This is a genomic window from Pseudomonas sp. R9.37 (assembly GCF_963878885.1).
Classification (GTDB): domain Bacteria; phylum Pseudomonadota; class Gammaproteobacteria; order Pseudomonadales; family Pseudomonadaceae; genus Aquipseudomonas.
In genome coordinates, this window is sequence record NZ_CAWNZA010000002.1 from 163340 (window position 1) to 221010 (window position 57671).

Below are 57671 nucleotides of genomic sequence, written 5' to 3' on the forward strand. Positions count from 1 at the left end.
TGCAACCGGCCAAGGTTGAGGAGCTGTTCGGCAAGCAAATGACCGGCACCCTGACCTCGCCTTGCGATTGCGTGGTTGCCCAGCAACTGGTCGCCGACGGTCAGTACGCCAGCAAAGGCGATGTGATCTTCCAACTGGTGCCACGCGGCAGCCTGGCCAATGTGGAAGCGCGCTTCACCTACCGCCAGTTCGCCGACGTTCGCCCAGGCACACCGGTGAGCTTCCAGGTTGCCGACGAAGAACAGATCCGCACCGGCACCATCGTCAGCAGCACCAGCCTGAACAGCGCCGACCTGTCTTCCGACATCCGCGTGCAGATCAAGCCGGATGCGCCGCTGGACAGCACCTACGCCGGTCGCCCGGTAGAAGTGACCAGCGACCGCGGCCCATCGCTGAACTGGCTGATCGATAAAGCCACGGCTCACGGTCTGTAAGCGAGGACATGCCTGTGACGACTCCTATTCCGACTACTCCACAATCCTTGTGGGAGCGGGCTTGCTCGCGAAGGGATCAGCGCGGTATGCCTGATGTACCGCGTCGCCTGCTTCGCGAGCAAGCCCGCTCCCACATTGGATCTCTGTGCACACTGGCATTGGCGATCTCTTTGACTGGTTGCGCCGGCCTGCCCGACCAGCGCCTGGCCAACGAAGCCCTCAAGCGTGGCGACACGGTCACCGCCCAGCAAAATTACCAGCAGCTGGCAGACCTGGGTTACAGCGAGGCCCAAGTGGGCCTGGCCGATATCCAGGTGACCACCCGTGACCCCGAGCAAATCCGCCAGGCCGAAGCCACCTACCGCGCGGCCGCCGATACCTCGCCACGCGCCCAGGCCCGTCTGGGTCGCCTGCTGGTCGCCAAGCCCGGTGCCACCGAGGCCGAGCAGCACGAGGCTGAAGGCCTGCTGAAAAAAGCCTTTGCCAATGGCGAAGGCAATACCCTGATTCCGCTGGCGATGCTGTACCTGCAATACCCGCACAGCTTCCCCAACGTGAATGCCCAACAGCAGATCAGCAAATGGCAGGCCGCGGGTTACCCGGAAGCAGGCCTGGCCCAGGTGCTGCTGTATCGCACCCAGGACACCTACGACCAGCATCTGGATGACGTGGAGCGCATCTGCAAGGCCGCGCTGAACACCACCGACATCTGCTACGTCGAGTTGGCCACGGTCTATCAGAAAAAAGCCGAGCCGGAAAAACAGGCCGAGCTGCTCAAGCAAATGGAAGCCGGCTACAGCCGTGGCACCGTCACCGCACAGCGTGTCGACAGCGTGGCCCGCGTGTTGGGCGATGCAACCCTGGGCAAGACCGACGAGAAAACCGCGCAAGCCCTGCTGGAAAAAATCGCCCCCGGCTACCCCGCTTCCTGGGTCAGCCTGGCGCAACTGCTCTATGACTTCCCGGAACTGGGCGACGTCGATCAAATGATGAAGTACCTGGACAACGGCCGCGCCGCCGACCAGCCGCGCGCCGAGCTGTTGCTGGGCAAGCTCTATTACGAAGGCAAGTGGGTCCCGGCAGATGCCAAGGCCGCCGAAGCACATTTCGAGAAAGCCGTGGGCAAGGAAGTGGCCGCCGATTACTACCTCGGCCAGATCTACCGCCGTGGCTACCTGGGCAAGGTCTATTCGCAAAAAGCCCTCGACCATTTGCTCACTGCTGCGCGCAACGGCCAGAACAGCGCCGACTTCGCCATCGCGCAATTGTTTTCCCAAGGCAAGGGCACCAAGCCCGACCCATTGAACGCCTACGTCTTCAGCCAGTTGGCTAAAGCCCAGGACACGCCAGAGGCCAATGACTTGGCCACGCAGCTCGAAGCCCCGCTCACGCCAGAGCAACGCGCCGAAGGCCAACGCCTGGTGCAAAAGGAACTGGCCGCGCGCGGCACCCTGGCCCAGAGCACGCTGCAACTGCACGCCCTGCAAGAAGAAGACGGCGAGGAATCCCTATGAAGCTCAACCCATTCGTCAAGGCCGGCATCGGCCTGACCTTCGCCCTGCTGTGGTCGTGCCCGACCCTGGCCGCGCTGACCGAAGCCAAGAACTTCGGCCTGGAAGTCAAAGCCACCGCGCAATCGGAAGATGACCGCGACCTCGGCACGCAGAAAGGCGGCGACGTCAACGGCATCGGCCTTGACCTGCGCCCATGGATCTACGGCGAAAGCGGCGCGTGGAGCGCCTACGCCATGGGCCAGGCGGTGGTGTCGAGCGACATCATCGAGACCGACACGCTGCAACAGTCCTCCGATGACACCACCGAACAATCGAGCAACGACGACCGCAAAGCCAAAAAGAACTACCTGGCCCTGCGCGAGTTCTGGGTCGGCTACAGCGGCTTTACGCCCTACCCTGGCGAGATCCTCAAGTTCGGCCGCCAGCGCCTGCGCAATGACGACGGCCAATGGCGCGATACCAACATCGAGGCGCTGAACTGGACCTTCGACACCACCTTGCTCAAGGCCAACGTCGGCGCTGCCGAACGCTTCAGCGAATACCGCACCGACCTCAAGGAACTGTCGCCCAAGGACAAGGACCGCCAGCACTTCTACGCTGACGCCGCCTACCAGTGGACGCCAGGGCAGTGGATCGGCCTGCGCGGTCATCACACCCATGATAACGGCAAGCTCGACTACGCCGAACCGGGCGTGGCCACCGACCCGTTGGACAAGCGCGAAAACGGCGACCTGACCTGGCTCGGCATCGAAGCCAACAGCGACGCCTACAACTGGCGCAACACCAACACCGTCAACTACTGGGCCAGCGTCACCGGCATGAAAGGTGACCGCGACACGGTCAACGCACTCAACGCCGACGGCACCCGCCCCACCCAGGCCAAGCGCAGCGATGACGTGAGTGGCTGGGCGACTGACCTGGGCGTGCGCCTGCGCCTGGACCCGCAATGGCAAGTCGGCGCGGCTTACTCCCGCGCAAGTGCCAACTACGAGCAGAACGGCCTGCAAAGCAACCGTTCGAACTGGACCGGCACCCAGTCGCGCGTGCACCGCTTCGGCGAGGCGTTTCGTGGCGAGATGAACAACATGCAGTCCATGAGCCTGTTCGGTTCCTGGCAGCTGCGTGAGGACTACGACGCCAGCCTGGTGTACCACAAGTTCTGGCGTGTCGACGGCAACAAACCGGTGGGCAGCAACGGCATCGATGCCGTGCAGAACAACACCGATGACGTGACCGGCGCGATCCTGTCCAGCACTTCCCTGCCGCTTGAAGACGGCAAGAAAGACCTGGGCCAGGAGATGGACCTGGTGGTCACCAAGTACTTCAAGAAAGGCCTGTTGCCGGCGGCGCTGAGCCAGTCGATCGACGAACCGTCGGCCCTGGTGCGCTTGCGTGCCGGTGTGTTCAAGCCGGGTGACGCGTATGGCAGCCAGGTCGACTCGTACATGCATCGCGCCTTTGTCGACGTGATCTGGAAGTTCTGATGGGAGCCTGCGCAATGATTCCTCAAAAAATGCTGGTTGCCGCGATGCTGATGGCCAGTGCCACAGCCTTCGCCGACACCCCGCAGCAGGGCAAGGCGCCGACCATCGCCAAAGAACTGCAACAGGCCAAGACCTACACCATTTCCAGCCCGCCGACCGCGCCGTTGGAAATGGCCAAGCCTGCGCTGCCGGACCTGTCGGGCTACACCGCCGCGGCGATGGAAAAGAAGATCGTCAGAAGCAAACCCGGCAAGGTCAGCATCCGCCGCATGATGCAGGAAGACGCGCTGAAGGACTTTATCGGCGGCGATAACAAGATGGCCGAATGGGTGGTGCGCCAGCACGGCATTCCTCAGGCGATCTTTGTCGACGACGGCTACCTGAACCTCAAGGACCTGCTCGGCAAAGTGCCCAAGCAATACCTGAGCGAAACCTCACCGGGTGTGTTTCTGGCCAAGCTGCCGATCGTGGTCGGGCGCAAGGGCATTCTGGAAATCGACAAGAAGACCCAGGAGCTGCGCCTGTCCCAGCAAGCCGGTTCGTTCCTGATCAACGACGGCCAGTTGTTTGTGCGTGACACAAATATCACCGGCTGGAATGAAAAGACCAATGGCCCGGCGCTGTTTCAGTCGCCCAAGGAGTTTCGCCCGTTCCTGCTGGCCTGGGGCGGCACCGAGACTTACGTCGCCAACAGCAAAATGGCCAGCTTCGGCTACGCCAACAGTAAGTCGTACGGGGTGAGTATTTCCCAGTACACGCCGAACATGGCCAAGGTGCTCAAGCGTCCTGAGCCGACCGGCTGGATCGTCGATTCCGAGTTCTCGGACATGTGGTACGGCTTCTACTGCTACGAGACCACAGGCTTCGTGCTCAAGGGCAACACCTACAAAGACAACATCGTCTACGGCATTGACCCGCACGACCGTTCCCACGGCCTGATCATTGCGGACAACACCGTCTACGGCACCAAGAAGAAGCACGGCATCATCATTTCCCGGGAAGTGAACGACAGCTTCATCTTCAACAACCGCAGCTACGACAACAAGTTGTCGGGCCTGGTGATCGACCGTAACAGCGTGAACAACCTGATTGCCGACAACGAGATCTACCGCAACCACACCGACGGCATCACGCTCTATGAGAGCGGCGACAACCTGCTGTGGGGCAACAAGGTGATCAGCAATCGTCGCCACGGCATTCGCATCCGTAACAGCGTGAACATTCGCCTGTACGAAAACACCTCGATGGCCAACGGCCTGACCGGCGTGTACGGCCACATCAAGGATTTGACCGACACCGACCGCGACATCGCGCTCGACCCGTTCGACGCCAAGGTTTCGCTGATCGTGGTCGGCGGTGAACTGGCCGGTAACGGCAGCGGGCCGCTGTCGATCGACTCGCCCTTGAGTGTCGAGCTGTACCGCGTGTCGATGCTGGCGCCGACCAAATCCAGCGGCATCAGCTTCAACGGCGTGCTGGGTGATCGGCAGGAAGAAATTCTCGACCTGTTGGTGCGCCAACAGAAAGCCGTGCTGATCGACCCTGTCGAACGCCAGACCGAAATGCAGGACTGAGGATGACCCTTATGCACCCACACATGATCAAATTGCTGAGCCTCTCGGGTCTGACCCTCGGCCTGCTGGCGGCCAGCCAAGGCGTGCGCGCCGATGACGTCAAAGCACCGACCTTTACCGCCGAACCGTGCTGCAGCCTGTGCCCTGCGGCCCATGACGCGAAGAACTACACCACGCGTTATCAGCAGAACTTCACCACCCTGGTGCAAGCCCAGGGCGATTGGCTGTTCCGTACCCAGGAAGACCTGCGCACCGAATTTGACACCAGCCCCGCCGGCTACAAACGCATGCAACAGCTGCACGATGCGTTCAAGGCCAAGGGCGTGGAACTGGTGGTGGTTTACCAGCCGACCCGTGGCCTGGTGAACCGCAACAAGCTCAACCCCGAAGAGAAAGCCAAGTTCGATTTCGACAAGGCACTGGGTAACTACAAAACCATGCTGGGCCGTTTCGCCAAGATGGGTTACGTGGTGCCGGACCTGTCGCCGCTGACCAACGAGCAACTCCCGGATGAACTGCCGGCCCACGATTTCTATTTCCGCGGCGACCAACACTGGACGCCCTACGGTGCCCAGCGCACCGCGAAAATCGTCGGTGCCAAAGTGCGTGCGATGCCTGAGTTTGCGGACATTCCCAAGCGCGAATTCGAAACCAAGCGCTCCGGACGCATGGGCAAGACCGGCACCCTGCACAACATGGCCGGGCAACTGTGCGGCACCAGCTACGCGATCCAGTACATGGACCAATTCACCACCGAGCCCAAGGGCGAAGCGGGCGACGGCGACTTGTTCAGCGATTCGGGCAACCCGCAGATCACCCTGGTCGGCACCAGCCACAGCGGCAAGAACTACAACTTCGCCGGCTTCCTGGAACAGGAAATCGGCGCCGACATCCTCAACGTCGCCTTCCCCGGCGGTGGCCTCGAAGGCTCGATGATCCAGTACCTGGGCAGCGACGAATTCCAGAAAACCCCGCCGAAAATTCTGATCTGGGAATTTTCGCCGCTGTACCGCCTCGACCAGGAGACCATCTACCGCCAGATGATGTCGCTGCTCGACAACGGCTGCGAAGGCAAGACCGCGCAGATGAGCGCCAGCACCACGCTCAAACCCGGCAAGAACGAATTGCTGGTCAACAGTTCGAACAAAGACCTGCGTAACAGCAGTCACCAGGTCGACATCCGCTTCGCCGACCCGTCGGTGAAAACCCTGCAAGCCACCCTCTGGTACATGAACGGGCGCCACGAGGACATCAAGATCGAGAAACCCGAAACATCCGATACAGACGGGCGTTTCGCCTTTGAACTGCGCACCGATGAAGACTGGGCCTCGCAGAACTTGCTGGCCGTGGAAGTGCAGGGTCCCGAAGCGGGCGCTGCCGCGCAGAAAGTCGAAGCGAAAATTTGCACACGCAACGTGTTCCCTGCCGGTGGTCAACAGACCGCATCGGCCGGGCAATGAGGTTACCTATGCAGAAGTTATTGATTCCAACGCTGCTGGGCCTGGCGATGTTCGCAGGTGTAGTCAACGCCGCCGCGCCACTGCGTCCACCTCAGGGCTATTTCGCCCCGGTGGAAGCGTTCAAGACCGGCGACTTCAAGAATGACTGCGACGCCATGCCGGCGCCGTACACCGGCTCGCTGCAATTTCGCAGCAAGTACGAGGGTTCGGACAAAGCCCGTTCCACGCTGAATGTGCAATCCGAAAAAGCCTTTCGCGACAGCACTGCCGACATCACCAAGCTGGAAAAAGACACCAGCAAGCGCGTGATGCAGTTCATGCGCGACGGCCGTCCGCAGCAGCTCGAATGCACGCTCAACTGGCTGACCAGCTGGGCCAAGGCAGATGCGTTGATGTCCAAGGACTTCAACCACACCGGCAAGTCCATGCGCAAATGGGCGCTGGGCAGCATGGCCTCGGCCTATGTGCGCCTGAAGTTCTCCGACTCCCACCCGTTGGCCAACCACCAGCAGGAGTCGCAGGTGATCGAAGCCTGGTTCAGCAAAATGGCCGACCAGGTCGTCAGCGATTGGGACAACCTGCCGCTGGAAAAAACCAACAACCACTCCTACTGGGCCGCCTGGTCGGTGATGGCGACGTCCGTCGCCGTCAACCGTCGCGACCTGTTTGATTGGGCGGTGAAGGAATACAAGGTCGGCGCCAACCAGGTCGATGACCAAGGCTTCCTGCCTAACGAATTGAAGCGTCAGCAACGGGCGTTGTCGTATCACAACTACGCATTGCCGCCGCTGTCGATGATCGCAAGCTTTGCCTTGGTCAACGGCGTGGACTTGCGCCAGGAAAACAACGGCGCGCTCAAACGCCTGGGCGACAAAGTGCTGGCCGGGGTCAAAGACCCGGAGATTTTCGAGAAGAAGAACGGCAAAGAGCAGGACATGAAGGACCTCAAGGAAGACATGAAATTTGCCTGGCTTGAACCCTTCTGCACCCTCTACACCTGCGCCCCGGATGTGCTCGAACGCAAGCATGGCATGCAGCCGTTCAAGACCTTCCGGCTCGGCGGTGACCTGACCAAGGTCTACGACCCGACGCATGAAAAGGGCAACAAAGGAATCTGACGGAACACGGTTACAAATGTGGGAGGGGGCTTGCCCCCGATAGCAGTGTGTCATTGAACACAGATGGCGGCTGTTACACCGCCATCGGGGGCAAGTCCCCTCCCACCGTTTGAGCCGGTTTCGTCAGTAGCAATGTTGTACGGCCTCCCCCGAAATCGTGGGGGGGTTTGGGGGGGCTCTGGCCCTTGACTGTCTGTTAAACATGGAGAGATCGGGATGGTTTTCTCGTCCAATGTGTTCCTGTTTCTGTTCTTGCCGATCTTTCTCGGCTTGTACTACTTGAGCGGGCAACGCTATCGCAACCTGCTGCTGCTGATTGCCAGCTACGTGTTCTACGCCTGGTGGCGAGTGGACTTCCTGGCGCTGTTCGCCGCTGTAACGCTGTGGAATTACTGGATCGGCCTCAAGGTCGGTGCAGCAGGCGTGCGCACCAAGCCGGCCCAGCGCTGGCTGCTGTTGGGCGTGGCGGTCGACCTGTGCATCCTCGGCTACTTCAAGTACGCCAACTTCGGCGTCGACAGCATCAACGTGATGATGAAGTCGGTGGGTCTGGAGCCGTTCATTCTCACCCACGTGTTGTTGCCGATCGGGATCTCGTTCTACATCTTCGAGTCCATCAGCTACATCATCGACGTGTACCGCGGCGACACCCCGGCCACCCGCAACCTCATCGACTTTGCGGCGTTCGTGGCGATTTTCCCGCACTTGATTGCCGGCCCCGTGTTGCGCTTTCGCGACCTGGCCGACCAGTTCAACAACCGCACGCACACCCTCGACAAGTTCTCCGAGGGCTGCACGCGGTTCATGCAGGGTTTCATCAAGAAGGTGTTCATCGCCGACACCCTGGCGGTGGTCGCCGACCATTGCTTCGCCCTGCAAAACCCCACCACGGGCGATGCCTGGCTGGGTGCGCTGGCGTACACCGCGCAGCTGTACTTCGACTTCTCCGGCTACAGCGACATGGCCATCGGCCTGGGCTTGATGATGGGTTTTCGCTTCATGGAAAACTTCAAGCAACCGTACATCAGCCAGTCGATCACCGAGTTCTGGCGGCGCTGGCACATCAGCCTGTCCACCTGGCTGCGTGACTACCTGTACATCACCCTGGGCGGCAACCGCAAAGGCACGCTGATCACCTACCGCAACCTGTTCCTGACCATGCTGCTCGGTGGTCTGTGGCACGGTGCGAACATCACCTACATCGTGTGGGGTGCCTGGCACGGCATGTGGCTGGCGATTGAAAAAGCCATCGGCCTCAACACCGCGCCGCGCAGCTTCAACGTGGTGCGCTGGGCCTTCACCTTCCTGCTGGTGGTGATGGGCTGGGTGATCTTCCGCTCCGAGAACCTGCACGTCGCCGGCCGTATGTACGGCGCAATGTTCAGCTTTGGCGAATGGTCGCTGTCGGAACTCAACCGCGCCAGCCTCACCGGCCTGCAAGTGGCAACCCTGGTGGTGGCGTACGCAACGTTGGCGTTCTTCGGCCTGCGCGATTTCTACACCAACCGCCCTGCCGAGAAAGCCAAGCCGGCCGACCCGAGCCTGATCAAGGCCGTGCCGGGCGACAACCCGGACAGCATCCACCAGCCAGGTTTCACCGTCGGCCAGGACGCCGCCGTGCAGCCGGCCTACTGGACCGCTGACTGGCCACGCTACGCCATGCGCGGCGCTGTACTGCTGCTGTTCGTGGCGTCGATTCTGAAACTGTCGGCGCAGAGTTTCTCGCCGTTCCTTTACTTCCAATTCTGAGGGGAGCCGACCATGACCCGTTCATTCCGCGTCCTCTATATCGCGCTGTTCCTGCTGGTGCTGCTGGCCCTCGGCGCCTGGTCGATGCGCAGCTTCTTCGGCTTCAGCACCAACGCCGACGCGACCGTGCTTAACGGCCGCTGGACCAAGGCCGTCGAGACACACTACGACGACCAGTTCCCGATCAAGCGCATCGGCACCAACCTGTGGGCCGCGCTGGACTACAAGCTGTTCAACGAAGGCCGCCCTGGCGTGGTGCTGGGCCGCGATCACTGGTTGTACAGCGACGAGGAATTCAACCCGATCGTCAACGAAGACCAGAACCTGCAAGGCAACTATGCGCTGGTCGAAGGCGTGCGCCAGAAGCTCAAGGCTCAGGGCATTGAGTTGGTCATGGCGATTGTGCCGGCCAAGGTGCGCCTGTACCCGGAACACCTGGGCGTAGTGAAACCGGCGAGCATCCACGCCAACCTGTATGAGGACTTCCACGCCCGTGTCGCCGCCGACAAGATCATCGCGCCCGACCTGCTTGGCCCGCTGCAACAGGCCAAACTGGGCGGCACGCAAGTGTTCCTGCGCACCGACACCCACTGGACCCCGGACGGCGCCGAAATTGCCGCCAAGCAACTGGCCAAGGTGATCACTGAAAAGGCCCCGCTCAGCGGTGAGCCGCAGCGCTTTGTCACCGAAGCCGAAAAAACCGAGCCGCATAAAGGCGACCTGCGTCTGTTCCTGCCGCTGGACCCGCTGTTCGAAAACCTGATGCCGCCCAAAGAGCCGCTGCAAAAACGCGTCACCCACCTGGCTGAAAACAAAGGCGACGATGGCCTGTTCAGCGACAGCGAAACCCCGGTGGCACTGGTCGGCACCAGCTACAGCGCCAACCCTAACTGGAACTTCGTCGGCGCCCTCAAGCAAGCCTTGCACAGCGACGTCATCAACTACTCCGAAGACGGCCACGGCCCGATTCTGCCGATGCTCAGCTACCTCAAAAGCGACGATTTCAAGAACAGCCCGCCACAGGTGCTGATCTGGGAGTTCCCTGAACGTTATCTGCCCGTCAACAACGAAATCGGTGATGCCGACCCGCAGTGGGTTGCGCAGCTTAAACAAGCCGGTTCGCGCCAACAGAACATGGCACTGAACACCCCAGCTAAAACCCAAAAATCCGAGACGCCCGACCGGGCGCAAAACTGAAAGAGAGGTAACTCACATGACTTTCACTACTACTCCGCGTCGTCTCGCCAAGACCCTGGCCATTGCTGCCGGCTTGAGCTTCGTATCGATGTCCGCCTTCGCCGGGGGCGACGCCGCCCTTTACGGCCCAACCGCGCCGAAAGGCTCAAGCTTTGTACGTGTGTACAACGCCAGCAACCAGGAAGTCAGCGCCACCGTCGGCGCCACCAACCTGAGCGACGTTGCGCCACTGGCCAGCAGCGATTTCAGCTTCATGCCCGGCGGTGACTACAGCGCCAAGGTCGGCAGCCAGACCGTGCCGGTCAAACTCGCCGCCGACCACTACTACACCCTGGTCAACAGCGGCAGCGGCCAGCCCCAGCTGATCGAAGAACCGCCGTTCAAGAACAAGCAGAAATCCCTGGTACGCGTGCAGAACCTCAGCGACAAGGCCCTGACCCTGAAAACTGCCGACGGCAAGACCGATGTGGTCAAGTCGGTGGCCGCCAAGGGCCGTGGCGAGCGCGAAATCAACCCGGTGAAGGTGAGCCTGGCGTTGTATGACGGTGACAAGAAAGTCGGCGATGTGAAGCCGGTGGCGTTGGAACGTGGTGAAGCGGCGGTGCTGTATGTCACCGGTTCCGGTTCGAGCATTTCGCCAGTCTGGGTGAAACGCCCAGTTTCGACCCGCTGATTAGCTTTTGAAATTGACGCTCCCCTTGTAGGCGCCGGGCTTGCCCGCGATGCAAACGACTCGGTCTGTCAGTTACACCGAGGTGATGCCTTCGCGAGCAAGCCCGCTCCCACAGGCTCTGACCCACATTGATTCAAGGAGAAACCCCCATGATTCCAGTAATCCTTTCCGGTGGTAGCGGCTCACGTCTTTGGCCGCTTTCGCGTAAACAGTTCCCTAAGCAATTCCTGGCCCTGACCGGCGAGCACACCCTGTTCCAGCAAACCCTGGAGCGTCTGGTGTTCGAAGGCATGGACTCCCCTATCGTGGTCTGCAACAAGGACCACCGTTTCATCGTCAACGAGCAACTGAGCACGCGTAAGCTCGAATGCCAGCGCATCCTGATGGAGCCGTTCGGTCGCAACACTGCGCCGGCCGTGGCCCTGACGGCGATGATGCTGGTCAACGAAGGCCGCGACGAGCTGATGCTGGTGCTGCCGGCCGACCACGTGATCGACGACCAGAAAGCTCTGCAACGCGCCCTGGCCCTGGCCACCGTGGCCGCCGAGCGTGGCGAGATGGTGCTGTTCGGCGTACCGGCCACCCGTCCGGAAACCGGTTATGGCTACATCAAGTCCACCAACGATTCGCTGCTGCCCGAAGGCGTGAGCCGCGTTGAACAGTTCGTCGAAAAACCCAATGAAAAACGCGCCGTCGAGTTTGTCAAAAGCGGCGGTTACTTCTGGAACAGCGGCATGTTCCTGTTCCGCGCCAGCCGCTTCCTCGAAGAGCTGAAAAAACACGATCCGGACATCTACGACACCTGCCTGTTGACCCTGGAACGCAGCGAGCAGACCGCCGACACCGTGACCTTCGACGAAGCCACCTTCGCCTGCTGCCCGGACAATTCCATCGACTACGCCGTGATGGAAAAAACCCAGCGCGCCTGCGTGGTACCGCTGAGCGCCGGCTGGAGCGACGTGGGTTGCTGGGCCTCGCTGTGGGCGGTCAACGACAAGGACGTCCACGGTAACGTCAGCAAAGGCGACGTGGTGATCCAGGACAGCCGCAATTGCATGATTCACGGCAACGGCAAGCTGGTGTCAGTGATCGGCCTGGACAACATCGTGGTGGTGGAAACCAAGGACGCGATGATGATTGCCCACAAGGACAAGGTCCAGGGCGTCAAGCAGATGGTCAGCACCCTGAACGACCAGGGCCGCAGCGAAACCCAGAACCACTGCGAAGTCTATCGTCCGTGGGGCTCTTACGACTCGGTGGACATGGGCGGCCGCTTCCAGGTCAAGCACATCTCGGTCAAGCCGGGCGCGTGCCTGTCCCTGCAAATGCACCACCACCGCGCCGAGCACTGGATCGTGGTCAGCGGCACGGCCGAAGTCACGTGTGACGAGAACGTGTTCCTGCTCTGCGAGAACCAGTCCACCTACATCCCGATCGCCTCGGTGCACCGCCTGCGCAACCCGGGCAAGATACCGTTGGAAATCATCGAAGTGCAATCGGGCAGCTACCTGGGCGAAGACGATATCGAGCGCTTCGAAGATATCTACGGACGCTCCACCCCGGTAGAACGTGGCGTGTCGGTGAAAACTATCGCGCAGTAAAACAGTCGTAGAAAGAAGCCCTCATCCAGCCCATTGCGTCCCCTATCCGCAGTGGGTTGGGTGGGGGCATTTTTTGTGGGTTTTGGAGGGAGTGTGCAGGCCTCATCGCAGGCAAGCCAGCTCCCACAGTTGACCGGGTACATCCGTTGGAATGCGGTTCACTGTGGGAGCTGGCTTGCCTGCGATGGCGTCCGAAAGCACAAAAACACTTATGCACTGAACACCCGAGCTACCTGAACGGGACCATCCTGCAATTGGCCGAAACCGGTTTGACCTTGGTTCAGGCGTGCACCGAAGGGTTGCAGGCGGACTCTTCTGCTCAGTCAGTCATCGGGGGCAAGCCCCCTCCCACCTTTTTGATTTGTGAATGCAGTCTAAGGTGGGCGCTGGCTTGCCTGCGATGGCGGCCGCCCAGCCAACACACCGCTCAAGCTCGCCAATCCCACCTACGCTTAAGTTAGGATGCTCGTTCCCTATTCGAGGTGGTCTCCATGTTCTTCGGCGTTCTCCTGATCATCACCTGGCTGATCCTGCTGCTGCGCTACCCGGCCAAGGCGTTGCCGGTGTCGCTGGCGGCCGCCGTCGGCCTGGGCTGTGTGGCGATTTGGGTGGTGTGGCTGGACAGCCGCGAAGCCTCGCAACTGTCGCGCCTGGAACTGCGCATCAGCTATGCGCCGCAGGAATGCCCGCCAGACCGGCCGCTCAAACTGGTCCTGAGCAACGGCAACGACGTACCGTTGACCGAACTGCGCTGGCGCGTTGCAGCCTATGCACCGGGCGACTCCGTCAACCTCGCCGACAATGTCTACGCCGCCCCACGCTATCGCGGCCCCGGCGAGTTGCAGGCCGGCGCCACCTGGGACGACTGCCTGCCCACACCACCGCTGCGCCCCGGCTACCGCCCACAAACCCTGGAATTTCGCGCCGAGCACCTGCAAGGCAGTTTCTCGGACTGACAAAGGATTGATTCATGCCCACTGTACTGATCACCGGCTGCTCCAGCGGCATCGGCCGCGCCCTGGCCGATGCCTTCAAAACCGCAGGCTATGAAGTGTGGGCCAGCGCCCGCCAGCCTGATGATGTCAGCGCCCTGGCTGCCGCCGGTTTCAAGGCCGTGCAACTGGACGTCAACGACGCCATGGCGCTCAAGGCGCTCGCCGAACAGATCGGCGGGCTGGACGTGCTGATCAACAACGCCGGTTATGGCGCCATGGGCCCGCTGCTCGACGGCGGCACCGAGGCCATGCAACGCCAGTTCGAAACCAATGTGTTTTCCATCGTCGGCGTGACCCAGGCGCTGTTTCCTGCGCTGCGTCGCGCCAAAGGCCTGGTGGTGAACATCGGCAGTGTCTCCGGCGTCTTGGTGACACCGTTTGCCGGTGCCTACTGCGCCTCGAAAGCGGCAGTGCACGCGCTGAGCGACGCACTGCGCATGGAGCTGGCGCCCTTTGGTGTGCGCGTGATGGAAGTGCAGCCGGGCGCCATCGACACGCACTTTGCGAAAAACGCCGGCGCCCAGGCCGAGCTGTTGATCAACGAAAAATCGCCATGGTGGCCGTTGCGCGAAGGCATTCGTGCGCGCTCCCAGGCCTCGCAGAACAACCCGACCTCAGCCGAGCAATTCGCGGCGCACGTATTAAAGGCGGTGCAACAGCCAACGCCGCCACGCCTGCTGCGCGCGGGCAATGGCTGTCGGGCGCTGCCACTGATGGCGGCCCTGGTGCCCAAGGCCCTGTTGGAAAAAGTGTTGAAGAAGCGCTTCGGCCTGTCGGGCTCGCTCTAGCCTTTCATGAAATCGATAAACGCCCGCACCTTGAGCGGCAAATGCCGGGTGTCCGGGTACATCGCGTAGATCCCCTGTGGCGCAAAGCGATGGTCCGCCAACAAGCGCACCAAGCGCCCCGCCGCCAGGTCATCCTGCACCAACCATTGCGGCAGCACCGCCACGCCGTGGCCGCGCACGGCAAACGCCTGAAGCACGGCCGCACTGTCGGCCACCAGCGCAGTCGGCCCGGCACGGTATTGATGCTCGCCGCCGGCCGGGTCGGTCAGGCTCAGTTCGGTCAAACGGCCATGGCCCAGCTTGGGCACCTGTTCCAACGCATCCAGCGTTTGCACCTCGGCAAACTCGGGCGCCGCCACTGCAAACACCTCAAAGGTCGACAACTGCACCGCACGGTGGTTGGAGTCGAGCAGGCGACCCAGTCGAATCGCCACATCAAAGCGTTCGGAGATCAAATCGGCGTGGGTCGAGGAGGTGGATAAGTGAATGTTCAGGTCCGGGTGCAAGCGGCGAAAGGCTTCCACCGCCGCAGCAACCACTGCCAGCGCATATTCCACCGTGGTGGTGATGCGCAACGTGCCTTTGAGCTGGGCATGCTCGGAGCGCGCCTCCTCCACCGCCAGGCGCGCTTCTTCAAGCATGCGTGTGCAGCGCAGGTAAAAGCGCTCGCCGGCATCGGTCAGCGCCAGTTGGCGGGTGTTGCGGGTCAGCAGGGTCACGCCCAGCTCCGCCTCCAGGCGCTTGAGGTTGAAGCTGACCACGGCGCGGGTCTGACCCAGCAAATCGGCCGCTGCGGTAAGCGAACCGGCCTCTACTACAGCCTTGAAGGTGTCGAATCGGTCCAGGCTGACCATCGGCCACGCCCTCCTTTGTCAAAATATTTTTGACAAACTAACAGGCAAACCGGCGTAGCCCAAACCCTGCCGGCGGCCTACCCTGCGCGCTTCATTCGCAGGATCGCGTCCATGACCTACCGCTCGAAAGTCGCCTGGATCTTTTTATTCGGCTTTGCCCTGGACCTGGTGAACATGTTCGTCGCCACGGTCGCCTACCCGGACATCGCCCGCGAACTGCACGCCTCGGTCACGCAATTGGCCTGGATCAGCAACGCCTACATGCTTGGGTTGACCGTGATCATTCCCCTGAGCGTGTGGCTGGCGGCACTGATGGGCGAGCGAACGCTGATCGCGGCGAGCCTGCTGTTGTTCGCGGGGGCTTCGCTGATGGTCGGCCAGGCGAGTTCAATCCAAACCCTGATTGGCTGGCGGGCGCTGCAAGGCTTGGGCGGCGGACTGCTGATTCCCGTGGGCCAGGCCATGGCCTACCGGCATTTTCCAGCGGCAGAGCGCAGCCAGTTGACGGCGCGGGTGATGTCGGTGGCGCTGCTGGTGCCGGCGCTGTCGCCGGCCCTGGGCGGGTTGATTGTCGACAGCCTGTCGTGGCACTGGATCTTCTATGCCAACCTGCCGCTGGCGTTGATCACGCTGCTGCTGGCACTGCTGTGGATAAAACCTGACGCGCCTGCCACGGAGCGCCCGGCCCTGGACGTGGGCAGCATCTTCAAGCAGATCCGTAGCCCGATGCTGCGCGTGGCGATGTTGGTCTATCTGTTCATCCCCGGCGTCTTTATCGGTACCAGCCTGATCGCCATCCTCTACCTGCGCGGCCTCGGCTATGACGCCACGCAGACCGGCGCGCTGATGCTGCCGTGGGCACTGGCGTCGGCGCTGGCGATTTTCCTGAGCAAAACACTGTTTAACCGCTGCGGCCCCAAACCCTTGCTGCTGGCGGGCATGGCGTTGCAATGCATCGGCATCCTGTTGCTCAACCAACCCGCCTGGGTGATTGCGGCCTACGCCTTGATGGGCCTGGGTGGCAGCTTGTGCAGCAGCACCGCGCAGACGCTGGCGTTTCTCGACATACCCGCAGAACGCATGGGCCATGCCAGCGCCCTGTGGAATATCAATCGGCAAGTGAGCTTTTGCCTCGGCGCGGCGGCGCTCAGTGCGCTGTTGTCGGCCTTGGATTCCTTCGCCATAACCTTCACGATAGCGGCAGCCCTGACACTGCTGCCCCTTTTTGCAGTGCTGCGCCTGGACGCTTCCAGAGTACGGACACTGCTTCACCCAGCCAACGAGCCCAGCCATGATTGATTACAGCGATTTTTGTGAAGAAGTGATCCAGACCCATGTCGAGATCGAGCAATGGTTTGCCGGCGTTGCGCCTGAAGGCACACTGCAAACGTTGCTGGCGCGCTTCTCACCCGACTTCAGCATGATCGCGCCCGCCACCGGTACGCGGGTAAATGCGGCCGGAGTGAAGGCACTGTTTACCCGCCTTGGCGGTATGCGCCCGGGCTTGAAAATCACCTTGAGCGAAATGACCGGGATCGACCGCCATGCACGCGGCGCCACGGTGACCTACCGCGAACACCAGATCGATGACAGCGGCACGCAGACTGATCGACGCGCCACCGTGGTGTTCGAGAAGCAGGCCAGTGGCGCCTTACTGTGGCGCCATCTGCACGAAACCTTTATCAAGGCTTAACAGGGTCAAAACTGTGGGAGCGGGCTTGCTCGCGAAGGCGGTGGATCAGTCAACACTTGCTTCAACTAACACTCCGTCTTCGCGAGCAAGCCCGCTCCCACATAAGCCTGCTCCGGCCGTTAGTGTTGCGTTGGGTTGACGATGACGGTGCAAGTAATGCCCGCCGCCAACAGCACGCCGTCGGGCACTTCATCAATGTGAATGCGCACCGGCACGCGCTGGGCCAGGCGCACCCAGTTGAAGGTCGGGTTCACATCGGCGATCAGTTCGCGGCTCTCGGGGTTGTCGCGGTCGTAGATGCCGCGCGAGATGCTTTCCACGTGGCCCTTGAGCGTCTCGCCACTCATCAATTGCATATCGGCCTCATCACCAACTTTGACGTGGGGCAGCTTGGTTTCTTCAAAGAAGCCATACACCCAGAACGAATTCATATCGACCACGGCCATTTTTGCTTCGCCGATGCGCGCGTAGTCGCCACGGTGCACGTTGAGGTTGGTGACGTAGCCGTCCACCGCCGCCACCACTTGAGTGCGTTTCAAATTCAGCTCAGCCGCCTCTAACTGCGCCAGCGCGTGTTGGTAATCGGCCAACGCCGAGTCGGCGATGTTGCTCGCGTCGTCGCGGTTTTCCTTGGAGATCACCAGGGCGTCGAGGTCGGCGCGGCGGTGCGCGTTGACCTTGCGCATCTCCCACGTGGCCTTGCGCGAGGCGACCAGCGACTGCGCCTGCTTGACCGCGATGCGGTAGTGCTCGGGGTCGATCTGCATCAGCAGGTCGCCCTTCTTCACCAACTGGTTGTCACGCACCGGCACCTCCACCACTTCACCGGTGACGTCGGCCGCCACGTTGATGATGTCGGCGCGCACACGACCGTCGCGGGTCCACGGGGTCTCCATGTAGTGCACCCACAGCGTGCGGCCAATCCAGATCGCCAAAGCCAGTACCAGCAAGGTCGCGAGCAGGCTGAAAAACTTTTTCATCGGGGCATTCTCAACGGTAGACGGTCAGCGCCAGGGCGCCGAACAAGCAGACGAACAGGCTCAGGCGCAGCAACGCCGGGTGCCAGAAAAAACGGTACAGGTCGAACCCGGCCAGGAAGCGGTCCAAGGCCCAGGCCAGCCCTGCGGCGATAAAAAACATCAGGGTCATGGTCGGCATGTAGATGCCGTGGAATGCGATTTCACGAGGCATTCGGGAATCCTTTGAGGGCAGCCAGGGGCGATTGCGGGTCCAGCAACGACGTGCGGATAAAGTGCAGGTAGCTTTTCACCCGGCGCAACGCCGAGGTGTCGAAGTGCGGGGCGAAGGGTTCATCGGTGGCCTGCACGCGGCTGATCGCATGGTCGACGGCAATCAACCCGCGCTCCAGGTTGCTGGCGCTCGGTTGCAGGAACAGCCGCACCAGCGAGCGGCCCATCACGCGGATCGCCTGGCGCCAGGGTTGCGACTCGGCATACGCCGGGTGCACCGGCAATATCGCCTGCTCCTTGCGCAACTCGATGATCGCGTGGCCGACTTCCAGCACCACGAACATCCAGCGCAGCAAGTCGCGTTGCACGTTTGGCTGGCCGACGGCGAGGCCGTAGGCCTGGTGCAGCAGGTCGCGGGTGCGGCTTTCAAAGCTCGACGCCAGGCCCTTGAGTTTGCCGCTGATGGCGTACACCACCTGCTCGCGCAGATCCTGTTCCAGGCGGCGCCATAACCAGCGGCTGTTCGGCGGCAGGATAATCGCGCCAGCTGCCGCGCACACCAGCATGCCAATGACCATGGCGATGTAGTCATTGATAAAGCTGTAAGGGTTGTAGACCGTGAGGTTGTCCGGCACCGAGCCGGTGCTGAAAAAGATCAGCAAGCCTACGCCGACGCCGGCGTATCGCGGGCGTGAGGCGAGGAACGAGCCGAAGATAATCACCGGCGCAAGCATCATGCACAGCAGCGGGAAGCCGTCGATCCACGGGAACACAAAGAACATTTCGACGAAGCCCACCAACGCGCCGATCAAGGTGCCGCAAGCCATCTGGAAGGCCATGCGTTTCGGGTTGGGCGTGGCGGCGGACAGGCCGACGGTGGCGGCGGCGATCAGGGTCATGGTCGCGCCGCTGGGCCAGGCGGTGGCCACCCAGTAACTGCCCAGCACGATCAGGATAAAGGACGCGCGAATCCCTGAAGCGGCGCAGGCCAGCCAGTTGGTTTTCGGCGTGTAGGCTTCGCTCCATCGCTCGCGCTCATGGCTGTGATCGGCCAGTGATGCGTGGGTCTGCGCGTAGTTGTGCAGGTCATCGACAAAGCGGTAAAGCAACTCGTAGGCGGTATGAAAATCCAGCTGCTCGGCTTCGCTCGGATTGCCCTGCTGAAAATTCGCACGCAGGCTGCGCACCTTGGCGGGCAGTCCATCCTTATAGGCGCTCAATTGATTGACCAGGCGCGCCGCGTCGGGGCTGGTGAGCGCACGGCCGGAGAAACCGTCAAGGACTTCGGCCAGGTCTTGCAGGCCGGGCTTGATGGCCGCGGCGACGTGATCGGCTGCATCCGTGCGCAGCCGCTCAAGCAACTGGTGCAAGGCGTTGAAGCGCGTGGTGATGCTCATGAATTCGCTGTTGAGGCGACTCAACCGGCCATTGCGCCGCCGCATGTGCGGGTCTTCAAATACGGTAACGCTGCGCAGACCTTCCAGGCCCACGGCCTCGGCGATAAAGCGCACATTGCTGGCCTCGAACCCTTCACGCTGGCTGCGCCCACGCAGGCCGTCGGTGACAAACAGCGCGAACACGCCGAAGCGCTGGTACAAGGCGTTGCGCATCGCGGCGCTGCTGGTTTGCGGCAGGATCGCAGCGCTGACCAACGTCGAGCACAGTATTCCCAAAGAGATTTCCAGCACCCGCCACACCGCCGCCATAAAGGCCCCGTCCGGGTGCGCCAGCGCGGGCAAACCCACCATCGCCGCGGTGTAACCCGCCAGCACAAACCCATAGGCGCGAAAGTTGCGATTACGCGTCGCACCGGCCGTGCAAATGCCCACCCAGATCGCCAACGCGCCGAGGAATAATTCGGTGTTCTGCGCAAACAGAGCGATCAACAAGACCATTACCGCCGACCCCGCCAGGGTGCCAAGGAAGCGGTAAAAACTCTTGGCGAAGACCTGGCCGCTCTGCGGTTGCATCACGATAAACACAGTGATCATCGCGGTGCGCGGTTGCGGCAGTTCCAGGCGCATCGCCAGCCACAGCGTGAGGAACGCGGCGATCAGTACCTTGAAGATATAGACCCAGGTCACGCCATCGCTGCGTGCCCAGTCGAAAAAACCACGGCGCCACTCCAGGGAGTGCAACCAGCGCAGCGGTGCAGGCAAGGGCGTCATCAAATCCTACTCAGTGATCGAATACGGCAAGCGCCGCCGGGGTCTTGCTCGGGAGGGTCCTGGTGTCTGGCGGCACATCGTTGCCGGCGCCGAGCCCGCCGCCCAGGGCGGTGACCAGTTCGGCGTGGGCACTCAGGCGTGCGGCCTGCACCTGTTGCTCGATCTGCTGCTGGTGAAACAGCAAGGTCTGGGCGTTCAGCACGTTGAGGTAATCGGTGAGGCCGCGCTGGTAGGCGATCATCGCGATGTCGTAGGTTTTCTGCGCAGAGGCCACGGACTGCGCGGCGAAGGACGCCTGCTTGTCCATCGATTCGCGGCGGATCAACTGGTCGCTGATGCCCTTGAGCGCGTTGACCAGCGTCTGGTTGTACTTGGCCACGGCCAGGTCATAACCGGCGCTGGCTTCGCCCAGTTGCCCACGCAAACGACCGCCGTCGAAGATCGGCAAGGTGATCGCCGGGCCGACGTTGTAGTTGAGTTTCTCGCCACTGAGAAACCCCAGCATGGCGCCGCCGGTCGCCATGTAGCCGAGGCTGCCGACCAAGTCGACGTTGGGATAGAACCCGGCATGCGCCACATCGATGCCACGCGCTTGCGCGGCGACTTGCCAGCGGCTGGCGACCACGTCCGGGCGCTGACCGAGCAATTGCGCCGGCAAGCTCGACGGCAATTTCAGCGGCGCGGCGAGGGACAAACTCGGGCGTTGCAGTTGCGCGCCCTCGCCCGGACCTTTGCCCGCCAAGGCAGCCAACTGGTTACGGCTCAGGGCGATTTCCTCGTCCAGCGCGTCGAGCTGGCGATGGGTCTCCGGCAACGGCGTTTCGGCCTGGCTGACGTCGAAGTGCGTGCCGATCCCGGCGTTCAGGCGTTTATTGGCCAGGTCGAGAATCTGCTGTTGCTGGGCCAGGGTGGCGGCGACGATGTCGCGGTTGGCGTAATGCAACGACAACTGGATGTAGGCGCGCACCACGTTGTTCTGCAATTCGAGCTGGGCCTGGCGCGCTTCGGCGGCGCTCATATGCGCCAGGTCGACGGCGCGTTCGCTGGCGTTGCTTTCGCGGCCCCACAGGTCAAGGGCATAGCTCAGGCCCAGGGACGAATTGTTGTCCCAGGTGGTTGTTCCGCTCAACTCGCCGGGGCCGTAGAACTGATCCTTCGGCCAGTTGTGGCGTTTGAGGGTGGTGTCACTGTTGATCTGCAACGACTCAGCCGACTCGGCAATGCCGGCCATGGCCCGCGCCTCACGCACCCGCGCGGCGGCCATGGCCAGGCTCGGGCTGTTTTGCGTGGCACGTTGCACCCACTGATTGAGTTGCGGATCGCCATAGGCTTGCCACCATTGCGTGGTGGGCCAGTGGGCGTCGTGGGCGGCACTCTGGATGGCTTGGTCGGTGGCCAGGTCATTGGCGTTGAGGGCTTGGCCTTGGGGGGCGATTCCTCCGGTTCCGATGCAGCCGCTGATTGCTAACGATAAGGCCCAAACACTGAGAGTCTTCAGCTCTCTGATGATGTGACGCGGCACGGCAAGCGTATTCCTGAGGTGGTGTTGCGCAAGAGGTGGCGCAATTCTAGGGGGCGGCATGGGGAACGATAAGCTGGCATTCCTGTGAATCTTTGTTACCGTTCAGGCGATAATCCGTTGGTAGGGATCACTGGACGGCGTAACTTTCTGTCACAATTTGCTATCTCCCCTGAGAACACTCCATGGACACTTTGCAAAACATGCGCGCTTTCAGTTGCGTGGCCGAAGCCGGCAGCTTCACCGCCGCCGCCGTGCAACTGGACACCACCACGGCCAACGTCTCGCGCGCGGTCTCCAACCTGGAAGCCCATCTGCAAACCCGCTTGCTCAACCGCACCACCCGCCGCATCGCGCTGACCGAAGCCGGTAAACGCTATTTGCTGCGTTGCGAGCAGATCCTGGCCTACGTGGAAGAAGCCGAAGCCGAAGCCAGCGACGCGCACGCGCGGCCGGCCGGGCAGTTGAAAGTGCACACCATGACCGGTATCGGCCAGCATTTCGTGATTGACGCCATTGCCCGCTACCGCCGTACGCATCCCGACGTGACCTTCGACCTGACCCTGGCCAACCGCGTGCCGGACTTGCTCGATGAGGGTTACGACGTGTCGATCGTGCTGGCCAGTGAATTGCCGGACTCGGGGTTTGTGTCCCAGCGACTGGGCATTACCTACAGCATCGCGTGTGCGTCGCCGGATTACGTCAAGGCCAAGGGCTGTGCGCAACGGCCGCAGGATTTGCTCAACCATGCGTGCCTGCGGTTGGTGAGCCCGGTGATCCAGCTGGATAAATGGACCTTCAACGGGCCGGAAGGCCAGGAAAGTGTGGCGATCAATACGTCGCCGTTTCTGGTTAATTCGGCGGACGCGATGAAAACGGCGATCACCAGTGGCATGGGCGTGGGGTTGTTGCCGGTGTATGCGGCTATCGAGGGGTTGCGTAACGGCACGCTGGTGCGGGTGATGCCTAACTACCGTTCGCAAGAGCTGAACTTGTATGCCATCTACCCGTCGCGCCAGTACCTGGATGCGAAGATCAAGACGTGGGTTGAATACCTGCGCGGGTCGTTGCCCGAGATTTTGGCGGCGCATCAGGCGGAGTTGGTGGCGTATGAGTTGAGTGGGAGTCTTAGCGGGGCGCGGTTGGCTAACTGACTGGGCTTTTGGGGGGCATATCCGTTATTTGGGTGATGGCGGGTATGGGTTCCGCCCTTACGGCGGGTCACTTTGGAAAAGCCCCAAAGTAACCAAAGGGCTCTTGCCCCACCACTCGGCACCTCGCTTGGGCTCGGTGTGCCCGAACGAAGGCTTGAATCCGTGGGCCGCCGTGACGGGCCATCCATGGCCCAACACGGCTAACCCGGCGTCCTGCCGGGTTACCCACGGATTCAAGCCTGCGTTCGGCCAGCGTGGTTTAACGGGGCGCCCAAGATCAAAGTCAAAAGCAGATCAAGATCAAAAGCAGAGCACGGCGGCCTGGTAGCCGACCTGAGTGGTTAGATCAAAAGCGGACGCGAGGCGGCCTGACAGCCGACCTGATCTTGAAGGCTGAACTCAATCGAATGTGGGAGCTGGCTTGCCTGCGATGGCATCAACTGGTTGTGCCTGATAGACCGAGGTGCCTGCATCGCAGGCAAGCCAGCTCCCACAGAAAAGCAAAGCAGTGCAGTGGTGGAGCCTGCACTCGGTCAAATTGTGGGAGCGGGCTTGCTCGCGAAGGCGGTGGGTCAGTCAACTCATGTGTAGCTGACACACCGCCTTCGCGAGCAAGCCCGCTCCCACATTTAGAACTCTGTGCATCAGATAGAAGTGTGTTGCTGTGCTGTTGCTGTGCTTCTGCCCTGCTTTTGCTTCAACCACTCAGGTCGGCTACCAGGCCGCCGTGCTCTGCTCTTGATCTTGCTTTTGACTTTGATCTGACAGGCCCCGTCAACCACGCTGGCCGAACGCAGGCTTGAATCCGTGGGTAACCCGGCAGGACGCCGGGTTAGCCGCGTTGGGCCATGGATGGGCCGTCGCGGCGGCCCACGGATTCAAGCCGGAGTGAGGGCATGCCGAGCCTAGGCGAGGCACCGAGTGGTGGGGCAAAGACCTTTTGGTTACTTTTGGCTGGGCCGGCATTCCGGGCGTTTGCCAAAAGTGACCCGCTGTAAGAGCGGAACCCTAAGTGGCCGTGACCGCAGCAACGGATATGTACTCAACCGCTCAACCAAACAGCACCAAAAGGCTCCCCCCAATCCCCCAAGAATGTTAGCGTGCTTAGCATTCTTCCGTAGTCGATGAGCCCGCCTGCAATGAAAAAGACCGTCCTCGCCTTCAGCCGTGTCACCCCGGAAATGATCGAACGCCTGCAACAGGATTTCGACGTCATCGCCCCCAACCCCAAGCTGGGCGACATCAACGCTCAATTCAACGAGGCCCTGCCCCACGCCCACGGTTTGATCGGCGTAGGCCGCAAGCTCGGCCGCGCACAGCTCGAAGGCGCAAGCAACCTGGAGGTGGTCTCCAGCGTGTCAGTAGGCTACGACAACTACGACGTGCCCTACTTCAATGAACGCGGAATCATGCTCACCAATACCCCCGACGTACTCACCGAAAGCACCGCTGACCTGGCCTTCGCCCTGCTGATGAGCAGTGCACGCCGCGTGGCCGAACTGGACGCCTGGACCAAGGCCGGCCAGTGGAAAGCCAGCGTCGGCGCGCCACTGTTCGGTTGCGATGTACACGGCAAAACCCTCGGCATCGTCGGCATGGGCAACATCGGCGCCGCCGTGGCCCGGCGTGGACGCCTGGGCTTCAATATGCCGATCCTGTACAGCGGCAACAGCCGCAAGACCGCGCTGGAACAGGAATTGGGCGCCCAGTTCCGCAGCCTCGACCAATTGCTGGCCGAGTCGGACTTCGTCTGCCTGGTGGTGCCATTGAGCGACAAGACACGCCACCTGATCAGCACCCGCGAGTTGGGCCTGATGAAATCCAGCGCGATCCTGATCAATATTTCCCGTGGCCCGGTGGTGGACGAGCCGGCGCTGATCGACGCCCTGCAAACCCGGAAGATTCGCGGTGCCGGCCTGGACGTGTATGAACAGGAGCCGCTGGCCGAGTCACCGCTGTTCCAGCTGAGCAACGCCGTAACCCTGCCGCACATCGGCTCGGCCACCCACGAAACCCGCGAAGCCATGGCCAACCGCGCCCTGGACAACCTGCGCAGCGCCTTGCTGGGCCAGCGCCCGCAGGACTTGGTGAACCCACAGGTCTGGAAGGGCTGACACCTCCCCCCGGTGGGAGCGGGCTTGCTCGCTCCCACACACGCCAGCCCTGCATAAATCCGGTTAAAGCCTGGCGCGCCCAAGTCGATAACCCTCTATAGATCGTCATTCCTGATCCACAGAAGGTTTTTATGTCCACCACCAAAGCCCGCGCAGATTCACTCTCGCTTCTGCTCTTTACCTTGCGCAGCGGCAAGCTGATGGCGATCAACCTGCTGAAAGTCAGCGAAATCATCCCCTGCCCGCCGCTGACCAAGCTGCCGGAGTCTCACCCTCACGTCAAAGGCATCGCCACGCTGCGCGGTGCCTCGCTGTCGGTGATCGACCTGAGCCGCGCGCTGGGCGAAATGCCCCTGGAAGACCCCAACGGCGGCTGCCTGATCGTCACTGACGTCAGCCGCTCCAAGCAGGGCTTGCATGTGCAGGCGGTAAGCAAGATTGTGCATTGCCTGACCACCGACATTCGTCCGCCGCCGTATGGCTCCGGTGGCAACCGCTCGTTCATCACCGGGGTCACCCAGGTCGAAGGCGGGCTGGTGCAAGTGCTGGATATCGAAAAGGTCATCCACGGCATTGCCCCGGCACCGGTTGAAGCGGCGCCCACCGACCTGACCATGGAGGAGGCCGAAGTACTCGGCAACGCGCGGATTCTGGTGGTGGACGACAGCCAGGTCGCCCTGCAGCAATCGGTGCACACCCTGCGCAATCTCGGCTTGACCTGCCACACCGCACGCAGCGCCAAGGAAGCCATCGACGTGCTGCTGGAACTGCAAGGCACGGTCGAGCAGATCAACGTGGTGGTCTCGGACATCGAAATGTCCGAAATGGACGGCTACGCCCTCACCCGTACGCTGCGCGAAACCCCGGATTTCCAGGAGCTGTACGTGCTGCTGCACACTTCTTTGGACAGCGCGATGAACAGTGAAAAGGCTCGCCTGGCCGGTGCCGACGCGGTGCTGACCAAGTTCTCTTCGCCCGAACTGACCAAGTGCCTGGTGGTTGCCGCCCAGACTGTGGCGCAAAAAGGCTTATAACCGGTGACGCAATACTTCCACCTGTTGCGCCGCGACCTGACCGGCAGCCTGCCCGCTCCGCAGTGGCCGGCCGATATTCGGCTGGGTCATTACCGTGATGAACTGGCCCCGGCGATTCATGCGGTGCTGCGCATGACCCAGGAGCAGGGCGGCGGCCGTGTCGCCAGCCTGGCGCAATGGCGCCAGCAGTTTGTCACCGATGCCGAATTCGATCCGACGCTGTGCCTGGTGGTCAGCAACGCCGAGGGCATCCTCGGTGTAGCCCAGTGCTGGACCAGCGCGTTTATCAAGAACCTCTCCGTGCATCCCTGCGCCCAGGGCCAGGGGCTGGGCCGCGCGTTGTTGCTGCACAGCTTTGAGGTGTTCAAGCAACGCGGCGAACCCTACGTCGACCTCAAGGTGGGCGAAAGCAACCTGCGCGCCCGACAACTGTATGAAAGCGCGGGCATGGTTTTTGTGCTGCGCGACCGGGTGCCCGAGGACTGACAGGCACTGGCGCATAACTTGCTTCGCAAGAGGCAGAACAGTGCATAGAGGCAAAAACCCGTCACTGTTCAAGAGTGCCCTCTGACCTTGCCTGGTGACAGATCCTCCATGAACACTCACTTTTCCTGCGTGGGTTGCGGCAAATGCTGCACCGACCATCATGTGCCCCTGACCCTCGAAGAAGCGCGGCAGTGGGCGGCTGACGGCGGTAACGTCATCGTTCTGGTGGAGGGTTTTCTCGCCGATGGCCTGGGCTTGCCCCTGCAACAGCGCGAACACGCCGAGCGTCGTTCGGTGGTGGTGCCCAGCGGCAATACCGAGGCGTTTGTGGCGATCACCTTTGCCGCTTACAACGCCGGGCGCTGCCGGAATCTTGACGAAGACAACCGCTGCAACATCTATGAGCGCCGCCCGCTGGTGTGTCGCATCTATCCGATGGAGATCAATCCGCATATCCCGCTCAACCCTGGCGCCAAGGACTGCCCGCCGCAATCCTGGGAACAGGGGCCGGCGCTGATCGTCGGCGGCGAATTGATGGACCTGGAATTGGCGCAGTTGATCCAGCGCTCGCGCCAGGCCGATCGCGATGACGTGCAGACCAAAGAGGCCGTGTGCGCCCTGCTGGGCATTTGCACCACCGCGCTCAAGGGCGATGGGTTTACCGCCTACCTGCCGGACATGAACGCCTTTGCCCAGGCGATGGAGTTGGCGATCGATCAGCCCGCCGTCGCCAACGAGTGGGTGTTTCATGTGTCCGGGCTGGATATTGCCGAACAGCTGCTGGATGCCGGCGCCAGGATCGCCACCCAGGTGCCGGCCAACTACGCGTTTATTTCCTTGCGGGCGTCATAGGCCCGCCGCCTGCGAGGATTTACAGGCTGGCGATACACTCGATTTCGATCCGCGCATTCAACAGCAGTTTGCCGGCGGCAAAGGTGGTTCGGGCAGGAAGCCGGCCTGCGGGGAAATAACTGGCATACACCTCGTTCATTGCCGGGAAATCTTTGACATCGGCAAGAATCACCGTGCATTTGGCTACCCTGTCCATCGCCAAGCCCTTTGTCTTGAGTGTGCCACGCAAGTTTTCCAGGGCCTGGGCGGTTTCTGCGCGAATGCCTCCGCGCACCAACTTGCCATTTTCATCCAGGCCCAACACACCCGCGAGATACAGGGTGTGCCCAACCTGCACCACCTCCGAGTAAGGAAACCCACCCTGCGCCGGTGTGTAAATCATCCGGGCCGATGCGGATTCAGCCGCAGCCGGTGCCAGATAAGGCTGGGTAATGGCCGCGTATTTGCCACTGTCCTTCAAACGCTGCAGGGCCTTGTTCAGCGCCGCGCTCAATTGCGGGTCGGTTTTGCGCACCGCAATAGCCGGGCCGCTGCCCAACAACTCGTCATTGATCACCGGCCCTGCGAAGGCAAACGCTTGGCCTTGAGGGGTGTTCAGCAACGCCTGGGTGATTTCAACCGTGTCTTGCAAGGTCGCGTCCAACTCACCGGCCTTCAAAGCCTTGATCAGCTCGGCATTGAGGTTGAATTGACGTACCTGCACCCCTTTGGGCGCCCACCGTGCCAGCGCAAACGCGGCTCGACTGGTGCCCGTCAGTACGCCCACGCGTTTGCCCCTGAGCGAATCGGGCGTGGGTAAAAGGCTGGAACCTGTGGGCGCGACCAATCGGCTTTCAAGGGCATAGAGCGGATGGGTGAAGTCGACTGTTTCGCGCCGTGGCGGCGTCGCGGTCATCGGCATGATGGCGTCAAAACGCCCGGCCTGGAGCGCCGCAAGGTTGGTTGCATAAGGCTGATCGACCCACACGCAGCGCGCGTTGAGCTCAACACACAAGGCGTTGCCCAGCTCGATATCCAACCCGACGAGTTCGCCTTGCTCGTTGCGATATTCAAACGGCGGTACATCCGCCTCGACGCCGAAGCGGATTTCACTCCACGGGTTTACCGGAGGGGGAGCCACCGCGCATCCGCTCCCGGCCAACATCATCAGCGCCAGCGCCAATATTCTTCTTGTCGTAGTCATAGACCTGTCCTGTTCAAAAGTGGTGTGAGACGTCCGTGCTCTATCACTCACGGCCCGAACGCACCCGACGTTCTAACAAGCACTGACTGGTCTTTAACTACGACACGCCTGTTTGTTTCATAGGAGAATTCCCAAATTCAGCCTAGACGCTTTTTAGCCTCAGCGCCGTCGGCCCCAGAACTCCTGCGCAAGCAGACGTAAATCTTCCGCCAGCGCCGCCACGTCGCCTGAACTGCACTGGCTCTGCTGCCCGGCGCTGACGGTGGCTTCGCCGGCATTGCGGATGCCGACGATAGTGCGATTGATGTCCTCGCTCACCGCGCTCTGCTCCTCTACCGCCGCGGCAATCTGTTGACTCATCGCGGTGATCTGGGTGACACGCTGGCTGATGCCATCCAGCGCCGCCGCCGCCCGCTGTGCCTGCTCGACACTTGCCCCAACATGCTCGCTGCTGTGTGACATGGCTTGCACCGCATCGCGGGCTCCGCCTTGCAGGGTGCTGATCATGCGCTGGATTTCATTGGTCGATTGCTGGGTGCGCTGAGCCAGGCCGCGCACTTCGTCGGCGACCACGGCAAAACCACGGCCCTGCTCGCCAGCCCGCGCGGCCTCGATGGCCGCATTGAGGGCCAGCAGGTTGGTCTGCTCGGCAATTGTCCGGATGACTTCCAGCACGCCGCTGATTTCACCGCTGTGGCTTTCCAACTGCTGAATCACCTCGGTGGCGCGCGCCAACTCCTGAGATAAACGCAACACCGCATCACGGCTTTCGTCGACGCGCTGATGGCCTTCACGGGTTTCGCTGCCGGCCTGGTGCGGCCCGGGAAGCCTGCAGCGCATGGTCGGCAACCTCGGCCACGCTGGCGGCCATCTGATGGATCGCCGCCGCCACCTGATCAGTCTGGGCCTGTTGGCCAAGGCTGCTGGCGTGACTGTTGTGCAGGTGCTTGACCAGGTGCGCAGCATGCCCCGCCAACCGCTGGGACGCATCGCCGATGCGCCCGACCACCGCGCCCACTTGGGCTTCGAGCATTTGCAGGGCGAATTCGATCTGCCCGCACTCATCCCTGCGCCCGGTATAGATCGCCTGGCTCAACGGGTTGTCGGCGATCAATCGCGCGCGTTGATTGAGTAGCGCCAGGGGACGCATGATCGCTTTGATCCCGACCGCCCCGATCAGACACCCAACCGCCGGCGCCAGCAGTTGCCAGGCCAGCGAATAAGAAGCCAGGCCCCGACTCAACGCCCACGTTACCGCGCAGCTGCCGACCACCCAGGCCGACAACTTGAAGCCCATGCCGAGCGTCGGCAGCCTCTGGCGTTTACCCGCGCGCAGCTGCGCATAAGCGTGTTCTGCCGCCGCCACCGTTCGCGGGTCCGGCTTGGTGCGCACTGACTGATACTCCACCGTCGCCCCTTCGCGGGTGACCGGCGTGGCATAGGCGCTGACCCAATAGTGGTCGCCGTTCTTGCAGCGGTTTTTCACCATGCCCATCCAGGACCGGCCACTTTTGAGGGTCCGCCACATGTGCGCAAACGCCGCAGGCGGCATATCGGGGTGGCGCAACAGGTTATGTGGCGAGCCAAGCAATTCGTCACGGCTATAGCCGCAGACATCGATGAAGTCCTGGTTGGCGTAGGTCATCGCACTGGTCAGGTCGGTGGTTGAGAGGATATTGGCGTCGGGGGCAAAGTCCACATTCCGACCGGTGACCGGCAGATTGATCTTCATGGATAAGCGCGCTCGTAATTATTGGAGGAGTCGGCAGGGCGTCGACTCTAAGCGCACTCAGGGGGCGAACACTGATCCAGCTCATGTTCCGCGCAATTAATTAGCCATCACTGGTCGGAAGGCGGCTCGTTCAGATTGTAGGGCTGCACGATGCGTTGGTATTCACCGCTCTGGCGCAGTTGTTCAAGCGCTCGGTTGAGGTCCTGGCGCAAGGCGGTGTCCGGTTTGCGCACCGCGATGGCCGCGCCATCACCCAGCAGTTCAGCCGACACAACAGGACCCAGGAAGTCGAAATCCTGGCCCTGCGCGGTGTCGAGCAGTGCCTTGCGGATTTCCACCGTGCCTTGCAGCGTCGCATCGATATGGCCGGCCACCAGGCTGCGCGCCAATTCGTCATTGAGCCAGAAACTCTTGATGATGACGCCCGCTGGCGCCCACTTGATTCGAGCAAAGGCTTCGCGGTTGCTCCCCAGCAGCACGCCAACCCGCTTGCCCCGGAGCGACTGCAGCGTCGGCATCAGGCCTGAGGCCTTGCGCCCTACCAGCCGAGTGGTGAACGGGTACAGCGTATCCGTGAAGTTGACCCATTGGCGCCGCCTGGAGGTGGGCGCCATGCCCATGATCGCATCGAACCGTCGGCCCTCAAGCGCAGGAAAACTCTCCATCAGGACCTGATCAACCCAGGTACAACGCACACTGAGTTGCTGGCACAACGCGTTTCCCAGGTCGATATTGAGCCCCACCAGTTGATCGTGCTGGTTGCGGCTTTGGAACGGCGGGAATTGCGCGGCGACCGCGAAACGGATCTCGCGCCGTGGTTCGTCAGCTGTTGAAGGCGTGCAGAAAACAGCGGCCAGCAGGGATAAGGCAGGCGCAACACAGACACGTATCGAAACCACAAGGTACGTCCTTTTCCGGAAAGTCCAGCGTCACCACGCCCCGGCGCAATCCACCCGGGGCGAAGCAAATGCTGTGCAAGCTTTCAAGAAAGGGTCGTGCACCTGCAATCAGAAACATCAGCGAGTGATGTAAGGCAATGCCGACAAATAGGTGACCGATTACTCTCAGCGTTTACCCATCGAACGGCGAGTGCCCGGCGGTGCCATACCTGGCGACTTGGTATGGCCGTTTTTGGCGCCATTTTTGTACCAAGGCTGGGCAGCATTCTTGGCCCCGGCCAGTTCACCCGGCTTGAACGGAAACTTGAACGCCGGGATCTCGGCTTTTTCAACGCTTTCAGCGCTGGCCGGATCGACGAGGTCGGCCGCTTCAACAGGGGATTGTGTCGGGGAAGTCATGGAAGCTCCGGGCATGCAGAAAATGAGGCGGCGGCCGGCTTGCGGGCCGCGCTGGCGCGCAGTATACCTGCGCGCCCCGGATCTTTAACCACCGCCTGTACGAATGGTCTGACTTTACTGACAGCGCTGTCAGTTAGCAGTCACCGTGCTGACCGGGTTGGCGGGCTATAAAGAAAGCATCTTCATTCTCCCACCCCTTTGCCCCGGCGCCTCACCCCATGCACATTCAACGAAAAACCGCCCTGACCGTGGGTGTCCTCGTGGTAGTGGCGATTGCAGCCTGGGCCGTGACCCGGCCCGCCAAGACCAAACTGGCGGCGCCGAGCGCAATTCCGGTGCGGGTGGTGAGCGTCGTGCAACAGGACATTCCCCGTTTTGTCAGCGGCATCGGCTCGGTGCTGTCGTTGCACAGCGTGGTGATCCGCCCGCAAATCGACGGCATCCTCACCCAATTGCTGGTCAAGGAAGGCCAATTGGTCAAAACCGGCGACCTGCTGGCGACCATCGATGACCGCTCGATCCGCGCGAGCCTCGACCAGGCCAAGGCGCAGCTGGGGGAAAGCCAGGCGCAACTGCAAGTCGCGCTGGTCAACCTCAAGCGCTACAAGGAATTGAGCATCGACGACGGCGTGTCGAAGCAGACCTACGACCAGCAACAAGCCTTGGTCAACCAGCTCAAAGCCACGGCGCAAGGCAACCAGGCCGCCATCGACTCCGCTCAAGTACAGCTTTCCTACACCCAGATTCGCTCTCCGGTGACAGGTCGCGTCGGCATTCGCACGGTGGATGAAGGCAACTTCCTGCGCATGAGTGATACCCAGGGTTTGTTCTCCGTGACGCAGATCGACCCGATTGCGGTGGAGTTCTCACTGCCGCAACAAATGCTGCCGACCCTGCAAGGCCTGATCGCATCGCCGACTCAAGCCAGCGTCGACGCCTACATGGGCGCCGACACCGACGGCCAGACCGGCGACTTGCTCGGTGAAGGCCACTTGAGCCTGATCGACAACCAGATCAGCTCCACCACCGGCACCTTGCGCGCCAAGGCCGAGTTCAAGAATGCATCGCAGCGCCTGTGGCCGGGGCAACTGGTGACCATCAAGATCCAGACCGCCCTCGACAAGAATGCCCTGGTGGTGCCGCCGACCGTGGTGCAGCGCGGCCTGGATTCGCATTTCGTGTACCGGGTCAACGGTGACAAGGTCGAGATTGTGCCCGTGCAAATCGCTTACCAGGACAGCGACGTGAACATCATCAAGGGCGTGCAGGCTGGGGATGTATTGGTCAGCGACGGCCAGTCGCGGCTCAAGGCCGGCGCCCAGGTCGAAGTGCTCAAGGAGCCGCCACAAACCATCCAGACGGTAGACGCCAAGGTGCAGCCATGAGCGGCAGCCGCTCGCCGTCGGCCTGGTGCGTCGACCACCCGGTCGCCACCCTGCTCCTGACCTTCGCCTTGGTGCTGCTGGGGTTGATCGCCTTCCCGCGCTTGGCCGTCGCCCCGCTGCCGGAAGCGGAATTTCCGACGATCCAGGTCACTGCGCAGTTACCCGGCGCCAGCCCGGACACCATGGCATCGTCGGTGGCCACCCCGCTGGAGGTGCAATTCAGCGCCATCCCCGGCATGACGCAAATGACCTCCAGCAGCGCCTTGGGCTCCAGCCTGCTGACGCTGCAATTCACCCTGAACAAAAGCATCGATACCGCCGCGCAGGAAGTGCAAGCGGCGATCAACACCGCCTCCGGCAAACTGCCCAGCGACATGCCAAGCCTGCCGACCTGGAAGAAGGTCAACCCGGCGGACAGCCCGGTGCTGATCCTCAGCGTCAGTTCCGACAGCATGCCCAGCACCGAGCTGAGCGACTACGTGGAAACCCTGCTGGCTCGCCAGATCAGCCAGATCGACGGCGTCGGCCAGATCAACATCACCGGCCAGCAGCGCCCGGCGATTCGCGTACAGGCTTCGCCCGACAAACTCGCAGCGATTGGCCTGACCCTCGCCGACGTGCGTCTGGCCATTCAGCAATCGAGTTTGAACCTGGCCAAGGGCGCGATTTACGGGGAGAACAGCGTGTCGACCCTGTCGACCAACGACCAGCTGTTTCACCCGGATGAATACGGCCAGTTGATTGTTTCCTACAAGAACGGCGCACCGGTTCAACTGCGTGATATCGCCAAAGTCATCAACGGTTCGGAAAACGCCTACGTACAGGCCTGGTCGGGCGACACGCCCGGCGTTAACCTGGTGATTTCGCGCCAGCCCGGCGCCAACATTGTCGAAACCGTGGACCGCATTCAAGCCGAGCTGCCACGCCTGGAAGGCATGTTGCCGGCCTCGGTGCAGGTCAGCGTCTTGACCGACCGCACCAAGACGATTCGCGCCTCGTTGCATGAAGTGGAAGTGACGTTGCTGATTGCGATCTTGCTGGTGGTGGCGGTGATGGCGCTGTTCCTGCGTCAGTTGTCGGCGACGATGATTGTGTCCAGCGTGCTCGGCGTGTCGCTGATCGCCAGTTTTGCGCTGATGTATGTACTGGGTTTCAGCCTGAACAACCTTACGCTGGTGGCGATCGTCATTGCCGTGGGCTTTGTGGTGGACGACGCCATCGTGGTGGTGGAGAACATCCACCGCCATCTGGAGGCGGGCCTCGATAAACGCGAAGCGGCGATTAAGGGTTCCGGCGAGATTGGCTTTACCGTGGTGTCCATCAGCTTCTCGCTGGTGGCGGCGTTTATTCCGCTGCTGTTCATGGGCGGCGTGGTCGGACGGCTGTTCAAGGAGTTTGCGCTGACGGCCACCTCGACCATCCTGATTTCGGTGGTGGTGTCACTGACGCTGGCGCCGACGCTGGCCGCGCTGTTCATGCGCGCGCCAACCCATCACGCCCACGACAAACCCGGCTTCAGCGAACGCCTGCTGGCCGGCTACGCGCGCAACCTGCGTCGCGCGCTGGCTCATCAACGCACGATGGCGGCGATCTTCATGGTAACCCTGGCCCTGGCCGTGGTCGGCTACATCTTTATCCCCAAGGGTTTCTTCCCGGTGCAGGACACCGGTTTCGTGCTCGGCACCAGCGAGGCCGCGGCCGACGTGTCGTACCCGGACATGGTCGCCAAGCACAAAGCCCTGGCCGAGATCGTCAAGGCCGACCCGGCGGTGGAAGCGTTTTCCCACTCGGTGGGCGTGACCGGCAGCAACCAGACCATCGCCAACGGCCGCTTCTGGATCGCCTTGAAAGACCGCGGTGACCGCGATGTGTCCGCCAGCCAGTTCATCGACCGCATCCGCCCGAAACTGGCCAAGGTGCCGGGCATCGTGCTGTACCTGCGCGCCGGCCAGGACATCAACTTAAGCTCCGGCCCGAGCCGCGCCCAGTACCAATACGTGCTCAAGAGCAACGACGGCCCGACGCTGAACACCTGGACCCAGCGCCTGACTGAAAAACTGCGCGCCAACCCGGCCTTTCGCGACCTCTCCAACGACCTGCAACTGGGCGGCAGCATTACCCACATCAGCATCGACCGCCAGGCCGCCGCGCGCTTCGGCCTGACCGCCACCGATGTCGACCAGGCGCTGTATGACGCCTTCGGTCAGCGCCAGATCAACGAGTTCCAGACCGAAATCAACCAGTACCAGGTGGTGCTGGAGCTCGACACCCAGCAACGCGGCAAGGCCGAGAGCCTGAACTATTTCTACCTGCGCTCGCCACTGACCAACGAGATGGTGCCACTGTCGGCGCTGGCCAAGGTCGACCCGCCCACCGTGGGGCCCTTGTCGATCAGCCATGACGGCATGTTCCCGGCCGCCAACCTGTCGTTCAACCTCGCGCCTGGCGTGGCGTTGGGCGATGCAGTGATCATGCTTAACCAGGCCAAGAATGAAATCGGCATGCCGTCCACCATGATCGGCACATTCCAGGGCGCGGCCCAGGCGTTCCAGAGTTCGCTGGCCAGCCAGCCCTGGCTGATCCTCGCGGCGCTGGTGGCGGTCTACATTATTCTGGGTGTGTTGTACGAGAGTTTCGTGCACCCGCTGACGATCATCTCGACGTTGCCTTCGGCAGGCTTGGGCGCGCTGATCATGCTGTGGCTGCTGGGCCAGGACTTTTCGATCATGGCCCTGATCGGCCTGGTGTTGCTGATCGGCATCGTCAAGAAAAACGGCATCCTGATGATCGACTTTGCCCTGGACGCCCAGCGCGTGCGCGGGCTACCGCCCGAGGAGGCGATTTATGAAGCCTGTGTCACGCGGTTCCGGCCGATCATCATGACCACCCTCGCCGCCCTGCTCGGCGCGGTGCCGCTGATGCTCGGCTCCGGCCCGGGCGCGGAGTTGCGCCAACCGCTGGGGATTGCGGTGGTCGGCGGCTTGCTGGTGAGCCAGGCGCTGACGCTGTTCACCACGCCGGTCATATACTTGTACCTTGAGAAGTTTTTCCACAGGCCCAAACCAGCGCTGGCGCTGGCGACCACACACTAAAGGCGGGGTCATGCGCGTCCTGATTATTGAAGATGAAGAAAAAACCGCGGACTACTTGCACCGCGGCCTGACGGAACAGGGCTACACCGTCGATGTGGCGCGTGAAGGCGTCGAGGGCTTGCACCTGGCGCTGGAAAACGATTACGCGGTGATCGTGCTCGACGTGATGCTGCCCGGCCTCGACGGCTTCGGCGTGTTGCGCGCGCTGCGAGCGCGCAAGCAAACGCCGGTGATCATGCTCACCGCCCGCGAGCGCGTGGAAGACCGCATTCGCGGCTTGCGCGAAGGCGCCGACGATTATTTGGGCAAACCGTTTTCGTTCCTCGAACTGGTGGCGCGCCTGCAAGCGCTGACCCGTCGCAGCGGCGGGCATGAGCCGGTACAGGTCACCGTCGCTGACCTCTGGATCGATTTGATCAGCCGCAAGGCCAGCCGCAACGGCCTGCGCCTGGACTTGACCGCCAAGGAGTTCTCGCTGCTCAGCGTGTTGGCACGCCGCCAGGGTGAAATCCTCTCGAAAACGGCGATTGCCGAGATGGTCTGGGACATCAACTTTGACAGCGACGCCAACGTCGTCGAAGTCGCAATCAAGCGCCTGCGCGCCAAGCTCGACGGGCCGTTCGAGCACAAATTGCTGCACACCATTCGTGGCATGGGGTATGTGCTGGAGAACCGCAGTGTCGGCTAACTCCATCGCCCTGCGCCTGAGCGGTATGTTCACGCTGGTGGCGCTGCTGATCTTCGTGTTGATCGGCGGCGCGCTGTACCAGCAAGTGGACCGCGGCCTTGGGTTGTTGCCGGGCGCCGAGCTGGATGCGCGCTACAGCGTGCTTGAATCCTCGGTGAACCGCTTTGGCACACCGGACCACTGGGCGAAAATCACCGCCAAACTGAAATTGCTCGGTGAGGAAGACAAGCGCATCCGCTTCTGGGTGGTGAGCAGCGATCCGAACTACGAATACGGCAACCCGGATGCGCAGATCCGCGCGTTCGCCGCAGGGCCCACCGGTAAGCGCGACTTGCGCCTGCCGGGGCGCGAGTACCCGTTCAAGGTGTTGGTGAGCCAGTTCGCGGCGAAAGAACAGCGCCCGCCGCTGCGCTTTATGATCGCCATCGACACGGAAAACTTCCGCGCGACTCAGCATCAGTTGCTGGTAGCGCTGATCGGCCTGGCGTTTGTCGGCGTGGTGCTGGCGGCGCTGCTGGGGTTCTGGGTGTCGCGCATCGGCCTCAAGCCGTTGGGCAAGCTCTCGGATGAAGCGCAGAAGCTTGCGCCGCCCAAGCTCTCGGGGCGCTTGCAACTGTCGCCGTTGCCGCCGGAGTTGAGCCAGTTCGTCAATTCGTTCAACTCTACGCTGGATCGGGTGGAACAGGCTTATTCACGCCTGGAATCGTTTAATGCCGATGTGGCCCATGAGCTGCGTTCGCCGCTGACCAACCTGATCGGCCAGACGCAGGTGGCGCTGACGCGCGGGCGTTCGGCTGAGCATTATTTCGAGGTGCTGCAATCCAATCTTGAAGAGTTGGAGCGGTTGCGCTCGATCATCAATGACATGCTGTTCCTGGCCAGTGCAGACCAGGGCAGCAAGGCCACCAAACTGATCGAAAGCTCGCTGGCGGATGAGGTGGCGACCACGCTCGACTACCTGGATTTCATCCTCGAAGACGCCCAGGTTCAAGTGCGGGTGCGTGGCGATGCGTTGGTGCAGATCGAGAAAGCTCACTTGCGTCGTGCGTTGATTAATCTGCTCAGTAATGCGGTACAGCACACCGCGGCGGGGCAGGTTATCGAGGTGAATATTGAGGTGCAGGAGCATCAGGTGGCGATTGGGGTGACCAACCCTGGGGATGAGATTGCCAGTGAGCATTTGCCACGGCTGTTCGAGCGGTTTTATCGGGTGGATGCGTCGCGCAGCAACAGCGGGGCGAATCATGGGCTGGGGTTGGCGATTGTGAAGGCGATCGCTTTGATGCACGGCGGGGATGTGTTTGTGCGCAGTGAGGGTGGGGGGAATACGTTTGGCATTACCCTGCCGGTGTAGGGGATGGTGTGCTGGGGGCATATCCGTTGTTTGGGTGATGGCGGGTATGGGTTCCGCCCTTACGGCGGGTCACTTTGGAAAAGCCCCAAAGTAACCAAAGGGCTCTTGCCCCACCACTCGGCACCTCGCTTGGGCTCGGTGTGCCCGAACGAAGGCTTGAATCCGTGGGCCGCCGTGACGGGCCATCCATGGCCCAACACGGCTAACCCGGCGTCCTGCCGGGTTACCCACGGATTCAAACCTGCGTTCGGCCAGCGTGGTTTAACGGGGCGCCTAAGATCAAGATCAAGATCTACAGCACGGCGGCCTGGTAGCCGACCTGAGTGGTTAGATCAAAAGCGCAAGCGAGGCGGCCTGACAGCCGACCTGAGTAGTTAGATCAAAAGCGCAAGCGAGGCGGCCTGACAGCCGACCTGATCTTGAAGGCTGAACTCAATCAAAGGTGGGAGCTGGCTTGCCTGCGATGGCATCGACTGGTTGTACCTGATAGACCGAGGTGTCTGCATCGCAGGCAAGCCAGCTCCCACATTTGGATCGCAGTGCATCAGATAGAAGTGTGTTGCTGTGCTGTTGCCCTGCTTTTGCTTCAACCACTCAGGTCGGCTACCAGGCCGCCGTGCTCTGCTTTTGATCTGCTTTTGATTTTGATCTGACAGGCCCCATCAACCACGCTGGCCGAACGCAGGCTTGAATTCGTGGGTAACCCGGCAGGACGCCGGGTTAGCCGCGTTGGGCAATGGATGGCCCGTCGCGGCGGCCCACGGATTCAAGCCGGAGTGAGGGCATGCCGAGCCTAGGCGAGGCACCGAGTGGTGGGGCAAAGACCTTTTGGTTACTTTTGGCTGGGCCGGCATTCCGGGCGTTTGCCAAAAGTGACCCGCTGTAAGAGCGGAACCCTAAGTGGCCGTTACCGCAGCAACGGATATGTACTCAATCCCCCGACAACAAAACCACCAACCCCACCCCACGACTGTTGCGATTTGGGCAACAGTCATTATCTTGTTACACTCTGTACCCCACCGCTCACCTGCGTTAATTTGACGCACCCTTGAGCGACGGCAAACACAGCTTCCCGCTCACCCAAATTTCCCTCGACTTATTTCCAGGGCTCTACACTGGGAATCTGTTCAAAGCCGCTGACTTCAGCGGCTTTTTTTTGCAGTAAAAAAGGCCAGGCACACCCCCACGACATTGGCCGCTTACGATTGACCAAAGGAGCTCCACCGGTGAAGAACTCGCTGACGTTCACCCCGCTATTCCTAGCGATTGCAACAACGATCGCCCCCCTGGCCCAAGCGGCAGACACCACCCCCGCCGACGGTTTCGTCGACGGCGCAAGCCTCAAGATCAACACCCGCAACTACTACATGAACCGCGACCGTCGCGACATCCACACCGATGACAGCAAGGAATGGGGCCAAGGCTTCATCGGCACTTTCGAATCCGGCTACACCCAAGGCACGGTCGGCTTCGGCCTGGACCTCAACGCCATGCTCGGCCTCAAGCTCGACGGCGGTGGCGGCACCGACGGCTCCAGCATCCTGCCGTATGGCAGCGGCAACGGCAAAGCGCCCGGCTCGTTCTCCACCGCAGGCGGCACCTTGAAAATGCGCGCCTTCGACACCGAGCTGAAAGCCGGCGACCTGTTCCTCAACAACCCGGTAATCGCCGGCGGCATGACGCGCATGCTGCCGCAGGATTTCCGCGGCGTTAGCCTGACCAACCACAGCTTCGACGGCTGGATGCTTGAAGGCGGCCAAGCCAGTTTCACCAAGCTCTACAACCAGAGCGGCCACCGACGCATCGGCACCAGCTACGGCGCGCTGCCGGACCACGCCGACAGCCGGCACCTGAACTGGGCCGGTGTGTCGTTCAGCGCCATCCCGGGCGTTACCAGCAACCTGTACGCCTCCGAACTCAAGGACGTGTGGCACCAGTACTACTACGACCTGGATTACACCTACGCGCTGAACGACCTGGTCAGCCTCAACCCCGGCCTGCACTACTACCACACCCAGGACACCGGCCGGTCGCTGCTGGGCAGCATCGACAACAACACTTACAGCCTGCATTTCACCGTGGGCGTGGGCAACCACAGCCTCACCGCCGCCTACCAGCGGGTTAACGGCAACACGCCGTTCGACTACATCAGCCAGGGCGACAGCATCTACCTGGACAACTCCCAGCAATACTCAGACTTCAACGGCCCCAACGAGCGCTCGTGGAAGCTGAAGTACGCCTATGACTTCGCAGGCCTGGGCATGCCGGGGCTGACGTCCGCCGTGTCCTACATCAGCGGCAAGACCGACCTGACCAAGGTCGACCCCAACAGCCGTGGCTACAGTGCCTGGTACAGCGCCGACGGCAAGGACGCCAAACACTGGGAGCGCGACATCGACTTGAAGTACGTGGTGCAAGGCGGCAAAGCCAAGGACCTGGCCGTGCGCCTGCAGTGGGCGACCAACCGCGGCGGCGAGGGCTACTCGGCGGTGGATCGGGATGTGGATGAATACCGGGTGATCGTGGATTACCCGATCAACGTGTTCTAACCCGCAGATCTTTCTTTTTAACCCGTGATCTAATTTTCATCGCGTAGAACTAAACTGCCAGCATCTTCCCTGCTGAAGCCTGCGCGATGAGTCAACTCCGCCCTCCTTCCTTACCTGCACGCCCGGAGCTTCTGCTGATTCTGGGCAGCGGCCTGACCGTCACCCTGATTGTGATCATCGTCGCGGCGCTGCTGACCCGCGAACACGCCAGCACCGTCCAGGCCGCCCAGCGCGCGACCACCAATATCACCCAACTGATCAATGCCGACGTGCTGCGTAACGTCGAGCTCTATGACCTGGCGCTGCAGGGCCTGATTACGGCCACCACGCGCAAGGACCTGGCTCAGGCGTCACCGGACATTCGGCACATGGTGCAGTTTGATCAATCCACCGCCGCGCCCTTCAAAGGCGAAGTGCTGTTGCTCGATGCCGACGGTGCAGTGATTGCCGACTCCTCGACGCTGTGGCCAACGCCACGCAATTTCGCTAACCGTGATTACTTCCAGGCGCATCGACAGAATGCCCAGGCCGGGCTGTTTATCAGCCGCCCATTCAGGATTCGCTGCAACTGCGATCAAGTCTGGCGCATCGCATTCAGTCGTCGCGTCACGGGGCCGGACGGCGAGTTTGCCGGTGTCGCGGTGGCAACGATGCGCCTGGCGTATTTCGATCAATTGTTCAACCGCCTCACCATCGGCAATGGCAGTTCGGTGAACCTGCTGAACAATCAGGGAATTCTTCTCGCCCAGCAGCCGTTGCTGGAGCGCGACATGATCGACAAGGACCTCAGCGATCGGCCCAACTTCAAACGCATACTGCGCGAAGGCGAAGGCAGCTTTCGGGCGATCTCGGCCATCACTGGCACCGAACGTTTGTACACCTTCACCAATGTCGGTGAATTACCGCTGATTGTGGTGGTGGCGCTGGCCAGCGAAGACGTGTTCGCCCCGTGGAAACGCGCCGCGCTGCTCACCAGCGGCGCCACCGGCGTGCTCTGCATTGGCCTGTTATGGCTGACCTGGATGCTGCGCCGCGAACTGCGCCGGCGCTATCGCGCCGAGCAAGTGCTGTCGGAGCTGGCCGCTACCGATGCCCTGACCGGCCTGGCCAACCGTCGCACCCTGGACCAGCGCCTGCGCCTGGAGTGGGACCGCGCGCAGCGCTCCACCGAGCCGCTGACGCTGTTGATGATCGACGTGGACCACTTCAAGGCTTTCAACGACCGCCACGGCCACCACGGCGGTGACGAGGCACTGCGCACGGTCGCCCAGGTGATCGGCAACAACATCCGTCGTCCCGCTGACCTGGCCGCGCGGTATGGCGGGGAAGAGTTTGCGGTGGTGCTGCCGGACACCGACGCCAGGGGCGCCTGGGTGATCGCCGAGCATATCCGCAGCGGAGTCGAACACCTGCCGCGCGTCGCCGGCGCTGAACAGCCGATCACCGTGAGTATCGGCATGAGTACCTGGGATAAACGCAGTCGCCTGTCACTCGAGACGCTGCTGTTGCACGCGGATCAGGCACTGTATGAGGCCAAGCACAGTGGGCGAAATCACATTGAGGAGGCCACCGGGCTCTGACCTGCTGCAACGCCATACACGGACTACGCTAATGGCATCCTCGACGCAGAAGTACGCCCGATGAGCCCAAGCCTTTCTCGCCCTACACGTCGCCCGGAACGCCTGCTGATCCTTGGCAGTGTCCTCACAGCCCTGCTGATCGTGGCGATCGTGGCGGTGCTGCTGATTCGCGAACACGCCAATACCCTGCAGACCGCCACGCGCACCGCGAACAACATTACCCAACTGATTGACGCCGATGTACTGCGCAACGTCGAACTCTACGACATGGCCCTCAAGGGCCTGATCGCCGCCGCCGAGCGCAACGACCTGCACAGCGTCTCTGCCGATATCCGCCATCTGGTGCTGTTCGACCGCTCCGCGGCCGCGCCCTACAAGGGCGACATCCTGCTGCTGGACGCCAATGGCGAGGTAATCGCCGACTCGTCCTTGCTCACGCCCAAGTCCGGCAACTTCGCTGATCGCGACTATTTCCAGGTGCAGCGCAAAGACCCCGAAATCGGGCTGTACATCAGCCGTCCGTTCATGGCGCGCTGCGTGTGTGACGACCAATGGCGCATTGCGTTCAGCCGCCGTGTTTCCGGGCCGGACGGGCGCTTCCAGGGGGTGGCGGTGGCCTCCATGCGCTTGTCTTACTTTCACCAGCTGTTCAGCAGCCTGAATATCGGCAGCAACAGCACCATCAACCTGATCAACCAGCAGGGCATCCTGCTGGCGCAGCATCCCATGCTCGAACTGGACATGATCGACCAGGACCTGAGCCAGCGACCGAACGTAGCGCGCATGCTCAAGGAGCGCGACGGCAGCTTTCGCGGCGTCTCCAGTGTCGACCACCGAGAGCGGCTCTACAGCTTTTCCACGGTCGGCAATTTGCCGCTGATCGTCGCAGTGGCGCTGTCCAGCGATGAAGTTTTCGCTCAATGGAAACGCGCAGCCTTGCTGATCAGCCTGGCGACGGGCGTGCTGTGCATCGGTCTGCTGTGGCTCAGCTGGATGCTCAGCAATGAGCTGCGCCGCCGTCACCGCGCCGAGCAAGTGCTGTCAGAACTGGCAGCCACCGATGCCCTGACCGGCCTGGCAAACCGTCGCACCCTCGATCAGCGCCTGCGCCTGGAATGGGACCGCGCGCAGCGCTCGACCGAACCGCTGACGCTGCTGATGATCGACGTTGACCACTTCAAGGCCTTCAATGACCGCCATGGTCACCACGGTGGTGACGAGGCTCTGCGCACGGTGGCCAGGGTCATTGATGACAACATCCGCCGCCCGGCTGACCTGGCGGCGCGTTATGGCGGGGAGGAATTTGCGGTGGTGCTGCCGCACACCGACGCCAAGGGCGCCTGGGTGATCGCCGAGCATATCCGCAGCAGCGTCGAGCACTTGCCACGGTTTGCCGGCGCCGAACGGCCGATTACGGTGAGTATCGGCATGAGTACCTGGGACAAACGCAGCCGTGTGTCGCTGGAGGCATTGTTACTGAGTGCGGACCAGGCGCTGTATGAGGCCAAACACAGCGGGCGCAATCGCATCGTGGACGCCGCAGCCCTTCCCTGAAAAGCCTGCCACCTGGGCCACTCAGTCAGTGCGGTTGGAGCAAGGACGCCCGCCGCACCGCCAGCCCGGGTTTGATCCCGATGCTGACGGCGCCTGCTGCTGATGACAATGAATCAGTACGTGCTTCACAGGGCAGCTTTCACAGCGTGTAGCTGCCACCTCCTGACACTGAGACTCTTGGGTCAGCACCGACTTGCGCTGTCACACTCAATGGAAACTGCGGGGGCAACAGAGACACGCTTAAACCGAAAGAGCCATCGACGAAAACGCCCGAGATAGCGGAAAACTCGTGTTTTGGCGCGGACTTGCTGGTCAGGTCAGTGCTGAAGGTAACTTTGTGTTGAAGGGTAAATGACGGTGACACGCCTCCTCCGCCATTGGCGCCAACCTGCCCTGCTCGAACATTTGCGTTAACACTTGTGCGGGGAGAAAAAGTATAACTATTGGTGATAGATAATGTGTTGTCGAAATTTTGCGTGATCGTCGGTTTACCGGTGGGAAACAGTGTGAACTGAAGACCCGGCCCGCCGACATTTATATGTTGCCCGGTTATATGCGTCACACTTTGGTTCACACCACCGCCCACACTAACACCAGAACTGGCAAGGCTGCCCTCCAGACCGCCATTCACACTCAATAATTGCTGGCTGACAATTGAAGGCTTCAGATTAGCGTTAAAGTTTAATTCACCACTGGGTTGGACAGTGGCGCTGAATTCAGGTGCGCCAAACGTAAACCGCTGTGAAAGGCTGCCGCCCACATTGAAACCCACGCCCGTGCCTAAAATATTCGGAATGCCGGCCCTCAAACTGCCGCCGACTTCCAGTTGCATCTTTGGTGCGAAGCTGACGGTGAGGCCGCCGCTGTCGTTGGGACGTAAGCTGATGACGGGATCAAAGCGCGCCGTTGCGCTCACACCCGCGCTCGGGCCGCCAGGAATCGGCGTGAGCCTGGCGGCGATGGTGGCATAGGTTCGCGGAAAAAAAGACACCGTGGGGATCGGCTGAAACTTCGCTACACCGCCGAACACATTCGCCGTATAGGGCGCGGCAAAAGAGCGCTCGGGTGGATTATTGTTGACGTTTTGTTGCTGAGGGTCAGGGCTACGGTATACAGCGGCTGGAGCGATAGCGTTCATGATCGATATTCCTTCAACAGTAATAGGTATGTATTCACTGATCTCGCGTTAGTTAAAAACTCGTTTAGCTGTTGGGTCTATATTCAACGGCCTCACGAAGACTGTGTGGTACACGAAAAAGTATCAGTTCCTACAAAAACACCGTCGAAAGTTGCAGCACGTTTCACGACAATGTCATTACCGCGCAACTTGCTATTTTTTAAGCATAAAAAAAGGCCACCCGAGGGTGGCCTTTCAAAACTAAAGAAGAGAGTTGTTACTTACACCGCCGCAACGGGACGCATGTAAGAGATCGGTGCGGTGCTGGCATCTTCGAAGGTCACGACTTCCCAAGCATCTGTCTGTGCAATCAACTTGCGCAGCAGCTGGTTGTTAAGGGCGTGGCCCGACTTGAAGCCTTTGAACTCGCCTATCAGGCTATTGCCCAGCAGGTAGAGGTCACCGATTGCATCGAGGATCTTGTGCTTCACGAATTCGTCTTCATAGCGAAGGCCGTCTTCGTTCAGTACACCATCCGCGTCGACCACGATGGCGTTTTCAACGCTGCCGCCGAGTGCGAGGTTGTGCTTGCGCAGGTACTCGATGTCACTCATGAAACCAAAGGTACGGGCGCGGCTGACTTCTTTTACGAACGAAGTGCTGGAAAAATCCACGCTTGCACTTTGTGTGCGGTCACGGAATACCGGGTGATCGAAATCGATCTCAAAGCTCACTTTAAAGCCTTCGAACGGAACGAAGGTGGCGCGCTTGTCGCCGTCTTCTACTGTCACTTCCCGCAGAATGCGAATGAACTTCTTGGCTGCGTCCTGTTCTTCCAGGCCGGCAGATTGAATCAAGAATACGAAGGGTCCAGCGCTGCCATCCATGATAGGGACTTCGGACGCGGAGAGCTCGACGTAGGCGTTATCGATGCCCAGGCCAGCCATGGCCGAGAGCAAGTGCTCCACCGTGTCCACTTTGACGTCACCGTTGACCAGAGTGGTCGACATAGTGGTTTCGCCAACGTTTTCCGCGCGAGCAGGAATCTGCACCACAGGGTCCAGGTCGGCACGAACAAACACGATGCCGGTGTCGACAGGTGCGGGCTTGAGGGTCAGGTATACCTTCTCCCCGGAGTGCAGACCTACACCTGTGGCACGGATAATATTCTTCAGGGTGCGTTGTTTAATCATGGCTTGGACCGCTTCAGCGCAAATTGCGAACTGGTATCAACAAAGGCTGGCGATAATAACAGACCAGACCTTTGCTGAACACCAATCACCTTCATAGCCCTGATACATTCCATTAATCGGCCTGACGACGCAGGAATGCCGGGATGTCCAGGTAGTCCAGATCATCTTGCGGATTCGGGCTACGGGACGCCGCAGCACCGGCCTGAGCCTGGTTGCGCATCACGGTCGGACGGTCCAGATCACGGTAGTTCACCGACGGCAGTTCCTGGCGCGCAGGCGCTGGAGCGGCAGCTTGCTGGCTGGCGTGACTGTTGTGGCCGGTGTGAACGGTATTGTCGATGACCTTTACAGGCTTCTCGATTTTTGCGCCCAGGCCGGTAGCAACCACGGTCACGTGCAGTTCATCACGCATGTCCGGATCGATAACGGTACCGACTTTGACCATCGCGTGCTCGGAAGCGAAGGCTTCGATGATGCTACCCACGTCGGAGTACTCACCCAGGGACAGGTCAGGACCGGCGGTGATGTTCACCAGGATGCCGCGTGCGCCTTGCAGGTTCACGTCTTCCAGCAATGGGTTGCGGATCGCCGCTTCAGTGGCTTCACGTGCACGGTTCGGACCGCTGGCGCAGCCAGTGCCCATCATCGCCATGCCCATTTCGCTCATCACGGTACGTACGTCGGCAAAGTCGACGTTGATCATGCCTGGGCGCTTGATGATGTCGGAGATACCGCGAACGGCACCGGCCAGTACATCGTCAGCCTTGGCAAATGCGGACAGCAGGCTTGCGTCCTTGCCCAGGATGGTCAGCAGTTTCTCGTTGGGAATGGTGATCAACGAGTCAACGCTTTCAGACAGCAGACGGATACCTTCGTCGGCGATCTGCATGCGCTTGCGACCTTCGAACGGGAACGGACGCGTTACGACAGCAACGGTCAGGATGCCCATTTCCTTGGCCACTTCGGCAATGATCGGGGCTGCACCGGTACCAGTACCGCCGCCCATGCCGGTGGTGATGAACACCATGTTGGTGCCTTGCAGCACTTCAGCAATACGCTCGCGGTCTTCCAGCGCGGCTTGACGGCCGACTTCCGGGTTGGCGCCAGCGCCGAGGCCCTTGGTCACGGCTGTGCCCAATTGCAGGATGGTCCGCGCGCCGATGCTTTTCAGCGCCTGGGCATCAGTGTTGGCGCAGATGAATTCAACGCCTTCAATGTTGCTCTTGACCATGTGGTTGACAGCGTTGCCGCCGCCACCGCCGACACCGATTACTTTGATAACCGGGCTTGCGGGGATGTTGTCTACGAGTTCGAACATGTTCCCTCTCCTTTCGTTTTCTCTAGTTTTTTCGCCTACTGCTTATTACGGTGTTGCGGTAAATCTTTAGAAATTGCCTTTCACCCAAGCCTGCAAGCGCTCGAACAACGGCGCTTTGGCTTCGTCGTCGCCACCGCGGTAGCTGTCACGAATGCTCGGGCCCGACAGGGAAATGCCGTCGGTCTGCTTTTGCAGCCCGTACAACAGCAAGCCCACACCGGTGGAATAAATCGGGTTGCGCACTACGTCGCCCAGGCCTTTGACGCCATGGGGCACGCCCAGACGGACAGGCATGTGGAAGATTTCCTCGGCCAGTTCGACCGCGCCTTCCATCTTCGAGGTGCCACCGGTCAGCACAATGCCGGCCGGGATCAAATCTTCGTAACCGCTGCGGCGCAGCTCAGCCTGGATCAGGGTGAACAGCTCGTCGTAGCGCGGCTCGACCACTTCGGCCAGCGCCTGGCGCGACAGCTCACGCGGTGGGCGGTCGCCGACACTGGGCACCTTGATGGTTTCACCGGCACCGGCCAGTTTGGCCAGGGCGCAGGCGTAGCGAATCTTGATTTCTTCGGCGTACTGGGTCGGTGTACGCAGCGCCATGGCGATGTCGTTGGTGACCTGGTCGCCGGCAATCGGGATCACGGCGGTGTGACGGATCGCACCCTCGGTGAAGATCGCGATGTCAGTGGTGCCGCCGCCGATGTCCACCAGGCACACGCCCAGCTCTTTTTCGTCGTCGGTCAGTACCGAATAAGCCGAAGCAAGCTGCTCGAGAATGATGTCGTCGATTTCCAGACCGCAGCGGCGCACGCATTTTTCAATGTTCTGTGCAGCATTGACGGCGCAGGTCACCACGTGAACCTTGGCTTCCAGACGTACGCCCGACATGCCCAGCGGCTCGCGAACGCCTTCCTGGTTGTCGATCACGTAGTCCTGCGGCAGGGTGTGCAGCACGCGCTGGTCAGCCGGGATCGCCACGGCCTGGGCCGCGTCGAGTACACGCTCAAGGTCCGCCGAGCTGACTTCACGGTCGCGGATTGCCACGATGCCGTGGGAATTCAGGCTGCGGATATGGTTGCCGGCCACGCCGACGAACGCCGAGTGAATCCGGCAGCCGGCCATCAGCTGCGCTTCTTCAATCGCGCGCTGGATCGATTGCACGGTGGACTCGATGTTCACCACCACGCCCTTCTTCAGGCCCCGGGACGGATGCGTGCCGATACCGACGATTTCGATAACACCGTCTTCCCCGACCTCGCCGACCAGCGCCACCACCTTGGAGGTGCCGATATCGAGACCGACGATCATTTTGCCGCTTTGCACGTTTGCCATGGGTCCTGCCTCTTCTTAATTCTTCGCGACAGCGGGTTTGGCTGTCGTCGGCGCAGCTGGTTCACGCCAGCCGACGGCCAGGCCGTTGGCGTAACGCAGGTCGACGCTCGCAATGTTCGTAATCTGTTCTTTCAAGGTCTTGTCATAGATGGCAATAAAGCGGCGCATCTTTTCCACCAAGCGGTCGCGTCCCAGCAACAACTCGATGCCCGGGCCGGAACTGCCTGCCCCGGTGGTCAAAAACCAGCTGCCCCGCTCACGCAATTCCAGGCGTGCGATGGAGAAGCCCAGTGGCCGCAGCATCTGGCTCAAGGCCTGATACTGCTGCATCACTTGCTGCTGCGCCCGCTGCGGCCCGAACAGCTGCGGCAGGTGCTCATAGTTGGCCAGCTCACGCGGGGTGAACGCCTGGCCCTGGTTGTTCAACAGCGCTTCATCGCCCCAACGGGCCACGGGCAGTTGTTCTTCCAGGCGGATCGTCACCTGGTCCGGCCAAACGCGGCGGACTTCGGCATGGGCGATCCATGGCATCTGCTCCAGCTCCGAGCGCATACCGGCCAGGTCGATGGTAAAGAAGCTCGCCGCCAGGTACGGGCCGATGCGCTGCTGTACCGCTTGCTGGCTGATGTAGCTCAAGTCGCCCTGCACACTGATCTTGGTGATCGGCCGATCGGCATACGGCAACAGGCGCTGCGCACCTTCGTAGGTGCCAAAGCCCAACGCCACCAGCAGCACCGGCCAGAACAGCGCCTTGAGGAAACCAAAGTTGGCTTTCGGCAGGCGCGCCGACATCGGCTCTTTAGCCACCATCCGGCTGGCACCCCGTGGCACCGGCTTGCGGCCGGGTGCTGGTGGGGGCTGATGACGAAGCGATGCGCCGTTCATGTGTTTAGCCTCTTGGCTCAATGCTGTCAGCGAGGATCGCCAGCACCAACTGCTGGAAATCCAGACCGGCTGCACGGGCTGCCATAGGTACCAGGCTGTGATCGGTCATTCCCGGCGCAGTGTTGACTTCAAGGAACCAGAAATTCCCTTGGTCATCCTGCATCACGTCTGCCCGCGCCCAACCGGCGATATCCAGCGCCTCACAGGCTTTCGCCGTGAGGTCCATCAATTCTTGTTCCTTGGTTGCGTCAAGGCCACACGGGATCCGGTACTGAGTATCGGAAGCCAGGTACTTGGCGTCGTAATCGTAAAAGGTGTGGGGCGTGCCCAATGCGATAGGCGGCAATACCTGGCCACGCAGGGTGGCGATGGTGTACTCGGGACCGGAAATCCACTGTTCCACCAACACTTGCGAATCGTAGGTACTTGCCGCTTTCCATGCGTCGATCAATTCGGCGGCCGAGTTCACTTTGGCCATGCCGATACTGGAGCCTTCATGAGCTGGTTTGACGATCAAAGGCAGGCCCAGTTCCTTGGCTGCAGAAATACAATCGTCTTCGCTGCACAGCACGCTGTGGCGTGGGGTTGGAATACCCAGGCTGTGCCACACCTGCTTGGTGCGCAACTTGTCCATCGCCAGTGCCGAGGCAAGAATGCCGCTGCCGGTGTAAGGGATGCCGGCGCACTCAAGCAAGCCTTGCATGCTGCCGTCTTCACCGCCACGGCCGTGCAGGATGATAAAGGCACGGTCGATCTTTTCGGCCTGCAGGCGGGCAAGGAAGTCATCGCCCACGTCGATACCGAACGCATTCACGCCGGCGCTTTGCAGTGCCTCAAGCACGGCATTGCCGGACTTGAGCGAGACCTCACGTTCAGCGCTCTTGCCGCCGAACAGCACGGCTACGCGGCCGAAGTCGGCAGGCGTGATCGTGGAAAACAGGGCGTCGTAGTTCGTGGTCATTTCGACTTCCCCTGCGCCACGGCGAACAATGGGCTCGCAAGCAATTTAGGCGCAAGGCCACCGATGTCGCCGGCACCCTGGCACAGCAGGATGTCGCCGGCGCGCAGCAGTGGCTTGACGATCGGCGCCAGGTCCACACCGCGCTCGATGTAGATCGGGTCCAACTGGCCACGCTGGCGGATGCTGTTGCACAGCTTGCGGCTGTCGGCGCCCGGGATCGGCTCTTCACCGGCCGGATAGACTTCCATCAGCAGCAGCACGTTGGCATCGGCCAATACATTGACAAAATCGTCGTACAGATCGCGGGTACGGCTATAGCGGTGCGGCTGGTAAACCATCACCAGGCGGCGCTCCGGCCAGCCACCGCGCACGGCTTTGATCACGGCGGCCACTTCGGTCGGGTGGTGACCGTAGTCGTCGACCAGCATCACGTCGCCGCCGTCTACCGGCAGTTGGCCGTAGACCTGGAAGCGACGGCCAACACCGGCAAAACGCGACAAGCCTTCAACGATGGCTTCATCGCTGACGCCCTCGTCGGAGGCGATGCAGATGGTCGCCAGGGAGTTGAGCACGTTGTGGTTGCCCGGCATGTTCACCGACACATCAAGCGGCTCGCGGTCAGGGCGCAGCACGGTGAAGAAGGTTTGCATGCCTTCCTGGCGCACATTGATCGCGCGCACGTCAGCGTCTTCGCTGAAGCCGTAGGTCACGGTCGGACGCTTGACCTGCGGCAGGATTTCACGCACCACCGGATCGTCCAGGCATACAACAGCCAGACCGTAGAACGGCAGGTTGTGCAGGAACTCGACGAAGGTTTTCTTCAACTTGTTGAAGTCACCGTCGTAGGTTGCCATGTGGTCTTCGTCGATGTTGGTAACCACCGCGACCAGCGGCTGCAGGTGCAGGAAGCTCGCGTCGCTTTCATCGGCTTCGGCGATCAGGTAGCGGCTGGTGCCGAGCTGGGCATTGGTGCCCGCTGCATTCAGACGGCCACCGATCACGAACGTCGGGTCCAGGCCACCGGCCGCGAACACCGAAGCGATCAGGCTGGTGGTGGTGGTTTTGCCGTGCGTACCGGCAACGGCAATGCCGTGGCGATAGCGCATCAGCTCGGCGAGCATCTCGGCGCGCGGCACTACCGGAATACGGCGCTCAAGGGCGGTGGCCACTTCCGGGTTGGAGGTGTTCACGGCACTGGAAACCACCAGCACATCAGCCTCGGCGGCGTTTTCAGCGCGGTGGCCGATAAAGATCTGCGCACCGAAAGACTTCAGGCGATCCGTGACCGGCGACTCTTTCAAGTCAGAGCCGGACACCTGGTAGCCCAGGTTCAGCAGCACTTCGGCAATCCCGCACATGCCCACGCCGCCGATGCCGACAAAGTGGATGCGACGGATGCGGCGCATCTCGGGTTGTGGCATGGCTTTCTGATTCTCAACCATGGGCCACCTCCAGGCAGATGTCGACCACGGTGCGGGTTGCGTCAGGTTTGGCCAGGCGGCTTGCGGTGCTCGCCATGCTGTTGAGTCGTTCCGGTTGCATCAAAACCTCGGTCAGGCGTGCGGCCAAATCGGCGGCGCCAGTCGTTCTTTGCGGCAGCAGGAAGGCAGCGCCCTCCCCGGCCAAATATTCGGCGTTGCGGGTCTGGTGATCGTCAATCGCGTGGGGCAAAGGCACCAGCAAGGACGGCAGACCGGCGGCGGCCAGTTCACTGACGGTCAGCGCACCAGCGCGACAGACCACCAGGTCGGCCCAGCCATAGGCGTGGGCCATGTCTTTGATGAAGGGCTGCACATTCGCCTCGACACCGGCCTCGCGATAGCGGGCAGCGGTGATTTCATCGTGATTCTTGCCGGCCTGATGGAAGATCTCCGGGCGCAACCCCACGGGGAGTTGAGCCAGCGCTTCGGGCAGCAATTTGTTCAGTGGCTCGGCACCCAGGCTTCCGCCGAGGATCAGCAGATGCGCCTTGCGCCCGGCCAGGGCCTCACGGGCAATGGCCATGAACAGTTCGGTGCGCACCGGGTTGCCGGTGGTGCGCAACTTGTCCGAGATCGCGAAGGTGTTCGGGAACGCTTCACACACACGCGAGGCCAACGGCACCAGCAGGCGGTTCGCGGTACCGGCGACGGCGTTCTGCTCGTGCACGATCACCGGCACGCCAGCCAGCTTGGCGGCAACACCGCCAGGGCCAGTCACATAACCGCCAAACCCCAGCACGCATACCGGCTTCACTGCACGCATGACTTTGCGCGCCTGCCACACCGCCTTGAGCAACACGAACGGCGCCTTGAGCAGGGACAACTTGCCCTTGCCACGCAAGCCTGTGACGTTGATCAAATGCAGCGGCAAGCCGGCATTGGGCACCAATTCATTTTCGATGCCGCGCGGCGTGCCGAGCCAATGCACGGTGTAGCCGCGGTTCTGGAATTCACGCGCGCACGCCAGGGCCGGGAACACGTGGCCCCCGGTGCCGCCCGCCATGATCAGCACGTTAGCGCCCATGGTTCGGCTCCTCGGCAAAATCGCTTTCGCTGAATTCCATCTCTTCGCTGCCCAGGTGGGTCCGACTCTCCCACTCGATGCGCAGCAATAACCCCAGGCACGCGCAGCAAATCACCAACGAACTGCCGCCGTAACTGAGGAACGGCAAGGTCAGGCCCTTGGTCGGCAACAAGCCGACGTTCACGCCGATGTTGATCAGGAACTGGCCGATCCACAGGAACGACAAGCCGTACGCCACATAGGCGGCGAAATACTGTTTGGCCTTCTCGGCCCACAAGCCGATGTACATACCGCGTACACACACGAACACGAACAGCGCGACGGTGCACAGCGAACCCACCACGCCGAGCTCTTCGGCGAGTACCGAGAACACGAAGTCGGTGTGCGCTTCGGGCAGGTAGAACTGCTTCTGCACGCTGTTGCCCAGGCCCACGCCCAACCACTCGCCGCGACCAAAGGCGATCAGCGCCTGGGTCAGCTGGTAGCCGGAACCGAACTGATCGGACCACGGGTCGGTAAAGGTAATCAGACGGGCCATCCGGTAGGGCTGCGCCTGCACCAGCACCGTCACGGCGGCCACGGCCAGCACCACCATCAAGGTGAAGCGGAACAGGCCGACGCCACCGAGGAACAGCATCGCGGCGGCCGCGCCCATCATCACGACGGTGGCACCGAAGTCGGGCTCCATCAGCAACAGGCCGGCCATTGGCAGCAGCACGATGAATGGCTTGAAGAAGCCCATCCAGCTTTCGCGCACTTCCTTCTGACGGCGTACCAGGTAACCGGCCAGGTAGATCACCACGAACACCTTGGCGATTTCCGACGGCTGCACGTTGAACGCACCGAAGCCGATCCAGCGCATCGAACCGTTCACCTCGCGGCCGATGCCGGGCAGGATCACCATGATCAACAGGCCGAACGCACCGATCAGCATCATCCAGCCCAGGCGCTGCCAGGTGGCGATCGGGATCATCATGGTGACGATGCACGCGCCAAGGCCGATCACCAGATACACCAAGTGGCGGATCATCATGTACAGGGTGTTGCCCGACTGCACGGCGGCCACTTCGGAGGACGCCGAGGTGATCATCACCAGCCCCAGACCCAGCAGCGCCAGGCAACCGGCGAGCATCGGGAAATCAAGGTCGACGCCACGGCCGGTAATGATCGGCGACGGGTACGGTTTGATGATATTTCTAAAATTCATGCCAAGGCCTCCACGGCGCGAGCGAACAGCTGGCCGCGCTCTTCGTAGTTCTTGAACATGTCGAAACTGGCGCACGCTGGCGACAGCAGCACGGCATCACCCGGCTGGGCCATGGCTTTGCACTGAGCGATGGCGTCGTCCAGGGACGTCGCGCGCACTTGCGGCACGGCGTCACCGAGGGCAGCGGCGATCAAGTCAGCATCACGGCCCATCAGCACCGCGGCGCGACAATGGGCAGCCACCGGGCCTTTAAGGTCCTTGAAGTCGGCGCCTTTGCCATCGCCACCGGCGATCAGCACCAGCTTGCCTTCGATATCGGCGCCAAGGCCTTCGATGGCAGCCAGGGCAGCACCGACGTTGGTGGCCTTGGAATCGTTGTAATAGCTGACGCCGTTGAGGTCGCGCACCCACTGGCAACGGTGCTCAAGCCCGGCGAATGTGCGCAGGCTTGCGAGCATGGCGTCGAACGGCAGGCCAACAGCGTGACCGAGTGCCAGCGCCGCCAGGGCATTGGACTGGTTATGCGCGCCACGAATTTTCAGCTCGCGCACCGGCATCAGGTTCTGGAATTCGAAGGCCAGGTATTTCTCGCCGTTCTCTTCGCGGATGCCGAACGCTTTGAAGTCGGGTTTGCCGAGGCCGAAGGTCCAGCACGGCAGGCCCTCGCCCATCAACGGACGGCTCAGGGCGTCCTGGCGGTTGACCACCACTTGCCGAGCACCGCGGAAGATCCGGTGCTTGGCCAGGTGATAGGCCGGCAGGCCGCTGTAGCGGTCCATGTGGTCTTCACTCACATTCAACACGGTGGCGACTTCGGCGCCCAGGTCGTGAGTGGTTTCGAGCTGGAAGCTCGACAGTTCCATCACGTACAGCTCGACGTCGTCGCTGAGCAGGTCCAACGCCGGGGTGCCGAGGTTACCGCCCACGGCCACGCGCTTGCCGGCCGCAACCGCCATCTCGCCGACCAGGGTGGTCACGGTGCTTTTCGCGTTGGAACCACTGATGGCCACAATCGGCGCTTTCGCGTTGCGCGCGAACAGGTCGATATCGCCGGAGAGCTTCACGCCACGTGCGGCAGCGGCTTGCAAAGCCGGTGTCGCCAGGGCCAGGCCGGGGCTCACGTAGAGCTCATCGGCGCGGCACAGAAACTCGACATCCAACTCGCCACAACGCACTTCCACGTGCGGGTAGTCACGGCGCAGCGTGACCAGCTCCGGTGGATTTTCCCGCGTATCGGCGACGGCAAACGACGTGCCCCGGTTCGCCAGGAAGCGAACCAGGGACATGCCGCTCTTGCCGAGGCCGACAACGATGCGGAAGTGGTCTGAAGCGATCAGGGACACTCGTTTCTACCTCAGTTTCAGGGTGGCAAGGCCGACCAGTACCAGAATCACGGTGATGATCCAGAAACGGACAATCACGCGTGGCTCGGGCCAGCCCTTGAGTTCAAAGTGGTGGTGAATCGGCGCCATGCGGAACACGCGGCGCCCGGTCAATTTGAAGGAAGCCACCTGGATGACCACCGACAGGGTTTCCATCACGAACACACCGCCCATGATGAACAACACGATTTCCTGGCGAACGATCACCGCGATGGTGCCCAAGGCTGCGCCCAGCGCCAGCGCACCGACGTCGCCCATGAAGACTTGTGCCGGGTAGGTGTTGAACCATAAGAAACCCAGGCCGGCGCCGATCAGCGCGCCGCAGAACACAATCAGTTCACCCGCGCCCGGTACGTACGGGATCAGCAGGTATTCAGCGAATTTCACGTTACCCGACAGGTAGCAGAAGATGCCGAGCGCACCGCCGACCATCACCGTCGGCATGATCGCCAGGCCGTCGAGGCCGTCGGTCAGGTTGACCGCGTTGCTGGAGCCGACGATCACGAAGTAGGTCAGCACCACGAAGCCGATGCCCAGTGGAATGCTGGCGTCCTTGAGCATCGGAATGATCAAGGTGGTTTCAACTGCGCTTGGCGCGGTGGTGTAAAGGAAGATCGCGGCGGCAAGGCCGAATACCGACTGCCAGAAATACTTCCAGCGGCTTGGCAGCCCCTTGGAGTTTTTCTCGATCACTTTGCGGTAGTCATCGACCCAGCCGATGGCGCCGAACAACAAGGTCACCAACAGCACCACCCACACGTAGCGGTTATGCAGGTCGGCCCAGAGCAAGGTGCTGATGCCGATGGACGAGAGGATCAGCGCGCCGCCCATGGTCGGGGTGCCGGATTTGGACAGGTGCGACTGCGGGCCGTCATTGCGAACCGATTGACCAATTTGCAGGTTCTGCAGGGTGCGGATCATCCACGGCCCCAGGAACAGCGACAGAGACAGCGCGGTCAGCACACCCAGAATCCCGCGCAGGGTCAGGTACTGAAAGACCGCGAAGCCTTTGTGGAACTGTTGCAGATACTCAGCCAGCAGCAGCAGCATTAATGTTTCTCCGTACTTGAGCCACACAAGGCCGCGACGACGTTTTCCATCACCGCGCTGCGCGATCCCTTGATCAAAATGGTTGTGTGTTTGTCTTGTTCAGCCACGCCCAGCGCCTGGATCAGCTCGGCCTGGGTTGCGAAATGCCGCGCGCCGAGGCCGAAGGCGTCGACGGCGTGTGCCATGTTCGGGCCGACGGCATAGAGCGCGTCGACTTTCCCGCTGGCGTAGGCGCCGACTTCGCGGTGGCCTTGCTCTGCCCAGTCGCCCAATTCGCCGATATCACCCAGCACCAGAACCTTGCGCCCGGCAAAGCCCTTCAGCAGGTCAACAGCGGCATTAATGGAGGACGGGTTGGCGTTGTAGGTGTCGTCGATCACGCGCATGCCGTTGGTTGCCAGTTGCGCAACGGTGCGGCCCTTGACCGGCTGCACTGCGCCCAGGCCGGTAGCGATACCGAACAGCGACACACCCAGGGCATACGCGGCGGCGGCGGCGGCCAAGGCGTTGGCAACGTTGTGGTTGCCGAGCAGATTCAATTGCACGTGCTCGTCGCCTTGCGGGGTGTGCAAGGTGAAGGACGGGCAGCCTCGGGCGTCAACGGTGATGTGGGAGGCGTAAAAATCAGCGGCGGCATTGGCCACGGCAAACGTCA

The 57671-nt window shown here is 61.6% G+C and carries 47 protein-coding genes and 1 pseudogene (2 of these 48 running past the window's edge); 26 read left to right on the forward strand and 22 right to left on the reverse strand.

Features of this window, described 5'->3' with window-relative positions; genetic code table 11:
* The 12 genes from AACU78_RS01810 to AACU78_RS01865 all read left to right on the forward strand — a co-directional run.
* Positions 1 to 434, forward strand: partial view of an alginate biosynthesis protein Alg44 gene (locus AACU78_RS01810; RefSeq protein ID WP_106579530.1) — the 3' end only. Its footprint begins 733 nt before the window's first position; the window shows 434 of its 1167 coding nt (coding positions 734-1167); its start codon lies beyond the left edge, outside the window; it ends in the stop codon at positions 432 to 434.
* Between the two features lie 86 nt (positions 435 to 520).
* Positions 521 to 1948: an alginate biosynthesis TPR repeat lipoprotein AlgK gene (gene algK / locus AACU78_RS01815; protein ID WP_250212280.1), complete on the forward strand. Its 1428-nt coding sequence runs from the start codon at positions 521 to 523 to the stop codon at positions 1946 to 1948.
* Entirely contained in the window at positions 1945 to 3432 is a 1488-nt protein-coding gene (locus AACU78_RS01820) for an alginate export family protein (protein WP_106579531.1), read from the forward strand. Before algK ends, AACU78_RS01820 begins: the two co-directional genes overlap by 4 nt.
* Positions 3432 to 5006: a mannuronan 5-epimerase AlgG gene (algG, locus tag AACU78_RS01825; protein ID WP_106579532.1), complete on the forward strand. Its 1575-nt coding sequence runs from the start codon at positions 3432 to 3434 to the stop codon at positions 5004 to 5006. The genes AACU78_RS01820 and algG overlap by 1 nt, the downstream gene beginning before the upstream one ends.
* An 11-nt stretch (positions 5007 to 5017) precedes the next feature.
* A complete protein-coding gene (locus tag AACU78_RS01830; protein WP_106579582.1) occupies positions 5018 to 6466 on the forward strand; it encodes an alginate O-acetyltransferase in 1449 nt (482 codons plus the stop codon).
* Between the two features lie 8 nt (positions 6467 to 6474).
* Positions 6475 to 7584 carry a mannuronate-specific alginate lyase gene (locus tag AACU78_RS01835; RefSeq protein ID WP_106579533.1) on the forward strand — a complete coding sequence of 370 codons (1110 nt, stop codon included), beginning with the start codon at positions 6475 to 6477 and terminating at the stop codon, positions 7582 to 7584.
* 216 nt (positions 7585 to 7800) lie between these two features.
* Positions 7801 to 9333, forward strand: coding sequence for an MBOAT family O-acyltransferase (locus AACU78_RS01840; RefSeq protein ID WP_106579534.1), 1533 nt, complete (start codon positions 7801 to 7803; stop codon positions 9331 to 9333).
* A gap of 12 nt (positions 9334 to 9345) precedes the next feature.
* A complete protein-coding gene (locus AACU78_RS01845) occupies positions 9346 to 10530 on the forward strand; it encodes an alginate O-acetyltransferase (protein WP_106579535.1) in 1185 nt (394 codons plus the stop codon).
* 16 nt (positions 10531 to 10546) lie between these two features.
* Positions 10547 to 11203 carry an alginate O-acetyltransferase AlgF gene (locus tag AACU78_RS01850; protein ID WP_053254501.1) on the forward strand — a complete coding sequence of 219 codons (657 nt, stop codon included), beginning with the start codon at positions 10547 to 10549 and terminating at the stop codon, positions 11201 to 11203.
* A gap of 149 nt (positions 11204 to 11352) precedes the next feature.
* Positions 11353 to 12804: a mannose-1-phosphate guanylyltransferase/mannose-6-phosphate isomerase gene (locus AACU78_RS01855; RefSeq protein ID WP_106579536.1), complete on the forward strand. Its 1452-nt coding sequence runs from the start codon at positions 11353 to 11355 to the stop codon at positions 12802 to 12804.
* A 491-nt stretch (positions 12805 to 13295) separates the two neighbouring features.
* Positions 13296 to 13760 (forward strand): multidrug transporter, encoded by a 465-nt coding sequence (locus tag AACU78_RS01860; RefSeq protein ID WP_106579538.1) that lies wholly within the window; start codon positions 13296 to 13298, stop codon positions 13758 to 13760.
* A 14-nt stretch (positions 13761 to 13774) separates the two neighbouring features.
* Complete coding sequence (locus AACU78_RS01865) at positions 13775 to 14587, forward strand: SDR family oxidoreductase (protein WP_106579539.1); 813 nt, start codon at positions 13775 to 13777, stop codon at positions 14585 to 14587.
* Here AACU78_RS01865 and AACU78_RS01870 read toward each other — a convergent pair.
* On the reverse strand, positions 14584 to 15441 hold the full coding sequence (locus AACU78_RS01870) for a LysR family transcriptional regulator (protein ID WP_106579540.1): 858 nt from the start codon (positions 15439 to 15441) through the stop codon (positions 14584 to 14586). The two genes, AACU78_RS01865 and AACU78_RS01870, sit on opposite strands and share 4 nt — an antisense overlap.
* Before the next feature lie 111 nt (positions 15442 to 15552).
* Between AACU78_RS01870 and AACU78_RS01875 the strand changes: the two genes are divergently transcribed.
* Together AACU78_RS01875 and AACU78_RS01880 are read left to right on the forward strand one after the other, a co-directional pair.
* Positions 15553 to 16740: an MFS transporter gene (locus tag AACU78_RS01875; protein ID WP_106579541.1), complete on the forward strand. Its 1188-nt coding sequence runs from the start codon at positions 15553 to 15555 to the stop codon at positions 16738 to 16740.
* Positions 16733 to 17134, forward strand: a complete 402-nt coding sequence (locus tag AACU78_RS01880) for a nuclear transport factor 2 family protein (protein ID WP_106579542.1) — start codon at positions 16733 to 16735, stop codon at positions 17132 to 17134. The genes AACU78_RS01875 and AACU78_RS01880 overlap by 8 nt, the downstream gene beginning before the upstream one ends.
* Before the next feature lie 119 nt (positions 17135 to 17253).
* Here the strand turns inward: AACU78_RS01880 and AACU78_RS01885 are convergent, their stop codons facing one another.
* The 4 genes from AACU78_RS01885 to AACU78_RS01900 are packed head-to-tail and all read right to left on the reverse strand — an operon-like array spanning position 17254 to position 22014.
* Positions 17254 to 18114: an efflux RND transporter periplasmic adaptor subunit gene (locus AACU78_RS01885; protein WP_106579543.1), complete on the reverse strand. Its 861-nt coding sequence runs from the start codon at positions 18112 to 18114 to the stop codon at positions 17254 to 17256.
* 10 nt (positions 18115 to 18124) lie between these two features.
* Positions 18125 to 18325, reverse strand: a complete 201-nt coding sequence (locus tag AACU78_RS01890) for a DUF1656 domain-containing protein (RefSeq protein WP_106579544.1) — start codon at positions 18323 to 18325, stop codon at positions 18125 to 18127.
* Positions 18315 to 20492, reverse strand: a complete 2178-nt coding sequence (locus AACU78_RS01895; protein ID WP_106579545.1) for an FUSC family protein — start codon at positions 20490 to 20492, stop codon at positions 18315 to 18317. The genes AACU78_RS01890 and AACU78_RS01895 overlap by 11 nt, the downstream gene beginning before the upstream one ends.
* Before the next feature lie 10 nt (positions 20493 to 20502).
* The gene (locus AACU78_RS01900; protein WP_106579546.1) at positions 20503 to 22014 is read right to left on the reverse strand and encodes an efflux transporter outer membrane subunit; all 1512 of its coding nucleotides are present in this window, start codon (positions 22012 to 22014) and stop codon (positions 20503 to 20505) included.
* A 182-nt stretch (positions 22015 to 22196) separates the two neighbouring features.
* Between AACU78_RS01900 and AACU78_RS01905 the strand changes: the two genes are divergently transcribed.
* From AACU78_RS01905 to AACU78_RS01925, 5 genes are all read left to right on the forward strand, one after another.
* A complete protein-coding gene (locus AACU78_RS01905) occupies positions 22197 to 23165 on the forward strand; it encodes a LysR family transcriptional regulator (protein WP_010213008.1) in 969 nt (322 codons plus the stop codon).
* A 1139-nt stretch (positions 23166 to 24304) separates the two neighbouring features.
* Positions 24305 to 25279: a 2-hydroxyacid dehydrogenase gene (locus AACU78_RS01910; protein WP_106579547.1), complete on the forward strand. Its 975-nt coding sequence runs from the start codon at positions 24305 to 24307 to the stop codon at positions 25277 to 25279.
* A gap of 131 nt (positions 25280 to 25410) precedes the next feature.
* The gene (locus tag AACU78_RS01915) at positions 25411 to 26313 is read left to right on the forward strand and encodes a chemotaxis protein CheV (RefSeq protein ID WP_106579548.1); all 903 of its coding nucleotides are present in this window, start codon (positions 25411 to 25413) and stop codon (positions 26311 to 26313) included.
* Between the two features lie 3 nt (positions 26314 to 26316).
* On the forward strand, positions 26317 to 26799 hold the full coding sequence (locus tag AACU78_RS01920) for a GNAT family N-acetyltransferase (RefSeq protein WP_106579549.1): 483 nt from the start codon (positions 26317 to 26319) through the stop codon (positions 26797 to 26799).
* Between the two features lie 108 nt (positions 26800 to 26907).
* Positions 26908 to 27651, forward strand: a complete 744-nt coding sequence (locus AACU78_RS01925; RefSeq protein WP_106579550.1) for a YkgJ family cysteine cluster protein — start codon at positions 26908 to 26910, stop codon at positions 27649 to 27651.
* 19 nt (positions 27652 to 27670) lie between these two features.
* On the opposite strand, the gene AACU78_RS01930 is transcribed toward AACU78_RS01925, so the two are convergent.
* From AACU78_RS01930 to AACU78_RS01945, 5 genes and pseudogenes are all read right to left on the reverse strand, one after another.
* A complete protein-coding gene (locus AACU78_RS01930) occupies positions 27671 to 28834 on the reverse strand; it encodes a transporter substrate-binding domain-containing protein (protein WP_256587019.1) in 1164 nt (387 codons plus the stop codon).
* A gap of 159 nt (positions 28835 to 28993) precedes the next feature.
* The gene (locus AACU78_RS29990) at positions 28994 to 29899 is read right to left on the reverse strand and encodes a methyl-accepting chemotaxis protein (RefSeq protein ID WP_371924192.1); all 906 of its coding nucleotides are present in this window, start codon (positions 29897 to 29899) and stop codon (positions 28994 to 28996) included.
* Positions 29900 to 30133: 234 nt separating this feature from the next.
* Positions 30134 to 30566: pseudogene (locus tag AACU78_RS29995) on the reverse strand (PAS domain-containing protein); the annotation flags it as partial.
* Between the two features lie 107 nt (positions 30567 to 30673).
* Positions 30674 to 31465: a transporter substrate-binding domain-containing protein gene (locus AACU78_RS01940; RefSeq protein ID WP_106579551.1), complete on the reverse strand. Its 792-nt coding sequence runs from the start codon at positions 31463 to 31465 to the stop codon at positions 30674 to 30676.
* A gap of 165 nt (positions 31466 to 31630) precedes the next feature.
* Positions 31631 to 31864, reverse strand: a complete 234-nt coding sequence (locus AACU78_RS01945) for a hypothetical protein (protein ID WP_106579552.1) — start codon at positions 31862 to 31864, stop codon at positions 31631 to 31633.
* A 218-nt stretch (positions 31865 to 32082) separates the two neighbouring features.
* On the opposite strand from AACU78_RS01945, the gene AACU78_RS01950 reads away from it, so the two are divergent.
* The 7 genes from AACU78_RS01950 (at position 32083) to AACU78_RS01980 (ending at position 44066) form a co-directional block, all read left to right on the forward strand.
* Positions 32083 to 33249: an efflux RND transporter periplasmic adaptor subunit gene (locus tag AACU78_RS01950; RefSeq protein WP_106579553.1), complete on the forward strand. Its 1167-nt coding sequence runs from the start codon at positions 32083 to 32085 to the stop codon at positions 33247 to 33249.
* Positions 33246 to 36341: a multidrug efflux RND transporter permease subunit gene (locus AACU78_RS01955; RefSeq protein ID WP_106579554.1), complete on the forward strand. Its 3096-nt coding sequence runs from the start codon at positions 33246 to 33248 to the stop codon at positions 36339 to 36341. Before AACU78_RS01950 ends, AACU78_RS01955 begins: the two co-directional genes overlap by 4 nt.
* A 10-nt stretch (positions 36342 to 36351) precedes the next feature.
* Positions 36352 to 37029 (forward strand): heavy metal response regulator transcription factor, encoded by a 678-nt coding sequence (locus tag AACU78_RS01960; RefSeq protein ID WP_053254480.1) that lies wholly within the window; start codon positions 36352 to 36354, stop codon positions 37027 to 37029.
* Complete coding sequence (locus AACU78_RS01965; protein ID WP_106579555.1) at positions 37019 to 38383, forward strand: heavy metal sensor histidine kinase; 1365 nt, start codon at positions 37019 to 37021, stop codon at positions 38381 to 38383. Before AACU78_RS01960 ends, AACU78_RS01965 begins: the two co-directional genes overlap by 11 nt.
* A gap of 1226 nt (positions 38384 to 39609) precedes the next feature.
* A complete protein-coding gene (locus AACU78_RS01970; protein WP_106579557.1) occupies positions 39610 to 40932 on the forward strand; it encodes an OprD family porin in 1323 nt (440 codons plus the stop codon).
* A gap of 86 nt (positions 40933 to 41018) precedes the next feature.
* The gene (locus tag AACU78_RS01975; protein ID WP_106579558.1) at positions 41019 to 42512 is read left to right on the forward strand and encodes a GGDEF domain-containing protein; all 1494 of its coding nucleotides are present in this window, start codon (positions 41019 to 41021) and stop codon (positions 42510 to 42512) included.
* A gap of 60 nt (positions 42513 to 42572) precedes the next feature.
* Positions 42573 to 44066 (forward strand): sensor domain-containing diguanylate cyclase, encoded by a 1494-nt coding sequence (locus tag AACU78_RS01980; protein WP_106579559.1) that lies wholly within the window; start codon positions 42573 to 42575, stop codon positions 44064 to 44066.
* A gap of 139 nt (positions 44067 to 44205) precedes the next feature.
* On the opposite strand, the gene AACU78_RS01985 is transcribed toward AACU78_RS01980, so the two are convergent.
* The 12 genes from AACU78_RS01985 to AACU78_RS02040 form a co-directional block, all read right to left on the reverse strand.
* Positions 44206 to 45204, reverse strand: coding sequence for a hypothetical protein (locus AACU78_RS01985; protein ID WP_106579560.1), 999 nt, complete (start codon positions 45202 to 45204; stop codon positions 44206 to 44208).
* 260 nt (positions 45205 to 45464) lie between these two features.
* A complete protein-coding gene (gene lpxC, locus AACU78_RS01990; protein WP_003216227.1) occupies positions 45465 to 46376 on the reverse strand; it encodes a UDP-3-O-acyl-N-acetylglucosamine deacetylase in 912 nt (303 codons plus the stop codon).
* Between the two features lie 112 nt (positions 46377 to 46488).
* The gene (ftsZ, locus tag AACU78_RS01995; protein WP_017138180.1) at positions 46489 to 47694 is read right to left on the reverse strand and encodes a cell division protein FtsZ; all 1206 of its coding nucleotides are present in this window, start codon (positions 47692 to 47694) and stop codon (positions 46489 to 46491) included.
* A gap of 66 nt (positions 47695 to 47760) precedes the next feature.
* The gene (gene ftsA / locus AACU78_RS02000; RefSeq protein ID WP_017138181.1) at positions 47761 to 49026 is read right to left on the reverse strand and encodes a cell division protein FtsA; all 1266 of its coding nucleotides are present in this window, start codon (positions 49024 to 49026) and stop codon (positions 47761 to 47763) included.
* A 15-nt stretch (positions 49027 to 49041) separates the two neighbouring features.
* On the reverse strand, positions 49042 to 49911 hold the full coding sequence (locus AACU78_RS02005) for a cell division protein FtsQ/DivIB (protein ID WP_106579561.1): 870 nt from the start codon (positions 49909 to 49911) through the stop codon (positions 49042 to 49044).
* 4 nt (positions 49912 to 49915) lie between these two features.
* The gene (locus AACU78_RS02010; protein WP_106579562.1) at positions 49916 to 50872 is read right to left on the reverse strand and encodes a D-alanine--D-alanine ligase; all 957 of its coding nucleotides are present in this window, start codon (positions 50870 to 50872) and stop codon (positions 49916 to 49918) included.
* The gene (murC, locus tag AACU78_RS02015) at positions 50869 to 52314 is read right to left on the reverse strand and encodes a UDP-N-acetylmuramate--L-alanine ligase (RefSeq protein WP_106579563.1); all 1446 of its coding nucleotides are present in this window, start codon (positions 52312 to 52314) and stop codon (positions 50869 to 50871) included. Before murC ends, AACU78_RS02010 begins: the two co-directional genes overlap by 4 nt.
* On the reverse strand, positions 52307 to 53377 hold the full coding sequence (gene murG, locus AACU78_RS02020) for an undecaprenyldiphospho-muramoylpentapeptide beta-N-acetylglucosaminyltransferase (protein ID WP_106579564.1): 1071 nt from the start codon (positions 53375 to 53377) through the stop codon (positions 52307 to 52309). Before murG ends, murC begins: the two co-directional genes overlap by 8 nt.
* On the reverse strand, positions 53367 to 54584 hold the full coding sequence (gene ftsW, locus AACU78_RS02025; protein ID WP_106579565.1) for a putative lipid II flippase FtsW: 1218 nt from the start codon (positions 54582 to 54584) through the stop codon (positions 53367 to 53369). The genes murG and ftsW overlap by 11 nt, the downstream gene beginning before the upstream one ends.
* Entirely contained in the window at positions 54581 to 55927 is a 1347-nt protein-coding gene (gene murD, locus AACU78_RS02030; RefSeq protein ID WP_106579566.1) for a UDP-N-acetylmuramoyl-L-alanine--D-glutamate ligase, read from the reverse strand. The genes ftsW and murD overlap by 4 nt, the downstream gene beginning before the upstream one ends.
* A gap of 6 nt (positions 55928 to 55933) precedes the next feature.
* Entirely contained in the window at positions 55934 to 57016 is a 1083-nt protein-coding gene (gene mraY / locus AACU78_RS02035) for a phospho-N-acetylmuramoyl-pentapeptide-transferase (protein ID WP_003171875.1), read from the reverse strand.
* A protein-coding gene (locus AACU78_RS02040; protein ID WP_106579567.1) for a UDP-N-acetylmuramoyl-tripeptide--D-alanyl-D-alanine ligase crosses the window boundary here: on the reverse strand, positions 57016 to 57671 show its final stretch. 715 nt of this gene lie beyond the right edge of the window; 656 of the gene's 1371 nt are visible here — the last part of the coding sequence; its start codon lies off the right edge, out of view — the gene reads right to left on this strand; the stop codon is at positions 57016 to 57018. Before AACU78_RS02040 ends, mraY begins: the two co-directional genes overlap by 1 nt.

Excerpts from the sequence above, each read along its gene's own strand:
- algK (WP_250212280.1), top strand. The coding sequence starts at position 521 with ATGCCTGATGTACCGCGTCGCCTGCTTCGCGAGCAAGCCCGCTCCCAC.
- AACU78_RS01820 (WP_106579531.1), top strand. The coding sequence starts at position 1,945 with ATGAAGCTCAACCCATTCGTCAAGGCCGGCATCGGCCTGACCTTCGCC.
- algG (WP_106579532.1), top strand. The coding sequence starts at position 3,432 with ATGGGAGCCTGCGCAATGATTCCTCAAAAAATGCTGGTTGCCGCGATG.
- AACU78_RS01830 (WP_106579582.1), top strand. The coding sequence starts at position 5,018 with ATGCACCCACACATGATCAAATTGCTGAGCCTCTCGGGTCTGACCCTC.
- AACU78_RS01835 (WP_106579533.1), top strand. The coding sequence starts at position 6,475 with ATGCAGAAGTTATTGATTCCAACGCTGCTGGGCCTGGCGATGTTCGCA.
- AACU78_RS01840 (WP_106579534.1), top strand. The coding sequence starts at position 7,801 with ATGGTTTTCTCGTCCAATGTGTTCCTGTTTCTGTTCTTGCCGATCTTT.
- AACU78_RS01845 (WP_106579535.1), top strand. The coding sequence starts at position 9,346 with ATGACCCGTTCATTCCGCGTCCTCTATATCGCGCTGTTCCTGCTGGTG.
- AACU78_RS01850 (WP_053254501.1), top strand. The coding sequence starts at position 10,547 with ATGACTTTCACTACTACTCCGCGTCGTCTCGCCAAGACCCTGGCCATT.
- AACU78_RS01855 (WP_106579536.1), top strand. The coding sequence starts at position 11,353 with ATGATTCCAGTAATCCTTTCCGGTGGTAGCGGCTCACGTCTTTGGCCG.
- AACU78_RS01860 (WP_106579538.1), top strand. The coding sequence starts at position 13,296 with ATGTTCTTCGGCGTTCTCCTGATCATCACCTGGCTGATCCTGCTGCTG.
- AACU78_RS01865 (WP_106579539.1), top strand. The coding sequence starts at position 13,775 with ATGCCCACTGTACTGATCACCGGCTGCTCCAGCGGCATCGGCCGCGCC.
- AACU78_RS01870 (WP_106579540.1), bottom strand. The coding sequence starts at position 15,441 with ATGGTCAGCCTGGACCGATTCGACACCTTCAAGGCTGTAGTAGAGGCC.
- AACU78_RS01875 (WP_106579541.1), top strand. The coding sequence starts at position 15,553 with ATGACCTACCGCTCGAAAGTCGCCTGGATCTTTTTATTCGGCTTTGCC.
- AACU78_RS01880 (WP_106579542.1), top strand. The coding sequence starts at position 16,733 with ATGATTGATTACAGCGATTTTTGTGAAGAAGTGATCCAGACCCATGTC.
- AACU78_RS01885 (WP_106579543.1), bottom strand. The coding sequence starts at position 18,114 with ATGAAAAAGTTTTTCAGCCTGCTCGCGACCTTGCTGGTACTGGCTTTG.
- AACU78_RS01890 (WP_106579544.1), bottom strand. The coding sequence starts at position 18,325 with ATGCCTCGTGAAATCGCATTCCACGGCATCTACATGCCGACCATGACC.
- AACU78_RS01895 (WP_106579545.1), bottom strand. The coding sequence starts at position 20,492 with ATGACGCCCTTGCCTGCACCGCTGCGCTGGTTGCACTCCCTGGAGTGG.
- AACU78_RS01905 (WP_010213008.1), top strand. The coding sequence starts at position 22,197 with ATGGACACTTTGCAAAACATGCGCGCTTTCAGTTGCGTGGCCGAAGCC.
- AACU78_RS01910 (WP_106579547.1), top strand. The coding sequence starts at position 24,305 with ATGAAAAAGACCGTCCTCGCCTTCAGCCGTGTCACCCCGGAAATGATC.
- AACU78_RS01915 (WP_106579548.1), top strand. The coding sequence starts at position 25,411 with ATGTCCACCACCAAAGCCCGCGCAGATTCACTCTCGCTTCTGCTCTTT.
- AACU78_RS01925 (WP_106579550.1), top strand. The coding sequence starts at position 26,908 with ATGAACACTCACTTTTCCTGCGTGGGTTGCGGCAAATGCTGCACCGAC.
- AACU78_RS01930 (WP_256587019.1), bottom strand. The coding sequence starts at position 28,834 with ATGACTACGACAAGAAGAATATTGGCGCTGGCGCTGATGATGTTGGCC.
- AACU78_RS29990 (WP_371924192.1), bottom strand. The coding sequence starts at position 29,899 with ATGAGTGCGGGCAGATCGAATTCGCCCTGCAAATGCTCGAAGCCCAAG.
- AACU78_RS01945 (WP_106579552.1), bottom strand. The coding sequence starts at position 31,864 with ATGACTTCCCCGACACAATCCCCTGTTGAAGCGGCCGACCTCGTCGAT.
- AACU78_RS01950 (WP_106579553.1), top strand. The coding sequence starts at position 32,083 with ATGCACATTCAACGAAAAACCGCCCTGACCGTGGGTGTCCTCGTGGTA.
- AACU78_RS01955 (WP_106579554.1), top strand. The coding sequence starts at position 33,246 with ATGAGCGGCAGCCGCTCGCCGTCGGCCTGGTGCGTCGACCACCCGGTC.
- AACU78_RS01960 (WP_053254480.1), top strand. The coding sequence starts at position 36,352 with ATGCGCGTCCTGATTATTGAAGATGAAGAAAAAACCGCGGACTACTTG.
- AACU78_RS01975 (WP_106579558.1), top strand. The coding sequence starts at position 41,019 with ATGAGTCAACTCCGCCCTCCTTCCTTACCTGCACGCCCGGAGCTTCTG.
- AACU78_RS01980 (WP_106579559.1), top strand. The coding sequence starts at position 42,573 with ATGAGCCCAAGCCTTTCTCGCCCTACACGTCGCCCGGAACGCCTGCTG.
- AACU78_RS01985 (WP_106579560.1), bottom strand. The coding sequence starts at position 45,204 with ATGAACGCTATCGCTCCAGCCGCTGTATACCGTAGCCCTGACCCTCAG.
- lpxC (WP_003216227.1), bottom strand. The coding sequence starts at position 46,376 with ATGATTAAACAACGCACCCTGAAGAATATTATCCGTGCCACAGGTGTA.
- ftsZ (WP_017138180.1), bottom strand. The coding sequence starts at position 47,694 with ATGTTCGAACTCGTAGACAACATCCCCGCAAGCCCGGTTATCAAAGTA.
- ftsA (WP_017138181.1), bottom strand. The coding sequence starts at position 49,026 with ATGGCAAACGTGCAAAGCGGCAAAATGATCGTCGGTCTCGATATCGGC.
- AACU78_RS02005 (WP_106579561.1), bottom strand. The coding sequence starts at position 49,911 with ATGAACGGCGCATCGCTTCGTCATCAGCCCCCACCAGCACCCGGCCGC.
- AACU78_RS02010 (WP_106579562.1), bottom strand. The coding sequence starts at position 50,872 with ATGACCACGAACTACGACGCCCTGTTTTCCACGATCACGCCTGCCGAC.
- murC (WP_106579563.1), bottom strand. The coding sequence starts at position 52,314 with ATGGTTGAGAATCAGAAAGCCATGCCACAACCCGAGATGCGCCGCATC.
- murG (WP_106579564.1), bottom strand. The coding sequence starts at position 53,377 with ATGGGCGCTAACGTGCTGATCATGGCGGGCGGCACCGGGGGCCACGTG.
- ftsW (WP_106579565.1), bottom strand. The coding sequence starts at position 54,584 with ATGAATTTTAGAAATATCATCAAACCGTACCCGTCGCCGATCATTACC.
- mraY (WP_003171875.1), bottom strand. The coding sequence starts at position 57,016 with ATGCTGCTGCTGCTGGCTGAGTATCTGCAACAGTTCCACAAAGGCTTC.